Here is a 57,671-nt window from a genome sequence, read left to right on the forward strand (position 1 = left end):
TGCTTGCCGAAGTCTAAGAGCGTCGCAAATTTTTTTTCGCTTCGTAAAGAGGCCCATTTTGGGTGATACTTATATTGCTTTCGGCCTTTTGTATCCAAACCGGTAGCCTGTAAATGACCATTAGGAGATGCGCATATCCATACATTAGTCCATGCAGGAGGGAGGACTAGTGAACGGATACGTGCCAAAATGCGTTCGTTTGTAATAGATCGGCCGTTTTGATCTATATATACGACGTCTTTTCCTTGAGTTATTCGGCTATATCCTTTGTCGTTGCACGACACATAGCGCAATCCCGCCTCCCGCAATGCGGAACGTTCTGCTTGCTCGGGATCTATATCATACCTAGTGGTTTCTAATGGCATCGATGAGTTCTGATTTTTTCATTTTATGCCTACCCGACATGCCGATTTTTTTTGCCTCATCCAACAATTGATTTTTGGATCGATCGTCTAAATCGGATGCCTTGCCCCCTTTTTTGCTCGCGTTGGGCGTGTTGGCAATTCGTGCTGCTTTTTCTTTACTCATGCCCTCGTCGCGCAGTGCTTCGTACTTTGCGTCGTTCTTAATTTGTTTTCCATGATCTTTTGCCATAACCTTAAAACTTTGGTGTACGTCACGACCTTTTACTTCGAATGGAACTATCGGGTCGTAAACGTATACATATAACCATCTTGACGGTTAGCTGTTTGCGTATAGAATACGGAATTCCAACTAAAAAATACGTGTTTGGCAGCGCCGTAGTTTTTTGACAGGTGGAAATACGGTGTAGACTGAGGAATAAATACCCTTTATAGGATATTCCCGAACATGTACGATGCGCACATTGTTTTATAATAAACCGGCTCATCTAGGAAAGATCGGCATGTGGTTCACAGGAAAACAAAATGAATAAGTAAATAATTATGGAAAATCCAAGAGACATTTATGATCCAGAAGAAGATCAGCGGGACGATACACCTCGTAAGGAGGTACCAAAGCCGGCTATGGAAGAAGTTAACGATAAACCTGCAGGAAAGACCATACATTGGACAATTTGGATAGCCGTCATCATTTTGGTGATTGTTTATTTTGTATTTTTCTTTTAGGTAGGTGTTTGGTTAGTCCTGTTGCAAAAGGGAGAATGAAATTTAAGTGCGAAAGGTAAATCGCGTGTTTTTTAAAAATTTCTTGTAGATTTATTCAAGTTCAATTATATTTAGCTTTCCCTTTTCATCAATTACCAAACACATATTTTAAACCTTACCGTCGAGCAAAGTCCGTTAAAGTCCGTTAAAGTCCGATGAAGTGCGTTCAAAGTCCGGTTTAACTCACCCTAACAAAGCGTTAAGCACAGCTATTTCTTGCCGTCGGGAGTTTGGCGTTTGCTGCTATTGGTGCTGGTTTTGTTGTGTGTTTAGCAAGCAATAAACCTACAACGCCAGCCGGTTACCATTTCTTATCGGGTACCGGCTGGCGTGCTTTCCAAGTAAATCTAGGTTTAGCGTTCGTAAAGACTTTCAAAGAATACCGGACTGTCGAGTTTCATTGCAATTCGATAGGCTGCATTGACCAGTCCTACATGACTATAAGCTTGAGGGAAGTTGCCCCATTGGCTTCCGTCTTGATCGTTAACATCCTCGCTAAAAAGCATGAGGTGATTTCCGAAAGAGAGCAACTGTTTAAAAACTTCCTGTGCTTCATCTAGTCTACCTACACAAGCTAAGGCTTCTACATACCAGAATGCACAAACCAAAAATGTTGCTTTGGGCTTGCCGAAGTCGTCCCGATGTAAATAACGGTAAAATAAGCCGTGTTCACCTTTCAGCTCTTTCTCGAGTTGTACCAAATGTTTCTTTGCTTTTTCGCTATTGGGATCCAAGTAATTCATCATAATTAGTTGGAGCGTTGAAGCATCCAGGTTCTCGCTTCCGGTCGCATTAGTATAGACACCGCGCTCGGGATCGTAACAGCTCTCGATGTGTGCTGTTGCTTTCGTACGAAGCAGGGCCGCTTGCTCTGCCATATCGGAAAATCCGTACTGCTTTGCGATTTTAAGCGCGGCGGTAGCGCCAGCCCATTGAAAAAGATTCGAATAACAATGTCGGTTTTCAAAATTTCTAAATTCCCAGATGCCCGCATCAGGCTCGTCGATCGTACTGTTTATCTTTTTCAGGATGAATGTGGTCCAATCCTTCGTAAAAGCAATATTTTGGTGGCGGAACCGATGGTCTGTGAACAGTGGGAGCAGCGCAATTAATGCTTGACCGTATACATCATTTTGGATATGTTCATAGGCTTGATTCCCGACCCGTATCGGACGATTACCCAAATAACCTTCCAAGTAGTCTAGGGTTTGTTCTTCCAATTTATGTTGGCCCATGATACCGTAAAGTGGCTGTAAACGGCCGCTATCGGTTTGTGTGATATTAGCAATGTACGACGCGTACTTCTCCATTTCTTCGAAATGACCGATATGGCTCAGTGCTGTTAATACATAATAACTGTCGCGTAACCAGCAATATCGGTAATCCCAATTCCTGCCCGATCCTGGAAATTCAGGTAAGCTTGTTGTACTTGCCGCGATTATGGCCCCAGTATCTTCATACTGGTGAAGTTTCAAAACTAGGGCTGACCGGATGACTTCCTTTTGGTAGAATGTGGGGATAGAAGCGTTTTTTACCCATTTTTGCCAATAGCTTTTTGTACGGGAAAGAAAATCCTCTGCGGTTCTTTCGATGGGGGCTTCGAAGGGGCTACCGTAGGTCAGGATGAGATAAATCGGCTTGCTCAATACATACGGGATGTCGTCAAAAAAATGGCTGATAGGCATATTCGTCGCCAAGCGCATTTTTATATCGGCGCGCTCGAACTGAATATGGTTGCTTCCGCGAGATTTGTCGAACGCCTGTTGTCCGTAATTGAATACGGGATCACACGTGACGCGTACTTTAGGATGTCCAGATACCGGTTCCAGTTTTCGTATCAGCATGAGCGGTTTATAGTAGCGTTCGTATTGCTCGAACCGGGGCGCAAAATCGGTCACTCGATAGCTACCCTCTTCGCACTCCACCAACGTGCATAGTATATTGGTATTATCTAAGTAATATTGGGTGCTGTGTTGAATACCGGCTGTCGGTAGTATAGAAAACCCTCCACCTAATCCCTTGTCCAGAAGGCTGCCAAAGATAAAGGAATCCTGAAAGGATGGCCAACAAAGCCAATTGATGTTGGTGTTTTTTTCCACATGAGCGATAAAGGCACAGTTGCCGATAATGCCGGTATTATATACGTGTTTTTCTGCTGTCTGCATAACGTTTATGATTATGAGTGTACTACCCCTCCCTTATTTATGGACGAGCGTAAATCACTGTTCGCGAAGTAGTCAATCAAGCTTACAGCTTCTGTCTGGTCTTCTACATAATATTGCGCGGCAGACTTTTTATTTCCCACCTTTACCGTGATCGCTTCTGCCGGCAGTTCCAAAAACATATCTTCATCTGTGGCGTCGTCGCCAATCGCAAATATGAAGTCCGGTTGGAAACTATTGACAATTTCCAATGCTGCTTTACCTTTATTTAGCTCGCTATTTTTTACTTCGATTACCTTGTCGCCCATCAGGAGCTGAAGCCCGTGATGCGGTATAAGATAGCGTAGACTATCTACTAGTTCTTGCGAGCGTAGTTGTCCGAGGCCTGTTTGCGCTTTTCGGTAATGCCAGGCCAGGGAATATGTTTTCTCTTCCACAATAGCACCAGCAGTTCGGTTTGCAAACTTATTCATCAAATGTTGAACCGGGATTTTCCATCGCGTGGAGAGATGATTTTTACTGCGCCATTGGAAGTCGGGGTAGTTGCTCCACGCCCCGTGTTCGGCGACGAGGAAATAATCTTTTCGACCAAACCAGCGATCTAACGTTTCGTGCGGACGTCCACTAATGATAACAATCTGATTTGCCGGATTGCTTTGCAACATTTCTAAGGTATGGTAGAGCGCGTCTGTTGGCGATGCTGCATCCGCATCCTTATGAAATCCGATCAGTGTGCCGTCGTAATCTAGAAAGAATAATCTTTTTGTCGACGACTGATACTGCTCCAATATGGTGTCTTTAATTTCCGAACGAACCCGTCTTGCCATTTCTTGCTTTTGAAATGTTTTAATTTCGCGCAGGCGGTTGAAAAAAATCTTAACCCAATGGCGCACGTTGAATTTTCGGACAATGTCAATACTGTCTTTCATTCGTCTGCGTTGTTCCGAGGGCGGCATGTCGAGCGCCGCTTTTAGTCCTTCCCGTATTTGGTCGATCGAATTTGGATTCACCTGTATCGCTTCCAATAGCTCTTTTGATGCGCCGGCAAGTTCACTAAGTACGAGCACACCATCCGTTTCTTCTTTGCTGGCCACATATTCCTTGCAGACGAGGTTCATCCCGTCGCGGATGGAGGTTACCAGGCAAACATCGGCCGCTACGTACAGCGCCGAGAGTTCTTCGATAGGAAAAGAATTGTAAAAGTAGGCAATTGGAATCCATTCGTTTGTGCCATATACGGCATTTATATGTCCAACCATTCGGTCAATCTCATCCCGTAGCATTTTATATTGCGGTACGGTATCACGGGAGGGGACCACCAACATATATAAAATAACCTTTTCCCGCATTTCGGGATATTCCTTCAGAAGGCTTTCGTAAGCTTCTAGTCGCTCGATGATGCCTTTGCTATAATCTAGTCTGTCAATACAAAGGATAAATTTTCTATCCATGTAAAACTCGCGAATTTGCTGCGCACGGGTGCGGATTGCTTGGCTATGTGCGAGCTGGCTGAATTTTTCGAAGTCAATGCCCATGGGGTAGACCTCTGCGAAAACACTTCGTCCACCCACGTGGAGACAATTATTATGAATGGGAAGACCCAAGATATGGGTGCAGGCATTTAGAAAATGCTGGCTGTCATTGTAGGTATGGAACGCGATCAAGTCGGCGCCCAGCAGACCATTAATCAATTCATCACGCCATGGGATACTCCGAAAAACCTCATCCGGAGGGAAGGGGATATGTTGAAAGTAACCTATCGAAATCCGGTCATATCGTTGTCTGATTAGGTTAGGTAAAAGCATAAGCTGGTAGTCATGCACCCAAATTTCGTCTTTTTCATTCAGGTCCTGTTCTTGGACACGATCTGCGAATTTCTGGTTGACCTGTTTATATATATGCCAGTTGTCCGTATTGTATACCGCATAGGAGAGGCGATAATGAAAAATAGGCCAAAGTACCTCGTTGGAAAAACCCTCGTAATAGCCCATCAATTCTTCTTCGGTGAGGAATACAGGTACTAAATTTAGCTCGGCCAAACGTTCCCGGATTATTAGCTTTTCTTCTTCGCTTTCGGGTACGAAACCAGGCCATCCCACCCAAATATTATCGTCTTGTTGATAAACCGAACCAAGGCCGGTCGCTAATCCACCCTCGCTTGGAATGAAATGTAATTCTTGGTCACGCCGTTCGATTCGGACAGGTAACCGGTTAGAGATAATTATCGTTCTTTTGTTACGCATACGTTTTGAAAAATACAACCATAAGCAGCGGTTTAGGCAACGCTGCTGTTCTTCAGTAGGTATAAAAAGAACAAGCCAAATCAATAAATGTTTCTAAATTTATCAATTTAGCTGTTCTGATTTACCGGTAGGACGGGGCGAAGCGTATCAAAAGCGGTTCAGCGCTCCGATTCCCTCCGGAAAGGCCCCCTCTGCATGTGCCAACGTATGGATTTTGCCGCCGTTTTTGTAAGTGAGTAGGGCAATCTTATTAATGATATCGCCAGAACTCCCGGTGTCAGGTTTAATTTTCCTATCCGACAAAGAGACCGTGCCGGGGAATCGTTTTCCTGCAGCCACGAACAAGCGCTCGATTCGGCCGTCCATTGCATTCACCGCAATGTCGGCAATCGCGTCTGTAGCCAAGTGTTCGCTCTTGCCGACCGCATATCTGTTGATTTGTTTTTGGAGTGCAAGCTGCCGTTGTGTCTCTAGTATATGCAAAGCCCGTCGATGTAAATCCGATTTGTCCATGCCGTCCGCATTCAAAGAGATAGCATCCGGCACTAAACATTCATTTTTGCTGAGGGATTGAAACAGGCTGATGTTCTCGGGCAGAGCGGCTAACAAAAGAGGGATCTTTCGGTGTTTACAATATGTTTCATCAATTTCCCGATCGACGATCCGGAAGAAACGGGTGTTGTCCGTAACCTTCTCATCGGTTATTTCCATGTATCCATGGATTCCAGCGGAGCCTCCAGCTGCGCCATGAAGATGATTATCGGTCAAGTCGTCCCCCAAGGCTTCCTTCATGGTTGTTGGAATATGATCTTCTAACGTAATTTCTTCCAATCCGTAACAGTCTCCTTCAAAAAGCCGGACGTGGTTCTTGCCTAATGCCAATAGATAAAAAGAACTATTTATGCTGGTAAAAGCCAAAAGGGGAACGACATAGAAGCAATCGTCGTAGTAGAACGCACTGGGATAAACTTCTGGTAAAAAAATCGTTTCGAAAACATCGGCAGATGAAAAGATGGCCAATGTGCCTTGCTTTCCTCGAGAGAAGCTTTTTTCATTCAATAGCTTTTCAATAGGCTCAATTAGCTTCTCAATGACATGCTGTTGATCATTGCTCATTTGTGCACGAATATCACGTAGTAGATTTTTCAGTGTTAGATGGTCCTGTGCACTTTCTGGCAGATTGCGATGTACAGGTAGGTAAATGCTCAAGGCAGGAGTGGAATTTACCGTCGTAAGTGTTTCCAGTAATTCTATATCCAGTGTTTTCATAAGGGTTCGTATTTAAATCCAACGTCTTTTGTACAGAACATTTTGCTTAACAGATGGTTTCTAAAACACGTATTTGATCGGGTGGAATGTCAAAAATACGGGGCTTCGGGTGCGCGGAAATAAAGCGGTACGGGGGTCGTGTACACAAGCACTTACTTAAGCCACGTTCGATTACGGTAAATACCCAAAAGTTCGAATGCACGAACGAAACCGAATTCCAGTCGTTTATTAGAAAATCAACAGTAAACCAAGTAATTCACAGATTCTTTGGTTACCAAAAAACAGAAAATATGAAAAAGATTAGTTTTTTTGCAATTATGCTTGGAATAGTCGGAACATTAGCTGCCTGTGGCAACAGGGAGACGAATTCCGATTCGATGGGAGAAACCCCCGACACCATTAATCAACATATGGATGGCGAAACTGGTGTGGCACCTATGGACACCATACGCAGAGATAGCACGGATACGTTGGGCCAACCGACGCCAACTCCGCCAATGAATTAGTACACTTTATTCTCTCTCAGGAAGGGTGATTGCGGTAACACGGTCACCCTTTTTTACTTGTCGCTTTCTTCAAGCAATCCATGCACAAGTTTTTTCCACTGTGGATAAGAAAATCCCAATTTCGCCCCTAAGCCAATGATGGCATTGCGAAAATTATCCACAAAATCATCGTTTTCTAGATTGATCTCTTCGTTTCGTCCGAAATAACTAATATGCAGTTCGTTTTCGTACACGCTGATCTGAAATGTAGAGCTCGCGTATTGGTGAAAGAAATGTGCCACATCGCTACTGTCTGTTGTCGGAGGTGGTGATGGTCGTAAGGTAAATTGCGTAAATCCTTGCATGGGTTTATCTTCCATGTGGGTTACCGCCACCCAATCGTAACCATCTCCTTTCGGGCTTCCTGGGCCGGGTATGTCGATTCGGACGTAGTTCCCTAACTGTGGATGACCCGCGGCCGGTTGTCCGTCTAGGCCTATCAAACAGAACTGCGCGGAAGGTGCTCCGGCGATTTCGTGCCAATGATTTACGTCGAGCAAACGTAGACGTGTCCGGGTAAACGCATTGAAAGCTTCCGTGTGGGTGGGAAACCGCCGTTTTTCGGTGATGTCCAATTTTTTGCCCGTCACCTGTGACGGAATGTGTTCGTTTTCCATAATGTATCTTTTTAATATAGAATGGGAAAGTTTGTAAATGGTTTGAGATGGATAGAAAACGTATCGAAGATGTATAAATCCGAGGTGTTTTACCTTGTCGGCCGATACGAAATGGCAAAAAAATGAGGTTTTGCCAACGAAAAAGAGACACGGCCGTTTATAAGATAGACGAAACAAAATAAATAAAATTATGGCAACAGATAAACAAGGAAACCCAAAAGATCGCTATCCCGTACCTCCGTTTCCGAAACAAGATCAAGAACCGCCCGGCGTGACGTCTAGCATGCAGCCCGTGCCGGATCATGGCGAGTCGTCCTATCGCGGCATGGGGCGCTTAACGGATAAAGTGGCTATTATAACAGGAGGAGATTCCGGAATCGGTAAAGCAACAGCAATTGCAATGGCCCGTGAAGGTGCGGATATTGTTATTTCATATAAAGACAAGGTTGAGGATGAAGACGCTGCTGATACCCAAAAATGGGTCGAAGAAGCGGGGCGTCGTGCCTGGCTGGTGCGTGGAGATATCCGTGACGAAGCACACTGCAGGCACATTGTGGAGACCACGGTTGCAAAGTTTGGAAAAATAGATATACTGGTAAATAATGCAGCCTATCAGATGTCTTATTCAGATATTACGGATATTTCGGCTGAAGAATGGAATAAGACGTTTGAAGTCAACATGAGCGCCATGTTCTATTTTGTGAAACATGCGAAGGCCCATATGCCGGCTGGAGCGTCCATTATTAACACCACCTCCGTAAACGCATACAGTCCAAATCCCTCACTTTTGCCTTATGCCGCGACGAAGGGCGCGATTCAGAATTTCACGGCAAGTCTTGCACAGTCCTTTTTAGCTGATGGGTCAGGGATACGGGTAAACGCCGTTGCTCCCGGTCCTGTATGGACGCCGCTAATCCCGAGCACCATTCCCGATCATGAGAAATTTGGAGAGGATACACCGATGGGCCGTCCGGGGCAACCGGTAGAGATCGCTCCGGTTTACGTATTTTTAGCGACAGACGAAGCATCCTATGTTTCCGGGGCTACTATAGCAGCGACCGGAGGGCGTCCAACGATCTGACAACGGTGGGCAATCGCCGATAGGGGATCAGTAAATAAGAAAAGACTCGGATATCGAGTCTTTTTTTTAACGTGTATAGACTAGGATGCGTCCCGAAGTGTTTTAATATGGTTGTGTGCCATGTATTGCTGTTCCGCTTGTTGTCGAATGATGTTTGCCAATGGCAAGGGAACAGTATCCAGCTGTTTGATAGCTTCCTCGTATGTCTTTTTAAACGCATCCTCGCCACGCTCGCAACTTTCTAGGATACTTCGTCGATCGTGTCCAGTTATAGCACCTTTTAAATCCATCCATAGCCGGAACAATTTTCCACTTACACGAGTTGCGTCTGTTGGGAGTTCACCTTCATCGGCTAAAAAGGGTGTAAGTTGGCTGACAAATTGCTGGGTCTGAGATCGATATTGAACAAAAATCTGTCGCAAATCATCGTCATGTCCGTCGTGCAATAGCTCTATCGCTTTCGTGTAGCCCTCCGCCCGATCGTTGTTGATTTCGACCAGGTCCTGTAAAAGTTCTCTATGCTCTTCCATAATACTAATCCTTTTCTTAATAAACGACGATAGCGGAAATTGGTTGCCCATTTTTTATGTTTTCAGCTTTTAGCGCACTTCATCCAGCGATACAACAGCGGGCCTAGAAAATCTAGGCCCGCCGTACACGTACTTTTATCGTTATTTTAGTTTCGGTATACTTTTAAGCTTTTTTTCAGAAGCTTGCGCGCAATGTGTATCCGCGTTTTGACGGTGCCCTCTGCGATTTGTAACTGTTCTGCAATTTCTTGATACTTAAAACCTTCCATAAACATGGTAAAAGCGATGTAGTTGTCTGCCGGCAATTTATGTATGGCTTTTTGAATATCGTCCATCATAAATTTGGATTCGCTTTTGTTCGTCGTTAGTTGTTCAAAATGGGACGTGTGCGTGAGTTCCGTTTCGATGGTTCTGTATTTACTCAGTTTGCGGTAGTTATTAATGTATACGTTGCGCATGATCACAAACAACCAAGCAACAAGTTTCGGGTGATTGATGAACTTTTCCAGCGACGAAAGCGAGCGTATGAAGGTTTCCTGTACAAGTTCTTCTATTTCGTAAGGATCCTGTGTAAATTTGGTCGCTATTCGCTTCAGCAGCGGCTGGTTCTGTTGGATTGTCAAATTCAATAGTTCAGTTTTCATATTTTCTTTTGTTGGTTGTAAAACAATAAACAAATACAAAAACCGTGTTGCAAAGATGATGCAAAGATGATGGTGGAAAGCGCACTTTGTTAATCGCTTTTTTGAACATGCGAAAAACACGTACGCCGTTAAAAAATGACGTATGATTTTTGTAATATTTTGTTTTCCAGTGATTTGTATTTTTATTGTTATCTTTTTTTGCAATAAGATGCGCCTTTTGGAAGCGTATTGATTACGTGTTTTTATTTAAAAAAAGGGGCGTTTAACGCAACATCCTTTGAAAAATACGTGTCCTTACTTTACCGTCGGTCATTTCACTTGTGCGCATTTTTAGGATGGTCGATGATGCAGAAATTCGTTCGTCATTTCTGCACGTATATATACGTAGTGATAATGCGTGTATTTTTACCGCCTACATGCTATTTTGGGTATTTATTAGTAACTTATGGGATTGATTTTTGATAAAAAAGTATGGTCGTGAAAGGAAGCCTTTGGGGCCTCTTCTTTCATCTAACCGGAATTACGCTTAACTAACAGTGAGCAAATAAATGAACATAGAAAATAAGAATACAGCGCTTATGTCCTTTTCGTCTTTATTTCCTGAGGAATCCGCAGGTGACCACGCAAGAGGCTTACAGACTTTTTACGAAGCTTTTCACGAAGGTCCTTTTGGTTACTTATTTATGGATGAGGAGGCCAGGATATCGAAACATAACGATAAAGTATCTGAAATACTTTGCGCAGATCCTGCGTCGTTAGAAAATATGGTACTTTTCGACTTTCTATTCGCAGAAGAGCGTGCACGGGTTCAGGAACTGATGAACCGCGGGTTAGACACGTTTGGCGATCCGTTGCGTTTGGTGAAGGTGAAGTGTAAGAAGAAAGTATATCGGCTCGTGAGCATTTATCTCAAACGCATCCGGCTCGAGACTATTAATAAGGAGGTGTATGTACTTGTTTTTCTGAAGAATGAGTTCAGTCCTGCCAGCGCCTCTAAAGAGGAGCATGAAGCCTATTACAAAACGATCATTGAAACCCAGGAAGCGGAGCGAGAATTTATTGGTCTGACATTGCATGACAGCATCGCACAGGAACTCTATGCCATACGCATCAGCTTGCAGCGATTTCTGCTCGAGCACGGGCATGAAGAACAGATTATGCCGATCAAGAAGATGTTGAATGATACCATTTACAATGTTCGGAATATATCGAATGAGTTAGCTCCCACCGTATTGCGGGATATGGGTTTTTTCCAAGCTATGGATGATGTTATTTTTAGACTTCGAAAAGGGGGGGTCGATTTCAAAACCCGTATTGATCGGCGTATTACCGAGCTCTGTAAGGAATTACAATTGTGTGCCTATCGGATCATTCAGGAACTGTTCAACAATTGCATCAAACATGCGAATGCGACGCAAATTTCGCTTTCCATTCGTATTGCTGGAAAAGAAGTCGTCATTATCGTAGAAGACGACGGCCAAGGGTTTGGTCTTGATATGGAAGACTCCTTGCGTTTGGGGGCGGGGCTGCGGAATATCCGCAACCGAATAGCGCTATATGCCGGTACGATGGATTTATCCAGTTCGCCAAAGGGAAGCAAAGTTCAAATTAAACTATACACTAAATAAACGGATATAACTATATGATAAAGATTATTCTTGCCGAAGATCATCTTGTCGTTCGTAACGGGATAAAGCTGTTGATAGACTCGCAGGACAACCTACGCGTCATAGGCGAAGCGGATAATGGGTACGAAGTGTTGCAGCTATTGGAAGCAGGGGACCATCCCGATATCGTGCTGACGGACATCAGTATGGCGGGCATGGACGGAATACAGCTAGTCGAGCGATTGCAACAAGAGTATCCATCGATCAAGATTATTATGTTGTCCATGCTTAACAGCAGTCAACACGTTTTCCAAGCGTTTGAAAAAGGCGCCAAGGGCTATTTGGTAAAAAATGTGGGCTATGACGAACTTCTATTCGCTATACAGCATGTTTACAAAGGCGGGCGATATCTGTGTGAGGAGCTTGCCATGATGTTGCTGGATAAGCTTCATGATATCCCTTCATCCAGCACCAATGTGGAGCAGTTGATGTCAGATATGGATATCTCAGATCGCGAGCTGGAGGTTTTACAATTGATTAGCGAAGGCTTCACGAACATCGAAATAGCGGACCAGTTGTTCCTCAGCAAACGTACGGTGGAGGGTCATCGTCAAAATCTGATTGATAAGACCGGTGTTAAGAATTCAGCCGCATTGATTAAATTAGCCGTTAAAAACGGTTTGATCAAATAATTACATCTCCTCTACCTATGAAAGGCGTCCATGTATGGACGTCTTTTTTTTATAAGGACCGATGCTTTTCTGTAGGGCAGCGTACATCTATTGCTCGCTGTCGTTAGTAAATGGCCAATCCGATTAGGGCCGTTCCTGCGAGAATCAGTACAGGATGTAATTTAAATTTGATCACAGCTACCAAGGCTGCGAGGAACAACAACGTGCTGATTGGGTCTACGAAGTTTTCTACGTTGGCGAGCGATAGGGCAGCAAGCGCAATCAGCGAAACACCTAATGGTCGGATACCACGCATAGCGCTAGTAAAATAAACGTTTGAGCGGAACTTTAAAAAAAAGTATGATATAACCAAAATCATAACGAAGGAAGGAATGCACAGCGCTATGGTCGCGACTGCCGCTCCGAGCATAGACATGCTAGAAGCGTACCCGGCATGTTGTATTGCCGTGTAGCCCGCATAGGTGGCGGTGTTGATTCCTATCGGTCCAGGAGTCATTTGCGATATGGCCACCAAATCGGTAAATTCTTGCTTGCTCATCCAAGCATGTCGTTCGACCACCTCTTCTTGAATTAACGAAAGCATAGCGTATCCGCCTCCGAAACCGAACGTACCTATTTTGAGGAAGACCCATATTAGCTGTAAGAAAATCATCATTATCGTTTTTTAAGTTCGCCTTGGCTTTTTTTTCTTATTTTTTCGTAGACAATTCCGCCTATGCAGCCTGCAATGATGATCCAAACGGGTGAAATGTTGGCATAAAACATTAAAACCAGTGCTACGACCGGAAAGATCCATGTGCTTGCCGTCCAGTTATTTGCTTTGATCGCGCCGTAGCAGGGCGCTGCGATTAGTGCCACAACGACCGGTCGTAGCGCTTTGAAAGCTTTGATGACGTATATGTTTTCCTGAAACTTTCGAAAAAATGCAGCGATAAGCATAATAATCAAAAAAGGGGCTAGGATAGTACCTAACGCGGCTACAATGGCGCCCTTGGTTCCATATAATTTATAACCAACTAAGGCCGCAATATTGGTAGCGAATACGCCGGGGAGGGACTCCGTGATTGCCAGCAGTTCGTAAAACTCAATCTGACTCAGCCACTGCCGGTTGACGATCTCTTTTTCGATTAATGGTATGACGGCATATCCGCCGCCTATGGTAAACAGGCCTATCTTCGTAAAGAGATAAAATAATTTAAACAACATGAAATGAAGAGTGTAGTGGTTTTGCTGTGTCCTAAAGATACAGAAAATAAGTGGGCGACGCAAGCTTTTATTGGCCCCTATATCGATGGTGAGGTCCAAGATAGCATGTGTTAAACGTCCCATTCCACCGATCGGGAATCGTGCAAAAATAGTTGAGTAACGAATAAACCGCAGAAACAGTTTCTAGCCCTCAGCGGAATTCGCGTAGAGGGAGACGACAGCTAGGGGTAAAGCATGTATTTTTTTCGCATTTCGTTATAGGCTTTTAATCCCGGCTCCCAGCTTTTACGGATCTCGTCTTCCGTTAGGCCAGCTAAGATCTGCCGTTCTAGGGTCAGCCCGCCTGCCAGTTTTTTAAAGTCAACAATTTCTTTGCTTTGCTTGTTGTCAAAGAATATTCTTCTATTCGGATATTTATGGTACGTTTCTATGAGCCAGGATAAGTTGATTTTCTTAGTCGCTCGCAGTTTTTTTAGGTCGACTTGCCGTAAATCCAAACCGTAACATGTCTCATTTCTATAAATCGGGGTGGCGCTCATCCCTTTTATGCTTATTGGTGTAAAGGAGAAGTCGTATATGCCTTTTAAAGCCGGGCTCCCGATAACCGTGAACGGGAAATGCGTCCCGCGACCCTCGCTTAGTATAGTGCCCTCAAACAGACAGGTCGAAGGGTATAGAAGTACAGCTTGATACGTGTTGATATTTGGCGACATATGAACGGGTGGGATATATTCCATATCGTGGCTATAATTCGCAACCGGAATTACTTTAATTTTACATTGCATTCCATTGGCGAGCCATCCTTCTCCATTGATCATTTGGGCATATTCGCCAACCGTCATCCCATGAGTAATCGGAACGGGATGCATGCCGATTCCGGAGGAATGCTTCATATCCAAAATGGGGCCATCCACAAAATAGCCGTTTGGATTTGGTCGGTCCAAGATCAATAGTTCCTTTCCATTTTCTGCGCAAGCTTCCATAACTCGATGCATGGTTCCAATATATGTGAAATACCGGACGCCGATATCCTGAATGTCGAAAATCACCAAATCGATATCCTGCAACATTTCTTTCGTAGGTTTGTTTGTCCTTCCATATAAAGACACGACTTGAACTCCTGTCAAAGAGTCTATAGAATCATTAACGTGAACTCCGGCTCCAACATTGCCCCGAAAGCCATGCTCCGGGCCAAACACCTTCACGATATTAACGCCCAAGGAAAGCAAGCTGTCTACGCTCGACTGATTTCCAATGCGAGATGTTGGATTAACCACCATGGCGATCTTCTTGTTTTTCAGGTAGTCAATGTATACCGGGACTTGGTCTGCCCCCGTACGGATTTGACAGATTCCGACATGGGAAATCAAGAAAATTAAGCAAAGGATACTCGTGATCTTTCTCATCATGTTGTCATATAATAGGTATAGCGCGTGTCTACTGTCGATGATACGTCTCTCATTACATAGGGATCCGTATCTGTACCACACTTTCTTGCTGTAATTTTACGTATAAAAAACAAAATATGCAAAAAAATGCAAATTAACGGAAGTCCATTTAACCTTCTTTATTTTGTGGATTGTCGTTAGTGTTTGGTATGTAATCCGTTATTTTTATTTACCGTTTGCCTTTGCTGTTGTCGTTGATACCTATTTGAATGTTTGTTGCATGATTGTGCGCCATTTTCTGAACTGTCTCTTATTTGACTTTATTGTCATGTTGTTGTAGGTTGAATACTGTACCTGCTGGATCGGTTATCCAATGCATGTCTTTTGGAAGTTCTTCGATTTCATCACACGTTTCGATACCATGTTGTCGGAGATAGTCGGTTGCCTCCTCGACATGCGGGACCGTTAGTTGTAACCATGTTTCGGCGTGTGTATAGTTATCGACACAGTCTAACCAAATAATATTATGTCCAAATATAACTTCGTGCGTGCGGGACACTGTTGGATTCACAATAGGTTTCTCCGTTACGCTCAATTTCAGAATATCCCGATAAAACGCAACTGTTTTTTCATACTTGTTTTTAGGGATTTTGATGGCAATATTAATACCTGCTTGAAATGTTGTTGTCATCTGTTTTGTTTTTGTGATGGATACTATGTCGCAGACCGCTTGTGTTATGCTGCTTGGCAAATTAATTTTTTTCTACGGATATTTACTTCTCTTATGGCAAGAAATAGGATTCATTAACTTAATAAAAGCCATTGTGTATAAGTCGCTATGCTATGCTTGTCTGTTGGTCGGAAGGGGCCTATCATTTTTTGGAATAAATCTGTAACATTTTGAAACTTTCTGTATTTAGCTAAAGAAATGGATTTTGAACAGCTATATAGCGCGTATTCGCCTCGGATTTTTAGGGTATGCCTCGGTTATTTCAACGATGCAGAGAAAGCTAAGGATGTGATGCAGGATACTTTTGTTACGGTTTTTGAAAATTTAGGACGGATGAAACATCAGGAAAACATTTCAGGTTGGATCTATCGCATCGCAAGTAACAAATGTTTAAGGCAGCTTGCGCACGAAAGGAAGAACGATCTTGCAAACAATTATCACGTGCTAAACGCAGCTGCTACGGAGTCTTCACTCGTGGAGGATGACTTTGTCAAGCTGCATCGCTGCATCGCGTCTCTACCGCCGCTAGATCGGTTAATCATTGGATTCTTTCTGGAGGATGTAAAGCAAGAAAAGATTGCGGATATTGTGGGCCTTAGCCATACCAATGTTCGAGTTCGCATCCATCGCATAAAAGATGTTTTAGCAAAAAAAATGAAAAACGATGAATCCCAATTTTGAGGAGCTTAAAGAGCTTTGGCGTACGGTTGATTCTGTACCAAAAGACAGTTTGAAAAAAACCGAAGAACGTATTTTGCACATGAGGAAACGAAGGCGCACAGGTATCCTATATTGGTCGGTAACTATTCTTTTATTCTCGGGTGCCGTCATTGGATATATTCTTTACACCGACGAGTTGCAGGGAATAAACAAAAGTGTGGCTGAATGTATGCTGCTTTTTAATGCGGTGTATTTATTTGTTTTCTCCTGGAAAAAGATTAACGACCAACGAAAAGAGCTGTTGTTGAATAGTGTAGAATTTCTCACCTACTTATCCCGTGTTCTTGTTAGGCGCAGACGACGGGACATCCGTGTAGGCTGTATCACCATCAGTATTTTCTTGATTACGCCAATTCTTTATTACGTGGACGAGTTTGCTCTTTCTCCCATCACACTCGTGATCACTGGGGTTATACTTATTGTTGAACTATTCGTTTTGTGGTTTTTGCTCAAACCGCTTTATGAAGAAAGAAAGCTTGCTCAGAGCCAAGAGTTATCTATCCAAATTACCGAACTGATACATGAAATCCATGATGAGAAAAATTAGTGTTTTCCTATTGTTGGTTATTATGTCGCTGGTGACGGTTGCACAAACAGCCTACTTCACGCACCAGGGCTTAAAGAGAAAATACATCGTATATACGCCAAAAGGATATCATCAAACGAAACGTTATCCTGTTGTTTTTAATTTCCACGACAAAGGTATGACCCCTGCTGAACAGATGTTGTACACCAAGCTGAACCAGACTGCCGACAAGTACGGATTTATCGTCGTCTATCCCAAAGGGGTAAATGAAGATTGGAACGTCGGTTTTGGTATGTCTTATCGGCATGGAATAGACGATATCGGTTTTATCGACGCATTGCTGTCTCACCTGCAAAAAGATTACCTAATTAACCCTAGCAAGGTATTTGCGACGGGGTTATCTAGAGGGGGATTCTTTTGTCATCGACTTGCGGCGGAACTTTCCCATCGATTTGCTGCGGTTGCGCCAGTAGGGGCGAATCTTCCAGACTCGGTCGCGATGTACCACCAAGGGATAAACAACATGGCTATGCTGATGATCAATGGGATGGTAGACGAAATAGTAGACTACGCTGGTAAGGAGGGGAGTTATTATTCCGCGATGGGAAGTTACACCTACTGGAAAGATCGTTCGTTTACGAACGAGATGGGCAGACCCGCCGATACGGTGTTTCGAAAAGGTGAAGCGGTCCTCGTCCGCGAGGCGTCCAATTCAAGGATATCAATTTCCTTACTAACTATTGAAGATAGTGGCCATACGTGGGCAGGAGCTGACGATTTCAATATCGGATTGCCTCTTGGAAAAACGTCACGTGAAATCGATCTTAATGAATACATCTGGGCTTTTTTTGAGCGACACGCGTCGAAAACGCTAACGACATCCATCGAAGATTAAATTATGCGTACATATACGTTGTTTGCGGACCGAGTAGGAAGCCTGGTCCGCATCATGAGGGTTTGGTCTTTGCTCATCGCTATCCTTACTTTAGGTAAAGTCGTCGCTCAAGATATCGAACCCAAAATCACACAATTGCTCCAGGAACAAGGGTTGTCGGGGGCGGTGTATACGTTGGTTGATTCAGATAGTATATCCTATTTTGGTTCGGGGCTGAAGAATGTAAAAACAGGAGAAAAGCTGCATAGAGATGATAAAGTTCACGTCGGTTCGATTACAAAAACCGTTCTGGCCATAGGTGTGTTGCGGCTGGCTACGGAAGGACGACTGCACATAGACGACCCGATTGAAAAATATATGCCCCACCTTCCCATCCGTAACCCATGGGCAGATTCGCACGCAGTCACCATCAGGCACCTTCTGGACCACACTTCTGGGCTGGGAGACATCCGGTTATGGCATTTTTTTAGTACCAGTTGTAATCCGGACACGCCGCTGCAGGAATTTTATGCCCGCACGCCCGAGGTGCTGCGGATACAGACTAAACCGGGGACTATATTCTCGTATTCCAATATGGGGTACACGATATTGGGCATTCTTATTGAGGCGATCGTTCATGAGCCGTATGAAGATTATCTCGACCGAAGTGTGCTAAAACCCATAGGACTTAAGCATAGTACGTTCCATTTTGTATCCCAAAGTAAAGATAGGACGCTAAGTATGGGGCATTTTGAAGACGGAAGCATAGCGCCGGCGATGCCAATCTATGTCCGGCCAGCCGGTCAGTTCACCACTACCGCCCATGATATGGGTATCCTGTTGCGGTTTATGCTACACCGAGGGCGTTTGGGGAGTGACGCATTTATTCGTCAAGAATTCATGGATATGTTCGGCGTGCCCACGCAAACGATAGCTGCAAAGTATGGCTTAAAACATGGTTATGCGTTTGGCGCCGTATCGCGCGACCGCCACGGCGTCGTAGGGATAGCCCATTCCGGAAATACCATTGGTTTCCGCGCGATGTACTACCTGTTCCCCGAACATAATAAAGCGTTCTTTATCGCACACAATATGGATAGCGAGCAAGCTGATTATGAGGTTTTCAATAAGGTATTGATTAATAAATTACTTCCTATGCGTACCGTCGGACGGCGATATCCGAACAAACCGTTTTCGCGTGTCGAGACCACGAAATGGGACGGTTACTATGTTCCGGTAGTTACCCGAATTGAACCCATGGGACTTTTAGACATGCTCACGAAGTATGTTCAGGTGACATACACGCCGGAAGGACTGGTCCTGACGCCCTTTCAAAAGCAAGGGCTCGTGTTGACCACAGCGGACAATCGACTGTTTCGGACGATTGATAAAGTTGATGCTTCGCATTTATTTTACGTAGATGCGTATGGACAACATTACCTATCCACTGGTATACAGACTTGGCAAAAAGTCAAGGGGTGGCAGATAGGAGGGGTTATTATCCGTTGTTTCTTGGGTAGCGTGGCTTGTCTTATCGTTTTATTTTTAGGGAGTTACCGCGTGCTAAAGCCGCAATCCCGAGGTCGTCGCACGCCCATCTTATATTGTTTTTTGGGTTTGCTTTTGGTGCTGGTTTCCGGTATATTGTTGTCTATGAATGAACTAACGCAGATCGGCGATAGAAATGTATCAACCTGTATGGTTTATTTTTCCACATTGACGCTTCCGGTAGCAACGTGTATGTCCTTGTTTGCTTACGCAAAGAAGCTAGGGACAGGTATTAAAAGTTTAGGATTTTGGGCTGTTTTGCTGGTCGCACAATTTGTGTTGCTACTTTGGGAATATGGGTTGATCCCGTTGGCGACATGGAGATAAAAAGAATGTGGACATGCAGCACAGAAATTGCGAAGTAGATGTTCATCAGTTGGACGTCGATTTTTCGTCTGCCGGGCCAACGATGTTGCGCGTCCAATCTGTATACCTACTACTACCGCGTGGCTTCGTAAAACTTTCGAAGGCGAAGGTATGCCGGAGATTTTTCCAATTCTTTCTTCCACTGTTCGACCATGATAAATTGCGTTTTCAGAAATTGTTGATAATCAGTCACCACCTGATCCGGTCCTATCTCTACACGGTCTGGAAATTCCTTGCCAAGCAATGCTGCCTTTAGTTCGTCTATTTTCATGACGCGAATTTAATCAAAACGCATCATATCTCTCTGCATATAGTTATTTTCTATACCATTGTATAGGCGGGTCGATACATTTAGGTAGATTTTTAAGCGAAAAGATTCCGTGCTGGTGCTCATGGGCGATGCCATCCCATGTTTCCTATTTAAGTTCGTATATAGCAAAACCATCCACCTACTTTTGCCGTTTCCTATGTATAGAGCAACCTAGTTGATAGGGTATGATACGGGAAGATTTAATACGCGCAGGGAATATATTAAAGGTAGGGGAGACCGCTGTTGGCCATCACAAAAAATGTTATTATCCGGTTTCCTATCAGGGACGTGTCGTGGGCGTTGGCCTTTTTCATGACAATAATCAACTTTGTACACTCGCGTTAGTGGTAGACGAAAACGGTTCGACGCTCATTTTAGGACATTTTTCGGAAGAGCATCTGGTGGAGAAGTTTGATATAGCCCGATTAACCATTTTGTTTGATAAATTATATATCTCTAACTTATGATGTTATGCATGTTTTTTTATTCGTACACTCGATTTCCAATCAATCTCTTGGTGTGAGCGGATAAAAAAACAATTTACCCGCAAAAGATCGCCACATTTTTCATAAGTTTGATTATTAAATCTAAACGCAACTAGTCCATACTACATGAGAAGGGAGGATCTTTTCCGTGTCGGTGATCCGATTGAAAGCGGCTATACGTTGGACGGGAAGTTCAAACGTAGTGTATATACGGTCGCGTATCAAGGAACGGTGGTCGGTGTGGGTATTTTTCATGCCGAAAACGATTTCTGTACGATCGCTTTTGCTGTTGATCAAGACGGAATGAAGACTTTTTTCGGTCACGTATCCGATGAGTATCCCATCGAACGATTTGATATGCAACAGCTCGCTTCTTTGTACACGATCCTGTTTAAAGAGTGATGACGAGGACGACGGCTTCTGCGTACGCAAGTGAGCCGTAAAGGCAACTTTTTACTGATTAATTGCCCAATGAATACGTCTCATCTGCGGTTAACATCTGCCAACGTTCTGTCATCTTTAATTGATGTGTCTATTAATATACTCGGAAGGACTCAATCCATATGTTTTTTTCAATATGGTCGAAAAATACGTTTGATTTGTAATCTCAGGGCATAGGCCACTTGCGATATGTTCATCTTTCTGTCTAACAACAGCCGTTCAGCTTGTTTCAGGCGCAGATTTCGTATGACCGATTTCTGTAAGTCTGTTCGGAACGACGGTCGCAAAGAAGAGTAGAAGATGACATACTTGTAGCTGTCGAAGTGTATTCGCCCTTGGTATTTATGCGGGAGTTATTTGTTTTTATACGGTATCGGCGTATTGTTGCTTAAACCTTATGAAAGGTTATCCGTTCAAACATGTAAAAGTATGTGACATGGACAGTTATAGCATCGATAGCCTAGCCGCTGTGCAAACGGAAATCCACTCATGGATTTCCATCGAGCTGAATAATCTAGAACCAGCCTTGCGAAGCATTCCAAAGGAAGAATATGCGGGTCATAAACGGTTGATATTGGATTATTTCGAAGATTTCTATACATTGGAATTGGTGCAGCTGAACCAAAAACCGCACGTGTACTTGACCGCGGTACAGGTTCCCGCCGTGGACTTAGAGGCTGGTCAGCCTAACACGGCAGTACCGGGCGTCTGTCTCTCGTATCCTATTCTTTTTCGATGTAAGTCACCTGCCGTCGTAGGCCTCGTTAAAAATTATTTGCGGCAGGAGATGCGCCTCTCCTTCTCTAAGCTGGACATTCAACTACCCTTGTTTTCCACAGCCGTTTGGAGAGGAGCAGTGACGCATTACGATCGTGCTGTAAATCACTTGTGCGACCGCGTCCGTTCTCTCGAGCAACGGATTAAGATGCTCGTGCTGGACCGTAGGCCGTTGTTGGAAGAAGGAATAGCAAATTGTATGGAACAAAGGCAATTGGCGTCGTAGTAATGGACAGCCGATGAACTGTTAGGAGCGGTATGCACCGCGCTCCGTAGGGTCGTCCCGCCTTCCTATTCCTTGATTCACCTAAGGTTGGCCGCAGTCTTTAGGAAAGACTAAGGTCACCTGCGTACCTTCGCCGGGTACACTGCGAAACCGGACTTCTCCTCCCATCCGTCGCATAATTCGGGATACTAGTGCCAATCCTATACCCGTACCGATAAACCCCTTTGTATTTGATGCGCGAAAAAAAGCGTCCTGCACCCTAGGGATCTCAGCTTCGGGAATACCGATACCGTTGTCACTAATCGTGTACCATACCGTATCTTCGACGATTTTACTCGAAATAGTTACCGTGGGTTCAACCGCCTGAGTACTATACTTCACCGCATTGCCTATCACATTCGCGAATACTTGTCGAACGGCACCTTTTTCCCCGCAAATTGGATGCAATATACCGACTGAAAGCGTGCAGGCAGAATTTTGAAATTGCAATTTCGCCTCTTCCATTATACGAGGTATCAAGGTCTGTACTGCGATCCGTTCTTTCGTATAGGCCGTGCCATGCACGCGTGTGAGTTCCACCGTGTTGTTAATGAGCTGCTCCATATAGCGAACGCTATCTCCCAGCGTAGCACACCATTTTTGTAGCAATTCAGTCGAAAGAAAATGGTCCCGTTCGAGAAGTTGCAAGCCCAGCTTGATGGTGGATAACGGATTCTTTAGGTCGTGGGAAAGTGTAAACGTAATCATCTCCAGTTCATTATGCGCCGACTGTAAGTTTTCGGTAGAACGCTCTTGTTCGCGTGCACGGATTACAACCGCCTTTTGAATCATTTTATCTAAGCTTTGCATAAAACTGATGTCGTCTTCATCCCAATATGCTGCAGTATCGACCACGGCGTCTTCGGCGAAAACAACGGGTAGGGGTTCATCGGTTGCGCCCTGATGACAGGCGGAGATCGTGCGGTGCATATTAATTTCTGTACGTATCTTTTCGTGCCGAAACCAGATCAGGTAATGATCCTCATCTTTCCCCACTTGCAATGCAGCCAGACCAGCAAAGGGCAGGGGTGCTTCGAACTGAGACGCATGTCGCAGACGAAAATTATGATCTTTAAATAAAGGTTTACGTCCGACCGGCTCCTTTAAGAACGCCACTACCTGTTCTATTTGTTCCTGTGGTGGCTGCAGGCCGACGCCGGTTGCTATACCTCGGTAATAGCACGTGACACCATCGGCCTTTGCCAGTTTTTGTATCGTAGGAAGATGATGGATCAAGCATGCGTTGAGGGAGTATCCTCCCGCTAATTTTTCTCTAATGTCCTTTTCAGACTGTTTGATAACTTCGTAGAAATCGGCCGCTTTTTGACGCCCTAAATTTTTCTGCCTGCGTGCGGCGGATTGCACCAACAAGTGACACAAGACGCGTTTCTGAAAATCAATTTTCTTTTTTGAGGTGTTCCAGACGAGCACGATTCCCCAAAGCACTTCGTCGATTATTACGGGCACGGCTAAGATCGATGCAGCCCCTACGTAGTGCGAGAATATTGGCTTATTGGGTAAGGGCAAGACTTGCGGAGGAAGTTGAACAGATCGATCTACGGTAAAAAAGGCTTGGGCAGGATGTTCAACATCCGGCAGGTAACTGTGTTCCTTATCCACCAAATACGAAAGCAATTTACTGGGAATAAAGTCGCTCGAAAACTGTCTGCCGCCCAACGTGGTGGCGGCATTGGGGGATGCATATATGACGGAGCTACTTCGGTCGTCGTAAACCTGTACGACGGCGCAATGGTCAAATCCAGCGATTTGTTGTACGACTTCCGAAAGACACGGCCACAGCCGCCCGGAGAGCTTGTCTATTTGGCTGTTGAATTCGCTAATGGCGGTAGTGAAAATCACCTCATCCAGTTTTTTCTCCCATTTTAGATACCACTGGTTTTCGCAGGTGTAGATATGCAGGTAAAAAACACGATGGTTCTTCTTGACTAAAAATATTCGCCCCGGTACGACATCTTGATCTAGCACTTGAAGCGATTGCGATAATTCTTCCGGAACCTGAAATTGCGAAGCGAGATATACTTCTAAAGATGTTCCCAATACCGTAGCCGGATCAGGAATTTCTTTCAGTAGCGTTTCACTGATGCCCGTGATCCGTCGCTCCTGATTGAAAGATATGATGTGTGCAGACGACTGTACATGGAGTGTGTATGCCTCTGCATTTGTGTTTTTCGTAGGCATACCGATAAGATATTTTTATATGATCAACATACGCTAGCCAAAATGCTATGTTTTAACATAACGAATTTTTTACAATATTGTTTTTGACGACAGGAATTATAGTTGATTTCGAGGGTGATGCATGTTTTGGGGTAGGCGTTTGGCAAAGAAAGCCAAACAACCCCCAAATATGTTTTTTCCCAAATAGATTGGATAACGGTAAGTTACTATTCCATTTCATGATACGTTGGGCGCGCGTGTGATACGTTTGCCTGCGAATGAACAAGGGCTGATAACTGTAAAATCGAACGAATCCACTGACAATTGCTTACCCTTCCGACCTTCGTTTCTCTATCTGTAAAATATTGTTTTGGATATCGCTCATGATCCATTTTGCCCACCAGCCTGCATAAAAGTTAAATGTTGTGTTCATCTTGAAGCGACTGTATAAGTGAAGACGATGCAGCCCATTGGATCGTTTCTCAAGTCTATAAGTCCCATGCAGTACGTCAAAATAATTTCCCCCTATACTAATATGTTCGTCCAATGTGGTCGAAGGAATTTCATGGGGAAAAGCCTTTATGGTAAAAACCATTTTTTCGTTGTCTTTATATTCCGTTACTGTTTCATGAAAGACAAGTCCTCTCGTGAAGATCGCTTTACGGTATGCGCCCACGCCTTCGAAGTTCAATTCAGCTTTTATTGGCCTGGGAAGACCAAGCGCACGTGTTAAATAGCCTGTATCTTCTTCCGAAGATATTTCTTTTACGCGCGTCACATGGTTCCATATTTTTTCGGCTGGCGCATCAATGTCGATGAATGTATATGCTTCGTATGTTCCGGGGATGGTCTCTATGGCGTTTTCCATTGGGCTGATGAAGAGGGGTAAAAGCGTTAAAATGGTCATATGGAGTTTTCCATCCATCTTTCGTTTCTTTAAGTACCCGCCGATCATTCCTCCGAAGGAAGCCGCCACCAAAAAGATAGGCAATATCATTATCCAGCAAGCCCAGCCTTCTATCTCGAAAATGATCGTCACGATTAGAAAGAGAAAAACAGGAATCCAAGGCGCAACAATCTTGTAAGCAGTATTACTTGCTTGTTCAGGGGGCGATAGAAAAACGGTTAATATACCTACGATCGTGGGTAGTAGAAACAAAAACGTCACCGACATGACTGAAAACAGTTCATTCCAAGAATTAATGCCGAATATCATCCGAAGGATTATCGCATAGGCTACAGGAATGCTGACAGCAAAAAATATAGTTTTTTTCATTACTTATGGATTATGATCATTACGAGATGATTCTTAACTACATAAACGGATCTCATTCCTACGCCACTATTTCAACTTTCTTTGTCGGGGCGAATCTGGATTCTGTTGAGATAGAAGTCCGCTCATTTTCTTCAAGAAGTTTGTAAATTCGTCAATAGTCGGAAGTTCTCTTCATCGAAGCAAACAATGATAATTTGTTTTATAGTGGAGTCTGATGCTAAAAATCGCTCCATTGCTTGAATCGAAAGCTGAGCGGCCAATGGTTTGGGAAATTTGTAGATACCTGTACTGATATTCGGAAACGCGACGGTTTTACAATTATTCGCTACAGCTAATGAAAGGGAGTTATGATAGCAGTTGGTTAACAACTGTTCTTCCTTATTTTTGCCACCATTCCAGACCGGGCCGACGGTGTGAATTACATGTTTAGCCGGTAGATTACCGGCTGGTGTGATGACCGCTTCGCCGACTTTGCAACCTCCTTGTCGCGACACTATTCTTCGACATTCTTCCAAAATTTTTGGGCCGCCGGCTCGGTGAATAGCTCCGTCGACACCGCCACCACCTAATAAGGACGTGTTTGCTGCGTTTACGACCGCGTCTACCTCCATTTTAGTAATATCTCCTTTACCGACTTTAATTCGTTTATCCATGTTGGTCTTCTATATCCTAACTATCAGATTTTTAGGTTAGCACCCTATCTGTTCGCCTTATTCTGTCAATTGCATAAAACTTGCTCCAATAACCTTTAACGAGCCATCGACATATCGCCACACCCTAAAATACCTGTATTTTCCATCTGTCGGCGCGCCCATTACTTTTCCTTTTGCGGTCATGGGGCTATGGAAAGGGTAGCGTCTCCGAATAGGCTAATCTGGTCAATTTCTCTAAAGGCATCCTCAATAACGATGGTTTTTGATTTATGCGAGTTCAAGTCCATCTCCTTTGTCAGTAGTTCCCCGGTCGGCGCTACCGCCGTAAGGTTGTCATCCAGTAGCTGATCAAGCAAGTCCACATGGTTAGCTAGTCGAGCCAAGAAGAGCTTGTTCTCCGCTTCGACAACGTCGTCTTTTGTGATGTTGTTCATATCCTGATTTTATAAACGTAAAACATGATGTGATACCATCCATCATGTCGTACCTAAAAATAATAAATTAGGATCGTATTCCGGTTGTATCGCTTCTTTTTTATCGAAGAACTTATCCGGCAAGGCTCATTTCAGACGTAGTTCTTGGAAAGTTGTGTGACTTGCTGTGTGACTTAGGGTTACGTACGGGAATGGTAAAAAGGGCGTAGTTTAGCCACGGTGTGATTCTGTGCATCTTTCAGAACCAATAGGCCTGATGATACTTCATATTTTTCAGTCTGTGCTAACGCGCCTAGAAATTGTTGTTCCATTTTTCGGTTAGAGCACGCGTTTTGCGTCGCTCGAATCGGGAAAAATTTGATTTCATTCGATCGGTCTGACAGTATAAATGTTGTTCCGAAGGCATTGCACCCAAGTTCGCCTACCGCTGTATTGCCCCGCTCTTCCAGTATGATAAAAGCTTCTTTTCGGGATTGAGAATCCAGTACAACTGGCCTGTTATTGACTTCCTGAAAGTGCCATTCCTTATTGAATAACGAGCGGAGCGCGGTATCTCGTTCGGTGGAGGCGGGTACCTGCGCCGTATCCACCCCGGCGTTTGTCATTTGCTGGTTTTGACAAGCCACAATGAAGCCTGTCAGTAAAAGGAACAACAAATATTTTTTTTGCATAAATTAATTCTTTGGGGTATGTATCTAGCGACAAATATAGGGTGTCATGTAGCTCCGAGAGTTATGGAATTCACCACAAAAGTTGGAGAATTCATAGCAATGTCAGACGTTTTCGACATGCGTAAACATGTTTCTCCAAGTAACTTCTTTTTAGAATTGGATCCCGTGAAGTAAACGGGATTTGTCGTTTTGTGCTCGGCTAGTTATATTTTTGATAACTTTTGTAAGTAATTGGACAATATTTTAATAGATGTTTTTGCCGAATTTTATACGTTGACAGGAGTGCATTGTGCAATGTGGTAGAGTGGTTTGATAAAGAAGCAGCGTGCGGTGCAATGTATTCCGGTCAGATGAGGGAATCAGTAGTTAGGCAATCGTTGATTAATTAAATTGGAGCGACATGAAAAACAGTTGTGCAACGTATTTAAGTGTGTTCTTTATCGTATGGATAAGCATAACGGGATGTAAAAGAGACGGCCTCGAAAAGCAACAGGGCAAAGCCGATGTTCGCATCCGTGTGATTGGATCTAGTTTTGACGGCAGCGGCACGCTTGCGACGCGCTCTTCAGGTTCCGATCAAGCTATCCACCCGTCGATCAGGATCCAAGAGCAACGGCTTCAGATTGGCCAAGATCTTTTTTTAGAATTGAAATTGTTCCCCGTGGATGATGCGGAACCCCAAAAAATGAGTGCGTCGGATCGAAAGAAAGCCGCAACCGAACAGGGAAACTTATCTGACGATGTTCGATACAAAGTCGTGGTATATACAGCCAACGAAAATTATGTGACCGAACGAGACTATATAAGAGGTAGGGAAAGTGACACGGAACCCCTGATGCTAGACGGGGGGCAGCCGTATATTTTTATTGTCTATTCGATTAATAGCCGTTCGGAACTCCCCCCGGTTACGTTCTCCGACCTATCCAACAAGACCCTCTCCACTTCGAGCTTATCCGATATAGACGGCCATGCCGACATGATGTACTTCCGGCGAGACATGCAGGTGGAGGGAGGGCAGGAAAATCACCTGGAAGTTGTCCTGCGGCATTCCTTCAGCCAGATCACGGCAAAGGTAGATGCGACCGCTACGGGATATGCTATCCAGGCCATTGATGCGGGTGTCGATTCCCACTATCCTTCGGCCACGATCAACCTTGCCGATGCGTTTATTACACGCTCGGGATCAACAGAAACTGCGTCAATAGATTTTTCAGGACTAAATTCTGCTGTCGTTAACGGCGTGCCTTTGATACTGAACGGTCACACCAATGCGGCCTCGTTCATCATTTCATCCCTAAAAGTTGGTCCTGTCACGGCCAATGACCTCACGCTCCATGACCTCACGATCGAGCCCGGCGTAAAATATAATCTGAATCTGACCCTTACCCCGAGCGATATCTATTTAGAACATGCAGGTCAGTCCGCAGCACGCATTGATGGCATCATCTGGATGCGACATAATCTTGGGGCAAATACAGATCTTGATCCCGATCAAAATCCATCTGTTCAAGCCTTGCACGGCAATTACTATCAATGGGGAGAAATCCGGGTCGTCGCGAATGCCTCCACACCAGCCGGTCCTATTTCCAATTGGGATCATGCCAATCCGCCGAATAATGCCTGGAATTCGGGGAGCGAATCCGCGCCGATAAAGACGTCGAATGATCCCTGTCCCTCTGGATATCGTATACCGACATTAAACGAGTTTAAAAAACTGATCGCAGCAACCACACAGAGCGACCTCGGAACGTGGGGTAACTCATCGACCAATTACAGGGCCGCTAAAGTGTTGAAGAGCAATAGAAATGCAAATGTACAATTGACTTTTCCAATTGCCGGTAGCCGAAACTGGGATAATGGTACTTTAGAAAACCGGGGCAATGTTGGATTTTATTGGTCAAGCTTAATCGTAAATAACCGGGTAAGACATACGAATTTCCGATTTAGTATAAACGATAATGCCGATGATAGCAGCGCAGATAGAGACTGGGGTTTTCCACTCCGGTGCGTCAGCACGCAGCAGTAAAATGCGACAGAAAGGGGATGAGAATCCCTAACAATTTTGTAGATCGTGTCACACAAATCTTGATTCTCTTGTCAATTTGCTTTTGTCTATGCCCAAATCGTTACTGAAACAGTCAATCAATACTTTTTCGATCTCATTTTTATTGAAAGTTGTCGGGTTTCGTCTGGATTTCAGATAATTTTCTCTTGTCATTTTTCTTACAAGCTGTCCCACCGTTTGTATGTCAAGCTCATTAGCGATCTTATTGGCGAACCAGAACCCAGCAATAGCGAATACCAATCCGGCGAGTCCAACCTGCCAACTATTGGAAAACCCAACAAAGGATGCAAGCAGTATAATAACAAGTGTCGTACTCAACCAATAAGGTGGCCGTAGGATATTCAACTCAAAGCCTAAGCGCTGTTCCCATTTTTTTATCTGTACACGCCTGCGTTCTTTTGGTAAAAGGTCCATAAGGGACGAGTTTGTCGAGATGCTTTTAGGATCTATTTGACCTGTCGAGACGATTGCGTCACGCAACTTATAAAATGCCTGTTGGCTTGTACAGTCGTTTGAGCTGTCATATGTGATTTTGCCAACAATATGGTCGCACAATTCGCCAAAGGTTGAAATGTAGAAAAGTTCGGAATCACCAAACTCAATGCCAAACGATTTTTCAATCTGTATGAGTAAATCGTTGATATCGTCAGGATCTATATTTTTCAGTTCGTCGTCCATTATGCTTTCTTAGGATAACAGTTGTTTGATTCTACTAATATATAAAAATAAAAAGAGTTGGGAGCTGGTGATCTTGATGATATGTGAGATTGCTACATTAGCAGATCTTTATTCGCCAATCTTAAAGCAAAGCATCTATTTCAGGTATATTTCCGGTAGTTTGTTGTTTAACAACGCTGGTTCCTGCTGGGCGAGCTTTTGCTGGCGCGAGCTTTTAGCCCGTGCCCGGTTCGTGTTGTACTGTTTAGAGTAGCACGAGCCGCAGGCTCGCGCTAGCGTATGCTTAGGCTTTCTGTCTGCAACGCCGGCTCCTACTGGCCCATGCTGGCGCGAGCTTTTAGCCCGTGCCTGATTCGTATTGCATTGTTTTAAAGGAGCACGAGCCGCAGGCTCGCGCTAGCGTATGCTTAGGCTTTCTGTCCGTAACGCCGGGTTCCTGCTGGCCCATGCTGGCGCGAGCTTTTAGCTCGTGCCCGGTTCGTATTGCATTGTTTTAAAGGAGCACGAATCACAGGCTCATTTTCTAAGAAAGGAGGTGGACGCTATGTCGTTCCGTGGCGGGGAGACATTTTTGTTTTAGGTTTTTAACTCCAATGACTATATTAGGAGTTCGGTAAGATCTCCGTCATCCATTGTCGTCCTACGTCAATACACTATTATCATGGAAAGCCTGATAGCATATTTTACGTACCAGTATACACTGGTCCAAGAATCAAGAAAAACTCTTTTTGACTATTGTAAAACAATTTCAAGGGAAGATTTTATCGAACAAAACAGCTCTTTTGGGCGTGGTGGAAGTATTCGAAATCTATTGGTTCATATCGGCAATACATATGAACACTGGATTATCAAACACATGCTAGGGAAAGATATAAACTTCACAGCGTATTCGACAATACATCAACTGGACGGCGTGTTGGAACTCTTCGCCTCCATTGATCATGAAATGGCTCAGTTCTTAAGCCGGTACCAGTCGTCGATGTATGAAGCACACCTGTTGGATATAAACGGAATTACGAAACGTGTATCTCCGTTTGAAGCATTTACACATGTGATAACACACGAATTCCATCACAAAGGACAAATACTGTCTTTGAGTAGGCATTTAGGATATTTGCCGGTCGATACAGATATTATTCGATAAAGAAGAAACGGGACGATTTACGCGTTCAAAGGCAAATAAATAGCTTGTCTGTTTGGCACCAGCCCTGCCTCAAGGCTTAGAAAGCGTGTTTGTGGATAAGTCCAGCGTCGATGGGCTGAAAAACTAGCGCTCATTTATTATTTGCTAAGCATCTTCAGGCGTAACGGCCGTTTTCAGCTGTCGGAAGGTCAAGTTGATCCGTGGCAACAACTGCTTTGCCGATTTGGGTATCTGATGTTCCCAATAGGTGTTGGTCGTGCCTGAAATTAGGAGCAAGGTGCCGTGGTGCAGGGGGATTTCCAGCTGCGGGATGTCCTTTTTTGTCCTGTGGCGTAACCTGAACGGCCGCGTCTGCCCGAACGTAACGGAGGCTATGTTCGGATTTCTGCCTGTGCGGTGTTCCTTATCCGTATGCCAAGCGACGCTGTCACTACCGTTTCGATATAGGTTTAAGAGTACTGCGTTAAATGCAATACCCGTTTCCTGCTCGATTTTTTTTCGCAAGGCAATCAATTCCGGCGTCCATGAAAGGGCATCTTCTCCCGCATATTCTTTTTCCCCATACCAGGCGATCATACGTGGCGCAGTAACAACCTTGTCGTACATCGGCATTTGGTATTGTCGCCAGGGCGTAGCATGCAGCAAGGTCGTGTAGTAGTAATCAGCCTCTTCTTTCGGGATAAACCCCTCATACAGCATCAGCTCCATATCCGGCATCTCAATTGTTTTCCTTGCAGAAACACCGGTAGTAAACAACTCTGTGTCTTTAAATAGTCCCATTGTCCGTAACTGATCCTTTCTTATATTGACAAGGTAGTCGGATACAACCCAACTGCTATAGAACGTAGTCAGGGCTGTTCTTGTTTTGCTCTTTCTTCGGTTGTTTTCAGCTATTGCTTTTCATTAAAAAAAGGCAACCATGTATCGGATGATCGCATGCTTATCGAAGGGGAGCGCCAAACTCGGTAAACGTTTTACGTTCTGCTTTCGCAAACCAAAATAAAAGATTATTTTAGTTTAGATTTTCGATTCAATGGCGGTTACTGATTGCTCCCAATATGTGCTGGCGAAAATGAACATTAGTTGAACAGAATAAAAAAAACAGTTTTTCGTATTACTCTTGTTATACGCGCTCAGGATGAGCGATATTCGGAATAGTTGGTACAGATGTATACTGCAATAAACGTACATTTAAGATGTCTCGGTCAACTAGAGGTATTAGTTTAAGGTGGCTATGTTAAATATAATAAAACCAAATAGCATATGAAATGCCTTCTCTTCTGTACCGGGAGAAATTTATCTATTGCCTTTTTGTTATGTCTTATCCTTTTATTTTCTTTTAGGCTGCATGGGCAAACGATTCACACCATATCCCCTGATCGGATGGAATCATTATTGTTAGATTCGTCGATGAATCGTTTTTTTAAATCCTATCCCAAAATTAAGGAGTACTTTATCATATATGATGACGATGCCCCTTCTCATCTGTTTATTAATCATAATCAGAAAAACAGTCATCCGCAAAAGAAAGAATTTTATGATTTAACGTTCGAAGGAGATATCCTAGTCTTGAGATCAAGATATCCTACCTTTCCAATAGTAAAATCATCCACATTCTATCGTATTACTGAGAATGAGCTAAATAGTCATGATGTACATTTTATCAGGGTCGTTAGGGACTCCGTCAAAGTTAGGCTTTATGGTCCAGGCGATGTTCGCGGAAATGAGACCCGAGCCGGTTTTCCGGCGCGTTACAAGGGCAATCTAGATTCGCTCGCTCAAAAGATTGCTAAAGAGCTGAGGACCGACGGTTATGGGTATGCGATTGATTCTGTTTTGGTATATCAAGCAAGGGTGGAAAGAAACGGTTCTTTTGTTAAGATGTCAAGGATCGTGGGAAAAGTGTCTCCGTTTTCGAAAATTTTAGAAAAAGCATTCCCTCTTCAACAATGGTTTCGGCCTGGTCCTGTAGATACAGCTATCTGGAAGGCGGCAATAATCTATACTTCAGGAGCTCCAATATCCACGAATGTTCGTATGTACGCTAAGCTGAACAAAGATGGAACAGTGACGCTCAAAACTTCGCCACGGTTGATTGCATATCGAGATAATTACGAATAGTAGAATTTACAATAAGTTATCGGTCGAAGTGGTTAATTCTATTACAATAATATCACTGTTTTCAATATAAGAAAGTACTATTTGATGGATAGGATCTCCCATGAAAAAAATTACCGAGTTGTTAAAATGGAGGGGCTGTCAAAACTCATCTCTCTATGCAATAGATCGAGAAATATATATGAGATAATTAAATAACATCATGACGTTAAGACTTAAAGGGCAGGGGAGGATATGCGGAATCAGGATTTATCATTGACCACTGGATCGATTCCGCAAGAACCGGATTTTTATTTCTACTAACTTCTCTTAATTTTAATATAGGATATATATAGAAAGAAAATCAAACAAGAAATTAACAATAAAATATGCATGTCAGAAGCTATCCCGCCATTTTGTATTTCGGTACACCCGTCGTTATTGTCAGCACGAAAAATCCAAATGGTACAGACAACCTAGCTCCGATATCATCTATTTTTTGGCTGGGATGGAGATGCATTATTGGAATTGGAGCATCCTCTCAAACAGCCAAAAATTTATTAAGGGAAAAAGAGGCTGTTTTAAATCTGCCTTCGGCAAGTGAGGTCAAAGCCGTGAACTTTTTGGCTAAAACCACCGGAACCAATCCAGTGCCCCAAAGCAAAGTGTTAAAGGGATATCGTTTCGAAGAAGATAAATTTGAAATTGCTGGATTGACAAGGCTTCCATCAGAAACAGTAAAAGCGTTAAGGGTTAAAGAGTGCCCTGTGCACATGGAAGTTGTGGTCAAAGCAGTTCATAATTTGGCCGGTGATGATCGTGTACAGCAAGGAAAGATCAAAACATTTGAGCTAAAAATCAACAGGGTGTTTTTGGACAAGTCCATCCTTATGGATCATGATCCAAACCGCATTGACCCCGATAAGTGGAAACCATTAATTATGAGTTTTCAAGAATTTTACACGGTTGGCAAAAAGATTCACCAATCGACACTTGCAGAAATATCGGAAAGCCTATATCATTCAAATGATAGAAAACCCGATCAAGAGGAATATCAGTAACAACAAATATTAGAAAGAAATGCTAACAATAAGTGAAATTTTAATTTTGGAGAATAAGCTCTGCGAAGCCATGAAAAATAATAATACGGATGTTCTAGACAATCTATTACACGCCGATTTACTTTTTGTAGTTCCCGGCGGTCAGACCATAACAAAGGAAATGGATTTGCAAACTTACCGTGAGGGGCGTTTAAAATTAGACAAAATCATGTCGAAAATAGAAGATGTGCATATCATAGACGATCTAGCTGTCATCACTTTGCAGACGGAGTTAAAAGGAGATTACAATAAAGAACCATTTGAGGCCACCTATAAGTATATCCGTTTCTGGAAAAAATTTCCCAAAGGTATAAAAGTAGTTGGTGGGAGCGGAATTGCCATTTAATCCAGAGAATTTGAATTGAGCAATGTAACGTGTTGTACCATTACTAGCAACAGTAACAGAGCCGGATGAATGAAGGCGTATCCTTATGCGGTACGTTGACGGCAATAAACCCTTACAAGTTCTAAAACCCATGCAGGAAAACTACGATAAACTATTGACCTATGCCTACAACATCGTCGGTTCTTACGAGGATGCCAAAGATGTAGTGCAGGATGTGCTGGAAAAATACATTATGTTGGATAAATCGAATATCCGTCACGAATCAAACTTTTTGATTAAAAGTACGGTCAACCATGCCATCAATTTTAAGGCCCGTCAACGCAAAAAAGAAGTTTTCGGTGAGTGGTTACCCGAACCTGTTTCGTTCGATCATGCCGACACGAAACTTATTAGAGACGAAACAGCAAGCTATACTATGCTCGTATTGTTTGAGCGTCTGAATCCAAAGGAAAGAGCTGCTTTCATACTGAAGGAGGGGTTTAATTATTCGCATTCGGAAATCGCTGAATTGCTTGAGATAAGTACAGAAAACTCCCGACAGCTATTTAGCAGGGCAAACAAACAATTAAAGGGGGGTAAATCCTTAACGCATAAACCATATCCTGGGTCTCATACCGAACTATTAGAGAAATATCAAATAGCATTGGCCCATGGTAATGTTCAAGAACTAGAGCACTTACTGGTTAGCGATATAAAATTGCATGCAGATGGCGGAACTAAAGTTCAGGTGGTTACGGGAATAGAAGTGGGGAAAACCGCTACTGCAACATTATTGGTTTACGTACAGCAACAATTTTTAGTGGACAAAGAATTTACCTTTCAAATCTTTAATCATCAGCCTGCAATCTGCTTTTGGGAAAACGACAAACTACATAATTGTCATATTCTTTATTTGAATGATAATGGTCTGATCCAAGAAATTTATTCTATTGTTGATCCGGAAAAACTAAAAAATCTGAGTAAGCTGTCACATATTTAACGGCGAAAGTGTCTTCCATAAAAAGATCAAACCAAATGGAGACACTATTGAAAATTGACAGCAGTTTACGTTTAGAAAACTCTTATAGTCGAAGAGCCGGAGATAGTTTTGTGCACGAATGGAAAATACTGAATCCAAATAGTACAGTCAAAAACCGGGAAGTCGGTACTCGCTTTATTCCGCATCTCGATCAAGCCTTATTTGAGGAATTTTATACGGCTCAACGTTCGTCAGAGAATTTGAGGCTGTCTGATGAATTAATTGCAGAACTATTCGAATGTGATGAAATCCTTATAACAGTTCCTATGTACAATTTTGGTATGCCCTCATCCCTGAAAGCTTATTTCGACCTTGTGGTGCGCACAGGTAAAACCTTTCGTTACGAGGGTAAGTCCATTGGCCTATTGAAAAACAAAAAGACATATATTCTATCATCAATGGGTGATGTCAAGACGGACGCACTAAGTCTTGTGGAAATGCACTTGCAAAAGATTTTAAACGATATGGGTATCTGGGATATCTTTTATTACTCCTTAGACAGCACTGCTGACGAAAGCCATGCTAGACGACAACTTAATAATCAAATCACATCATTTACTAACACGTTAAATACATAATATGGAACAGGTAAAAACAGCTATAGAAGCATTTGTAAAAGCCGGTGATGACCGTGACACAGCGGTTTTGGAGAATATTCTCCACGCTGATTTTCAGAACATCCAAGATGGATTTTTTGATGAGGGCGGAATTTTTGTATTCACGAAGGCCGATTATATTGAACTCATCCGTACAAAGAAGTTCGGAGGAAGCCCGAGAAGGATTGACTATCAGCACATTGAACAGAACGGTAATATCGCTGCTGTACAGGTGAAATTAGAAAGCCAATACTTAACCTTTCATTCGTTAATAGTATGTGTGCAAGATAATGGACATTGGAAAGTAATAAATAACATACCGACCATAGAAGTAAATAAAGGGTAACTGTTGTAAAGGCTTAACAAAAATATAATCTTCAGGTATACGTAGCATTCATACAGCATATCTACATTTGCCGTTGTGTAGCGCCCCCCGGGGCAATAATTTTGAGTTCATAAGTTAGAGCAGGCGCGTGGTTTCCCTGCTCTTTCTTTTAAAATCGCGAAGAACCTCCGGTGCTCTCACGTTACCCATTTCGATATGCCCAACAATCCGATCAACGTGCCGATCTTCCCATTATGGCGGAATGACATGAAGGGACGAAACGCCCTAGTGAGGGAAGGACATGCCATACGTCTATATATGTAGTGGCTGGTTATAAAGAAGGCACCTGCATCCGCAAGGAATGACAATGGAACAACCTACTTTTTGCCCCGCCAACAAAACCCCTCATGCTACGTCCGGTCCAAAGCAGAGGACCAACGCGCCGGTGATAGATACGACGAGACCGTCAGCTGGGTCGCCACATGCAAGCTTATATGTGTAGCCTATCTTCCAAAAACCTACGTTTGGAGATTAGCCGTAGCTCACAAAAACCGAATCCCTGTTCAAACCTTTCCATTTCCGTATGAAACGGAAATCAAAAAAAATTTGCTTTCTCCTATTTTTCTTTCTACTTTTATGTAGGACATAACAACTATTATACATATAAAGAATAACCATTATAAAGATATTATGACCGACCCTAAACCTTAAAATAACGGAATATCGTGCTGCTTTGGAATAATTTAGGATAGGTCATCGTTTGGGAGCGTCTACGGGAAGCGCTCATTTTCAGAAGTTTTTTACACTAAAAACTATAAATTATGATTTGGACAAGCAAAAAAGCGAGCTTATTTGTGGCGACCCAAATTGTCCTCGCATCGTCCTTATATGCGCAGCAGCGTATCGAAGGTACGGTCCGGGATCAACAGGGGAAACCTTTACAATCCGTCACCGTAATGGGCAGGCAAGCAGGCAGGCAGGTACAGACCGACGCCAATGGCAAGTTCCGGCTTGAACTGCAACAGCTGCCGGATACCTTGCAGTTTCGTTCCGTAGGCTTTCAGCCCCTGGACCGGCCGATAGCAACAGCCGCGGCCATAACGGTGGAACTCAGTGCCACAAACCGGAGCCTCGATGAGGTCGTGGTGGTGGGCTACGGCACCCAGTCACGCCGCACGCTGACCACAGCCATCAGTAAAGTGGATGGCAAAGCCCTCGAAAATGTTCCTGTCAGTACCGTAGGCGAGGGGCTCAAGGGAAAAGTAGCCGGTGCCCGCGTGTATCAATCAAACAACAGTCCGGGGGCTGATCCGGTCTTCCGCATCCGTGGTGGCTCGTCCATCAATAAAACCAATGATCCCCTGGTTTTGGTAGATGGGGTCGAACGTGCTTTCTCCGGTGTCAATCCCAACGATGTGGAATCCATTGAGGTGCTCAAAGATGCGGCATCAACGGCGATCTACGGTTCCCGCGCATCCAATGGGGTGGTGCTGATTACCACAAAAAAAGGAAAAACAGCTGAACAGGCGACCATCACCTTCGATGCCACCTATGCCTTCCAGCAGCCGGAATCCAAGATGAATATGATGAGTGCCCGCGATTATATCCAGATCGTGCGTCCGGCCGTGGCCTTGAGCCCCAATCCCAATTACAATACGAGTTCGGGCTATTCGGCCAGTTCGGGCAACGATGCCAAGTCCATCTATTCCACCCGTTACCTGCAGGCCGGGGAGGCAATCCCGGCGGGCTATCAGAGCATGCCGGACCCGCTGGACCCGAGCAAAACGCTGATCTTTCAGGACAACAATTACCAGGACCTGCTCTTTCGGAATGTGGGCTGGCAAAATTATTACATGGGTGTCAATGGGGGCAGCCAGCTCGTCCGTTATGCCGCGAGTGCCGGTTACACGGATGATGGCGGTGTAGCGCTGGGTACGGGATACAACCGCTTCTCCGCACGGGGAAAGGGGGATGTGACGCTTTCCAGGAAGCTGTCGATCAATACGGCCTTTGATTATTCCCTGACCAATTCCCAGGAGTTTGAAAATCAGACCAACGTCATCGCCCGGGGCCTGGCGACTCCGGCAACGCAGAAGATGTATTTTGACAACGGCCGGCCCACACCGGGCTACAATGCCACCTCCCCAAGTCCGCTCTGGTGGGACTATACGCGCGATTATGGCACCAAAGACCGGCGTTTATCCCTGATCGGTGGCCTTGACTATGAAATTATCGATGGGCTTAAAGCGCAGGTACAGGTATCCAACTATTCCCATCTCTCCAACTACCATTATTTTGAAAAGGCACATGAATTTTCGGGATTGCGTACCACCAAGGCAAGTCAGTCCCAGCTGGATCGCAGCAAGGTGGATGCCCTTTTAAAATACGATGCCAACTGGAGTCAGGACCATACGCTATCGCTGCTGGGCGGTTATTCCTATCAGCAGACGGATTTTAATTCCTTTAGTGCCAGCGTCAACGGGGCCAGTTCCGACAAGGTGCCCACGCTTTCGGCCGGACCGAACAAAACGGGGGCCGATGAGGATATCTGGCAGCAGGTGCTGATCGGTTATTTCGGCCGCGCCAATTATGCCTACAAACAAAAGTACCTGCTGATGGGTACCTTCCGTTACGATGGTTCATCCCTCTTTGCTAAGGAAAACCGCTGGGGATTTTTCCCGGGTGTTTCGGCGGGCTGGGTGGTCAGCCAGGAGCCTTTTATGCGCGACCAGCAGACGGTGAACTACCTGAAATTCCGGACCAGTTATGGACAGACGGGAAACAACTCCATCGGACTATACGATGCGCTGGGTAAATTTACCACCGATATCCGTTACGATGGTGCCGCTGGGATCTATGCGTCCACCATGCCCAACCGCGACCTGACCTGGGAGACCTCCACACAGTTTGACCTTGGTTTTGACCTGGCCCTGTTTGACAACCGGATCAATATCCAGGCGGATTATTTTAACAAGATCACCAAAAACCTGCTTTTCAGTGTGCAGCTGCCCAATACCTCGGGCTTTTCGACCGTACAGACCAATGTGGGCAAAGTGCGGTTCCGGGGATTTGACTTTGAAATTGCCAGCGACAATATACGCTCGGGCAAATTCCGCTGGGACAGCAAGCTGACCCTGAGTTTTGTGAAAAACAAAGTGCTGGAACTGCCTGACAACGGCCGCGACAAAAACCGGATCGGGGGGATCCAGCTGGCGGATGGTACGGCTTTTGGTGGCACCGCAGAGGGCGAATCGCTGTACCGTTACTTCGGCTACAAGGTGGACCATATCCTGCAGACTGCCGAGGAGGCTGCCGCCGCCCGCTATGATGAGTCGGCACGTGGCTGGAGTCCGACGGACAAAAAGAACGTCAAAGGGCGCAAACTCGCCGGCGACTATGAATGGCAGGACCGCGACGGCGATGGCGTCATCAGCAGCAAGGATCAGTTTGAACTCGGTGTCAGCGTGCCCCACACCACGGGCGGACTGGCCAACAACTTTACCTATGGCTCCTTCGGCCTCAATATCTTTGTCGACTGGGCGCTGGGGCATTCGATCAACCATACCGCCTACATGCGCTATTTCATGAATACCTTTGCCAACAACTATACCCTCGTGGAGGAGGTCAACCAGACCTGGAAAAATGCCGGTGACCAGTCCAAGTATGCCCGTTTTACGGCCAATGATCCCGACACGGGCAACAGCAATTTCTCGCGGACTTCTGACGTGTTCAATTACAAGGGCGACTACCTCTGCCTGCGCGAAGTATCTTTCTTGTACCAGCTGCCGGAGACCTGGAGCAAACGCATCGGCACCCGTTCCATGCAGCTGTCGGTTTCGGGACAGAACCTCTTTTATTTTTCGGCGCTGCGGGGAACGGGTATATCGCCCGAAGTGGGCGCATCCACGACCTATGGCAACGATTATTATAACTATCCGGCCATCCGCAAGATCGCGATCGGCGCTAAGTTAACCTTATAAACGAAATGGAAATGAAGACAAAAAGATTATTATACGGAGCAATGGTGTCCCTCGGCCTGCTGACGGCAGTGGCCTGCTCGGACAGACTGGATGCGGACCTGGAAGCCGCCATCAATGCCAATTCGATGTGGCAGGACGAAAGCGATGCCCAGGCGGCCGTGACCGGAGCCTATGTGCGCATGCGCAATGCCTTCGCGACAGCGTATATTGTCTGGGGCGAATACCGCACCGCATATTGGGGTCCCGGGCTTGAAACCAACGCGAGCTACAGCACAGCTTTCCTAAATCAGCTCAACAGCACGCATGCCCATGCCAACTGGAACAATTTATATACCACGATCAACGACTGCAACCTGATCCTCAAGCATGTGCCGGAGATCAGCTTTGCTACGCCCGAGAAGAAGAATGAATACCTGGCACAGGCTTATTTTATCCGCGCATTCTGCTATTATTGGATCGGCCGGATCTGGGGCGATGCACCGCTGCTGACTGCCGGTTTTGAGTCGCCCAATCAGGAGGACCTGTATCCCGCACGCCAGCCTGTTCAGGCGGTCTTCCAGCTGGTCAAACAGGACCTGGACCGGGCGGAGGAACTGATGCCGGCGGCAGCAACCAAAGCGCAGTATGGCAACCTGGATGCCATCCGGCTGCTCAAAACAGATTATTACCTCTGGATGGCCAAACAGCAGAATGGGGGTGTGGCTGCCCTGAACCTGGCCAAACAGTCGGTCGATAAAGTATTGAGCGGCCAGCATGCCCTGATGCAGAAATTTGCGGATATCTTTGCCACCGAATTAAATCCGGAGGTGATCTTTTGCTGGCGCATGACGCAGGATGAATATACAGGCGGCTATCCATCGGATTTTTTGGTCCCGATCCAATATATCTCAGCAGGCCTGGTTGAAAACCCCATTAAAGTCGGCTCGCATCAGCAATGGATTTTTCTGACGAATAAATACAAAACATTTCTGACGGAAAATGCGGCTGATACCCGGGCGAAAGTCAGTTTTGATACGGCCTTCGACAAAGATAAAAACCTGAGCTTCCAATGGATCAATAAATATGCGGGCAAATGGGTCAATGGCACACGGATCTTTGAGTCGGACCTGATTGTCTACCGCTATGCGGATGCCCTCTTGTTCAGCGCCGAAATCGAAAACGCGCTGGGGAATGGGCAGCTCGCCGTACAGCAGCTCAACAAGATTGCAAAACGGGCCTATGGAACGGACAATTTTTATGCAGCCGGACTGTCGGCCAATGCGGTCAACGCAGCCATACTCAGCGAACGGAAAAAGGAATTTGTGGCCGAAGGCAAGCTCTGGTGGGACCTGATCCGCCTGGGGGTCGTATTCAGCGAAGTGGAGAGCCTCAAAAATCAGCAGTCCAAAAAGAATATCCTTTTGTGGCCTGTACACGACAGTTCGATCAACACCAATCCCAATATCAAACAGACCGAGGGCTATAATTAATGCGCTTGGATTGCTATTCTTTTTTTGTTAATTTGTAGAACATAATAAATGATTTATTTGCTGAATATATGATAAATGATCTGACCCCAATAGCGACGAGCACCCGCGCTGATATAGTTGAAATACGCATAAGAGAATATCTTTCCAGTAAGAAATTAAAAACGGGCGACACGCTGCCGACCGAGCTGGAACTTGCTGAAGCACTTGATGTCAGCCGCAACGTGCTACGCGAAGCCCTGAGCCGCCTGCGCATGTTGGGCCTGATCGAAACCAAAAAGAAGCGGGGTATGGTGCTGTCCGCGCCGGATATCCTGGGTTCCTTTGAACGCGTGCTAAACCCGCAGCTGATGGACGACAATACCATGAAGGATATCTTCGAACTGCGCCTGGTGCTCGAACTGGGCATGGCTGACCTGCTTTACCTGCGCAAGACGGACCAGGATATCGCCGAACTGGAGAAAATCGTCAAGAAGGATAAAAATGCCGACGCCGAGGAGTTCAGGATCAGCCAGGAAATTGCCTTTCATGGCAAGCTGTATGAAATTACGGGCAATACCACCCTCAAACGTTTCCAGACCATGTTGATGCCGATCTTCGGCTTTGTTCTGAGCAATAGCCATCATAGCATCAAGTCCGAGGTGACGCACAGCGACCTGGTACAGATCCTGAAAAACGGTGACCGCGATGCTTTTTCGGATGCCATGCGCGAACATCTGCGCCCGCACCTTGAATTTTTGAAGGAGCGGTAACCGCTTCTTCCTTTTTTTTAAACCTATATGTAGTACATAAGTACCTAAACTATGCAAATTACCACAAAAATAAAAGCCAGTATGCTCAGCCTGCTTCTGCTGCTGGCCGCGATGGCGGCAGTTGCACAGGTCCGGATTGCCGAGCGCCATTATACCTTACCGGTATTGGCGGATCAGCCGATCAATATCCTCAAGCGACTGGAATTTACAGCAGACGAGCGGCAGCAGGTGGAAGCGGAAATTCTCCTAAAGGCCGATGCCCTGGCGGTGGCGCAGCTGGATAGCATCAGCTGCTGGTTTGTCGGCACCGACAGTACCTTACTGAAGTCTGTGCCGCACGCTGCACAGTTGCCTGTAGCTGCACAGAAATGGAAGGGGAGAACCGGAAAAATAAAGCTGCCACTGACACTGGAAAAAGGCGTCAACTACCTGTGGGTAACGGCCAAAGTACATCCTTTCAAAAAGCTGGACCAGGCTTTTGAACTGGCTATAGCCGAGGTTTCCCTTACCGGGGCAGCCGCTAAATCCCTGCTTTCGGGCAAGTTTAACCGCTACAGGCCGGCCGTTGCCGTACACCGGCAGGGTGCTGAGGGCGTGCATACCAGCCGCATTCCGGGCATCATTACGGTCAAAGACGGCAGTCTGGTCGCGGTATACGATGCCCGCAGGGAGCTGGCCCGTGATCTGCAGGGCGACATCGATATCGGCGTATCGCGCAGCCTGGACGGTGGCCGCAGCTGGCTGCCCATGGAGATTGCGATCGACATGGGCACATTCGGCGGACTGCCGCAAAAATTCAATGGCGTCTCCGATCCGAATATCTTGCTTGATGAACGAACCGGGACGATCTATGTCGCGGGGCTATGGATGCACGGTGTGCTGGACGAAACGGGTACCTGGTATCCAGGAATAAAAGAGGACCGTGAAATCCACAACCATCAATGGAAAAATAAAGGCTCACAGCCGGGGTTTGGGATCAAACAGACCGCCCAGTTTCTGCTGGTAAAAAGCGAGGACAATGGCCTGACCTGGTCCAAACCGCTCAATCTGACGCATCTCAAACGGGCGGAATGGTGGCTCTGGGCGCCTGCACCTGGACATGGCATCAGCCTGCAGGATGGCACCCTGCTGATACCCAGCCAGGGCCGTGATGCGACGGGCAAAGCCTTTTCAAATATCACCTACAGCAAAGACGGCGGCCAAACCTGGAAAACTTCCAATCCGGCGCTGGCAGAATCCACCACGGAATGCATGGCGGTGCAGCTGGATAATGGGGATATCATGCTCAATATGCGGTCCAACTACAACGCCACCCACAAGGGGGACGACAACGGCCGTGCCATCGCCCTGACCCGGGATCTGGGTGAAACCTGGACCGAGCATCCGACTTCGCATAAGGCGCTGATCGAACCGACCTGTATGGCCAGCATCCACAAACATCTTTATCAAACCGGCGGCAACAGCAGCTCCTTATTGGTCTTCTGTAATCCGGATTCCAAATTTGTCCGCGCCAATATCACCCTAAAAGTCAGCAAGGACAACGGTGACTCCTGGCAGCCCAAAGTCCTGCTCGACGAAGGCAGGGGGCGGGGCTACTCCTGCATTACTTCGGTGGACCAGCATACCATTGGCGTGCTGTATGAAGGTAGCCAGGCGGATCTGATCTTTCAGCAGGTCCCGCTAAAAGAATTGTTATAACCTAAACTATTACTAGAAATAATGGAAAAAAAACAAAAAATAAAAGGCTTGATCGCCGCGGCATTTGCCAACTATGATCCTGCCGGAAATATCGACCTGGACGGTATTCCGGCCATGACGGAGCACCTGATCGCACAGGGACTGCGGGGGATCTTTATCTGCGGTACCAACGGGGAGGGACCGAGCCTCTCCACGGCGGAACGCATGGCGGTTGCCGAACGTTATATCAGGGCCATTGACGGCCGGATCCTTTCTTTTGTCCATGTGGGACATAGCTCCATTACCGAAGCCCAACGACTCGCAGCGCATGCCGAAAGCATCGGCGCGGATTATATTTCTGCGGTCTCGGCCTTCTATTTCAAGCCTTCATCCGTGGAGAACCTCGTGGACGCCATGGCCGCCATTGCGGCAGCGGCCCCCCATACGCCTTTCTACTATTACCATATCCCGGCGGTCACGGGACTGCAGATCGATATGCTGCGCTTTCTTGCCCTGGCGGAGCAGAAAATCCCAACCTTCCAGGGGATCAAATATACGGCGGCGACTTTACACGAATACCAGGCCTGCCTGCAGTATAAAGCGGGCAAGTACGATATCCTGTTTGGCTACGATGAACTGCTCCTGCCGGCACTGGCAGTGGGAGCAAGCGGCGCCATCGGCAGTACCTACAATTACGCGGCACCCCTGTACCTGGAGGTAATCCGCCGCTTTGAGGCCGGTGCACATGAAGCGGCACGCAACCTGCATTTTGAAGCGGTGCAGATGGTGCAGCTGCTGGTAAAATATGGGCCCATTCCGGTGCAGCGGGCCATTATGAAAAAAATCGGATTAGATCTGGGTCGGCCGCGGCTACCGTTGACGCTGTTGGATGAAGTCAATGAGCAGCTGCTGCTGACCGAATTGGAACAGTCGAAATTCTTGGAGCATGTGGCCTTATATCAGTAAACTTCTTTTATTCTCTTTATTATTTATGGGATATCGTGATGGAATCGCACAGAAGCTGCGCAATCGGATGGTTTGGGATACTGCTGCACGGGTCGCTGATCCGATGGGTTATGCCGGGGCTTACGTCGGCCAGGCACAGGGACGCGCATACGCCTTGGGCGGCGCCAATTTTCCTTCGGGGATTCCACCCTGGGAAGGGGGCAAGAAGGTCTGGACAGACCGGATCTTTATCCTCAGTAGCGACGGTTCTTCGCAGGAAGCCTCCTTTCAGCTTCCCCGTCCCATGGGCTACGGGGCCTATGCTTCGTATCGCGACGGTATCTACCTGGCGGGCGGCAGCGATCAGTCGGGGCATCTCCAGGCCACCTATCGCCTGGAGCTATCGGCGGATAGCGGCAGGTTCACCCGGCTGCCGGATCTTCCGGCTCCGATTGCCAACTGTGCCTCGGTCCGGATCCAGAACCATTGGTATATCCTCGGTGGCATCAATAGCCCCGATGCCCTGACGGCAAACAATAACTGCTGGCGGCTGGACCTCGACCATCCCGAAAAAGGCTGGACGGTATTGGCCGCCATCCCGGGTCCGGGGCGCATGCTTGCCGTGGCCGGAAATGCCGCGGGGGAGCTGCTTGTCCTTTCGGGTGTAACACTGATCAATGGGAAGCGCAAGTATCTGAAAGACGCCTATCTGCTGACTGCTGCCGGCGCCTGGCAGTCGCTGCCGACCCTTAGCCATGCTGTCGCCGCAGCACCCAGTCCGGCCGCCCTTGACGCCAGGTCGGGACAGCTCCTGATTTTCGGCGGTGATGACGGCGCATTGGCAGCGGCAAGCCCCCTGGGGCATCCGGGCTTCCCGGACCGGATTCTGGCTTTCGATATCCGGCGGCGTACATGGGCCGATGCCGGTCAGCTTCCGTTCCGCAACGACAGGGGGCAAGCGGACAAGCCGGCTGCAGCAGTATTGCCGCCGGTGACGACGGGCCTGCTGCAGCAGGATGATCAGATCATTATCCCCATGGGCGAGGTGCGGCAGGGTGTGCGTACCAACCGGATATTAAGGGTCCGTTTTAAACCTTAATGGATCAGCGTATCCCGTTTAATAATGGATGAATGTATCGCGCTCAATAATGTAAGAGCCTATCGCGTTTAATAAAACTTGAATAAACCTAAAATAATGATAAACACGACATCAAAACGTTATGCCTGGCTGATCGTCATCTTCCTGTGGGTGGTCGCCTTTTTAAACTATTTTGACCGCCTGCTGATGACTTCGATGCGGGATCCCATTCTCAGCGAATTTAAGCTAAACGATGCACAGTTCGGGCTGCTGACAGCCGTCTTTTTATGGTGTTACGGTATCGTGAGTCCCTTTGGTGGCTATATGGCTGACCGGTACTCCCGCCGTAAAGTGATCCTGTTTTCGGTATTCGTCTGGTCTGCGGTGACGCTATGGACAGGCTATGCGCGTTCCTTTCCCGAATTGTTGCTGACCCGCGTGTTGATGGGGGTCAGTGAGGCTTGCTATATCCCTGCGGCCCTGGCATTGATCAGCGACTACCATAGCGGACGTACACGTTCCCTGGCCACGGGGCTGCATATGTGCGGACTGTATACAGGTATGGCCATGGGCGGCCTGGGCGGATATATCGCCGAATATTGGGGCTGGCGTCAGGGCTTTCATGTCTTCGGTCTTTTTGGTGTTGTGTACGCATTGGTACTGGCCTATACCTTGCGCGACCGGGCGGTTCCCGCCGCTCCGAACCAACCGCTGGCGGAGCAGGTGGAAAGGGTGCAGCTCAAAGCCATCCTGCATAGCTTATTTCGCCTGCCTTCCTTTTACGTCATCATGGTGTATTTCGCAGTACTGGGCATGGCAAACTGGTTGATCAATGGCTGGCTTCCCACATTCCTGAAGGAACAGTTCAGCCTCGACCTGGGCCAGGCGGGCATTTCGGCCACGGGCTATATGCAGATTGGGTCTTTTGCGGGTGTCATCATAGGGGGACTTTTGGCGGACCGCTGGCAGCGCCGGAACAAGCGTGCGCGGCTGTATGTGATCGTCCTGGGCTTTGCGCTGGGAGCGCCCTTTTTGTTTTTTATGGCCTGGACGGATGTTTTTACCTGGGCGATCCTCGCCATGCTTGTCTTCGGACTGGCACGGGGATTCAATGATGCCAACCTGATGCCGCTCCTGCGGCAGGTGGCCGACAGCCGCTACAGCGCCACGGCCTATGGCTTCCTGAATTTTTTAAGCACCATTGTCGGTGGATTGATGGTCTATGTCGGGGGTGCCCTCAAAGATGCCCATGTAAGCCTCGCGATCACCTATCAGGTCGTGGCCATCGGGCTGCTGCTGGCTGCGTTGTCGCTACTGTTGGTGAAAGTCAAAAACGATACGATACAATAAGGCTTCTTTTAAAATTGGAAATTCATTGGTTTCCATACCCGACTTTCGGCGAAAGTTTGGTATGTACTGTTAATCACCCTTAAGACACGCTGTTTATGGATTCCGAATACGTTAAAACGGACTTTTAGGAGATGTTCACCTAGCTCAAATCCACTAGAACCCTGGCACGAGTGGCACGCTCGCGCCAGCCCGGAAAGCCACCAATTACCATTTATCAAATCTCTTTGTAGTAAAGGTTTGAATTACTGGCTTCTCGTTGGTGTATTTCGGAATATCTTTCCCCACTGAATCGGCGTGCGCCGATACACTATCGGTAAACAGCTTCATGTCGCCCACGTAAAAACTACAGGCTGCTACATAAACAGGACGGTTAGTTGTTTCGATGTCTCCATTGTCGATTTCATAATAGTGAAGATTGTCTCCTAATATCCTAGCCATCATTGGCATATGATTTTTTTCATAATACTCCATATCAAACCGAGTGCTGTCAGTTTTAGGGTAGGAGACTACCACCTTATAAAGTCGATTCGTATCCACTTTGGTATCACCTACCTTGGTTTTTTCAGCGTTACTAGCTTGGTCAGCACAGCTTGAGACAACAAAAACCACTAGTGAAAGAAAAAAAAGAAAGGTTGCTTTGTTCATATATTTATAATTTTTAGTGAATATCACAAATATATGAAAAGCAAATCGCTAAATAGAGTAGTTAAAACGCTGCAAATTAATACATTATACAGATGTAGACTTAAAATAGAAAAAATACGTTGTACAGGAAATTAGGTTTTATTTCTTCGCGGGGGGATCTTATTCACTCCTTGGATCGGCCTTCAGCGGCATTTTGCCGCAGCGGATCACCTCGAGCGAAGGACAACCGTACTCCATGATGACCTTACCTTCGATCAGGTAAATACCAACGCCTTGCAGCGGATATTTCGCCAACGTCTGTGGAAAATGTACCGTGTCGAAAAACCGGCCTTCGACATCGAAAAAGGTGCCGAATTTCATCAAATCGCCCCGTCTGGTTTTTACAAATTTCTCACACACAAAGTCTCCGACCATCCGTACGACCTTGCCTTCGTGTTTACCGAGTTCATTGGACACGACATCACCCCGATAATCACTTCGAGCTAAGTCAAAAAAGGTTCCCGTCACGCAGAACCCAATCAGTTCTATTTCGTCATAATAATCCTCCAGGATATTCTCTTCCAGGGGAGGTAACATGGGTTTGCGGGATTCGGTCTCAAACAGAGCCGGTCCTACCTCGCTGGGTTTATGTCTGCTCAATAATAGATGTGCCTCCCAAAGCAACTGTTTCTTGCCGGCACCGGTAAACCGGAACGCGCCGATCCGTATTAAGACCACCAGCTGTTCCAAACCTGCGGAAGTACGCTTGATAAAATCCTCTAATCCACGGTAGGAGCCGTGGCGATCCCGCTCTTCCAGTATTCTTAGCGCCAGGTTGCTTTCCAGGTTTAATAAGCAATCAAATCCCAAATACACATTTTTTCCTTTGATGGAGGTATTCGTAGTCGAAAGATTAACACAGGGCAGGCATATCGTAGCCCCAGAGATACGTGCTTCATTGACGTATACCTTGCGATTATAGAACCCGCCATAGTTGTTCAATACGGCGACCATGAATTCCAATGGATAGTAGGTTTTCAGAAAAAGACTTTGATAGCTCTCCACTGCAAAGCTTGCGGAATGCGCTTTATTGAAAGAATAGCCTGCAAAACTTTCCATCTGCCGCCAGATTTCGGTGGTTATTTTCTCATCGTATCCTTTTGCCCGACAGTTCGCGAAAAACTTATCTTCAATTTCGGTAAGGTGATCTTTGCTGCGGTATTTCCCCGACATCATCCTACGGAGCACATCCGCGTCCGTCATATCAAGTCCACCATAGGCATTGGCGATCTTCATCACATCTTCTTGGTAGACCATTACCCCATACGTTTCCTCCAATTGCTCTTTAAATACAGGGTGGGGGTACACCACGCTTGTCGGGTCATGGTGGCGCTTAATATATTCAGTCATCATACCCGAGCTGGACACCCCCGGCCGGATGATGGAGGATGCCGCCACTAATGTCAGATAATCAGCACAGCGCAGCTTGGTCAAGAGCTGGCGCATGCCTGGGCTCTCGATATAAAAACACCCGATGGTATTGGCTGATTTCAGTTGTGCGGCAATGTTCGGGTCTTTAAAAAACCGCTTTGGATTCCCCGTATCAATAACAACACCTAAATTTTCTCGAACGATCGTCTTGCAGTCTTTGATGTGGCCGATCCCCCGTTGGGAAAGTATATCGAACTTTTCGAAACCCACATTTTCGGCCGTATACATATCGAATTGTAGCGTAGGCAAACTTTTCGGCGGATAATCCATCGCACCATACTGGGTCAACGGTAACTCTGAAATAACCACGCCACTGGAATGGATTGTCCGCTGATTTGGAAAATCTGCCATTCTATTATAAACACTCAATATGGTGTTGGTCACTTCGTTCTTGTTCAGCATGTGATCAGGTTCGTGAACCAACCGATCAATTTCTGATTTCGGCAAACCATACACCTTGCCGAGTTCCCTTAAAATACTTCTGGATTTAAAGGTGCTTATAGCACCCATTAAGGCAGTATGTCCGATCGGATAACGATTAAAGATATACGCATACATCGCATCCCGTTCATTCCAACTGAAATCCACATCAAAATCGGGTGGGCTTTTCCGCTTAGGGTTTAAGAACCGTTCAAACGGCAAATTTAGTGCAATCGGATCAACATCTGTAATCCCCAAACAATAGGCCACGGCCGAGTTGGCGCCTGATCCGCGGCCAACGTAGTGGAAATTCCGCCCTCGTGCATACCGACAGATATCATCTGTGATCAAGAAGTAACTGGAAAAACGCAGGTTCTCAATTATGTCAAGTTCACGCCGAACGCGTTCGGCTGCCACGCGGTCATTTTTACCATACCGGCCGGAAAAGCCGTCTATGGTATATTTATAAAGCAGCTGCTTGTCTGTATATCTATTGCCGGTAAATGTTTCTTTGTTTTTGACGGTCGAAAAGTCCATGCTAAATGTACATTGACCTATTAATCGATACGTATTGGCTAACAGCTGTGGAAGATCCGCATACAAATCCATGAGCTTCGCTTTGGGAACAAATACCTCGTCATTCGGTGCCACCTGTCCGGCCTCGAGCTGGGAGATCAATAGGTTGTTGTCAATGGCCCTTAATTGCCTATGTAGCGTATAATCGCTTTCCTTGAAACTAACCGGAGCCAAAATAACACACCGTTCTACCATCTTTTTATCCATCAACTGAACCTTGGTCCGCTCGCTAGGTCGAACGCCTATAAATTCGTAATCTTTCAGGCCATGTCTATCATTTGGATGAAATGGGTAAATGACGAATACATGCTCGAACTCCGGCGCTCGTGTGGTAACGGGCCTGTTCTCCAGATTCAGTTTTGTCCTATATTCATTAATTTCCTTAAACCCTTCTTCATTTCGGGCTATTGCAACGAAACAAAGCCTGTCTCCCTCACGAAATTCCATTCCGGTAAGTATGTTCAACCCCGCATCCCGTCCCTGTCGGACGAAGTCCAGAGAACCTGAACTGTTGTTGATATCGGTTAGAACGGCGGTATCGTAACCGCCCGCCAGCATGCCTTCAATGAGATCACTGATGCTCAATGTTCCGTACCGAAGGCTATAATAACTATGAAGATTTATGAGCATGGTTTCCTCCCTTCTGTTCCGGTATCGGAGCACAGATTCCCTTCATTACATAGTCCGATCCATATCGTTTTCGTATCCAATCCATTGCCTGCATGAGGTTGACTTCTTCCGCACTATCGTTGAAGAGATCCGTTTGATAGGCCCCATAAACTAAACCCGAAAACTTGATTCCGATCAAACGAATGAGCATTCGACGACTATACAGCTTTTTGAATATGGACAAGACGATCTCTGTTAGTTTTTTATCGGAGTTCGTGAAGCCTATCTGTACCTGTTGGGTATGTGTATCGAAGTTGCTGTATCGAATCTTAACGGTGACACAGCTCGTTAACTTTTGGTCTTTACGTAAATCAAAAGCGAGGGTGTCAACCATACCGATTAATGTGCGGCGTAACGTATCCACATCAATCGTGTCGTTTTGAAATGTCGTTTCCTTCGACATGGATTTTTGTTCACGGTACGGAAGTACGGGGCTTTCGTCCAATCCATTTGCTTTCTTCCATATGCCGACGCCATTCTCGCCCATTACCCGTTGCATCGTGAAGACTTCCATCTCTTGAAGATTTTTGATTTTGGAGATCCCCATATTGCGGAGCAACGTGTACGATTTTTCCCCGACCATTGGTATCTTCCGAATGGATAACGGCGCAAGAAAACCCTTTTCAGTGCCTTCATCAACCAGTCGTTCACCGGAAGGTTTCGCAGTACCCGTAGCGATTTTACTGACGGTCTTATTGACGGAAAGACCAAAACTGATCGGTAATCCTGTTTCTTTCATGATACGTTGTCGGAGTTCTTGTGTCCATTTCCAGCAACCAAAGAACCGGTCCATACCCGTGATATCAAGGTAGTGTTCGTCAATACTCGCTTTCTCAACAATGGGTGTCTGCTCATCAATGATCGCAGTAACGATGTTGGAATACTTGCTGTATAAGTCATGATCGCCGCGCACTACAATAGCCTCAGGACATAACCTCAACGCTAGCCGCATGGGCATAGCAGAATGTACACCATATTTTCTCGCTTCATAGGAGCAGGAAGCAACCACGCCACGATCACTACTCCCGCCAATAAGAACAGGCTTATCAACGAGCGAACTATTTTGGAGCCGTTCGACCGATACAAAAAATGTATCCAGATCGCAATGCACAATTTTACGTTCCATCTTACGCTAGGCATTATTTACTATTTTTGGTTTTCCCTCCATCATCCGGGAAAACCGATTGGTTAAAATTACTAATATTTTTAGTAAAACAATATGTTTGGTGAGAATGTTTAATTGTATTTTGTTGATTACTAACATAATAAAATTGTTAGGGAGGGAAGTTGCTCCATGTGATGTTAGGCCCACCGGAAGCACATCGTATTTAGGATACGAGAAGGATTGAGCCGCAAGCAATGATGGTCTTACTGAATTTACGACGGGTTACCGAAATAATCTTACACCGTATTGTATGTTTTCCATACGTTATTTTCCGCGAAAATTTGGCATTGAATGGTAATCCCCCCTTAAAACATCCCGGATAGGGATTCCGAAAACGTTAAAACGTACCTGAGGAGAGGTTAACCTAGCTCAAATCCACCAGAGCCCCCGGCACGAACGGCAAGCGCGACAGCAGAGCCACGAACATCTGTTGAAATACACAAATCCGGTAGCGCACTGCACATTCACCGATGCAGTGCGCATTTTTTATTTTCCTGATGGATACAAAGGGAAGATATCACTTTCTTTATGGGCTGCTTCCATCTGTGCCATCAACGCTTTGACGATAGGAGGGTGCTGTTCTATAAGGTTATGAGTTTCTTGCGGATCCTTTTTAATGTTGTAAAGTTCGAAGACCGGTTGCCTGCTTTTTGCTTTTAGCTTGATGAGTTTCCAATGATCTGCCAGTAGTGCCTGCCTTCCACCATCCTCATGAAACTCCCAGTATAAATAATCGTGTTTTTTTTGTTTTCCATGACCGTTTAACGTAGGCCAGAACGAAATCCCATCAGTATATGCGTTCATCGTGCTCCCGCTCAATTCTAGCACTGTTGGCATAATATCCCAAAATGCGGCCCTGTGGCTTATCGTCTTGTTTGGTTTTATTTTAGAAGGCCATGATACGATAAAAGGCGTTCGTATTCCGCCTTCATACAGATCTCTTTTATAGCCACGCAAACCTGCGGTACTGTTGAAAAAAAGTGGATCTGCTCCCCCTTCACGATGTGCACCATTATCACTCGTAAACATAATGATGGTATTATCTAGTAAATCGAGTTCACGCAGTTTGTCTACAATTTGCCCGACATAATGATCCATTCTGCTTACCATTGCAGCATAGGTGGCGCGAGGTTTTTCAACGGACGCATAGCCTGCTATAGTCGCTTTAGGCCCGTAATCATTACCCTTGTGTGGCGTTTCAGGAAATGCATTCCTGTATTTTTCATAAAAGATATCGTCTGGACCAGCAAGTTCGGCATGCGGTAATACGGTTGGGACAAACAAGAAAAACGGCCTGTTTTTATGCGCTTCCAGAAAAGCCAATGTCTTTTCTTGTATCAGTTCCGGCGCATACTGTTTCTTGCCCGTAAGATCATTGCCTTTCAGGTCAATACGCTGATTATTGTGCCACAGATGGGTGGGATAATATCTGTGCGACTGTCGTTGGCAATTATACCCATAGAATTCATTAAACCCTTTTTTATTTGGATCGCCACTGGTTCCGACCATGCCGAGTCCCCATTTGCCAAACGCCCCCGTCACGTAGCCTGCTTGCTGTAATGACATCGCCATCGTTATGACCGAATCTGCAAGCGGTTGTTGCCCCTCGGGCTCCATTTCTTTATTCCCTCTGATGAACGTGTGCCCAGTATGTTGACCGGTCATTAAGGCGGATCTAGACGGGGCACATACCGAAGTTCCGGCATAAAAATTTGTAAACCGGACACCTTTTTTTGCCAGTTCATCAATCTGAGGCGTACTTATTTTAGTTTGTCCATAGCAACCTAAATCTCCGATACCGAGATCATCTGCCATGATTAATACGATGTTAGGTTGTTTTTGCTGCGCGTATATGTCCGTTAGGAAGAAGAAAGCAACAAATATTAGCCATGTTTTCATAGTTCGTTCTTATAGTTCGGATTTTGTTTATTTGGGATCTTAGCATTCGTATCTACGATTTTCCTGTTCAATTCTAATTTCATCTTTTCCAAGATATTCGGATATTCCGAAGCTCTGTTTATTCGTTCACCAATATCTGTCGATAGATCGTATAACAGGTAGGCATCATCTTCATAATAATGGTGAAGTTTCCAGTTTTTATAGCGTATGGTACTCCCCGGACGCGTTCTGAATTTTGGATCCCGACCATCATCCTTGGATTCGTTGTAAGCTTCCAGATAGATCGGGAAATGCCAAAATAATACGCGGTCTTGGAGATGCTCGCCTTCCAGTATATTGTTCCACAAGGATTCGCCATCTAACAGCATTTGTGCGTCATCTTTTACCATCTGTTTTAGGGTTGGTAGCAGATCCAGGTGGCTGACCAACGTAGTGCTGTCTCGACGAGGGGAGATATGCTTGGGCCAATGCACGAAGAAAGGGATTCGGACTCCGCCTTCGAAATACGATCCTTTACCCGCACGGAGCGGTTGTTGTGGAGAAATGGTATTTATACCGCCATTGTCTGAGCAAAACCATAGTATCGTGTTGTCAGATAGACCCTGATGTTTGAGTTCAGCCACCAGCTTACCTATATTATCATCCAGTGATTCAATCATGGCTGCATACACCGGATAGTCCCGTTCTCCAGTTCCATAGACCCCTTTATACTGACTTTTCAGCGAATCCGGGGCCTGTAATGGGGTGTGCACCGCATAGTAGGACAGGTACAAAAAGAAAGGTGCTTTTTCCTTTTGCCGACGAATATAGTCGATGGCTTCATCTGTTATTCGATCGGTTAAATATTCGCCTTCTTTTCCATCGGGTATTGCTGCATTTTTGTAAGGAGAAAAGTGCTTATTATGCCCCGTGTGATTGCCCCCAAAACTGTATGAAAAACCATGGTGGGTTGGAGAATCACTCAGGTGCCATTTACCGATGGAAGCGGTTTGATATCCCTTGTTGCCCAAAAGCGTGGCGATCGTAGGAAGCGCGCTGTTCAGTGTAAGGTTATTCTTGATAGGAATTAATTTTCTATCTTCCGCTTTGCCTCTTTCAGAAGAGCCAACGGTATATATACCGTGTCTATTGGGTAGTACCCCTGTTAATAGGCTAGCACGACTGGGCGCGCAATTTGATGCTGCCGCATAGGCCTGTTGATATACGACCGACTCTTCTGACAAGCTATCCAAATGAGGAGTGCGATAGAAGTTTCCTCCCATAAAACCCACATCCTTGTATCCCAGATCATCTACCAGTATTATAATGATATTGGGCGATGTCGATTGTGCATACGTGATTCGTGTGATGCAGCAGATGATTAGACAGAGAATATATACGCTTTTCATAAAAATGTTCCTATAGAGGCTGTCTCTATAACATAAATGAATAAGACAGCCTCCCGTTTGTTATTTCCACTCCGGGTTCTGCGTTATTTTCGGATTCATTGCGATTTCGGCAGAAGGTATCGGATAAAGGTAGTAATAGTCAGGAAATGCCGGAGGTTGTCCTTCATAAGCGATATATCCCGCAGTAGCGCCATTGAGAAGAGGTATAGGTGCGGTCTGTGGCACATCCACCCCTTTTGTTAAATATCTTCCGAGTTTTTGTTTGGCCGCATAGTCCATTTTCTTCCATCTTCTCAGGTCATCAAATCGGAAACCTTCCCCCATTAGTTCGACAGCACGTTCTCTACGTATTTCCCATAACAAAGGAGCGACTTCCGGATCCCTACTAGGATCTACTGGTATAGCATCTATGTGAAGTGCCGCTACCTTTCCACGATTTCTAAGTTTGTTAACCGTTTGGTTAATGATATCTTGATCTATTTTCTGCAGTTCATAAGCCGCCTCCGCGTAGTTGACAAACACTTCACCCATTCTAAAAATCGGCGCATCGTTTATATCTTCGTTTTGCAGCATTTTAATTTTATTACTGAATTTATAAAAGCGATACCCAGTGAATGTTACATTAAAGGGTTGTCCGTTTGTATAGTCCGCGTAGTGAGGTTCCTGTCTTACTACCAATCCCTGCCAGTTTAGTGTAGGAAGTGTTTTTCTAGTGGCTACGGACAAGGTGTTCATGAGATCGATATATTCTCTATCGGCAGCTACTCCGGTATGTGCCCAGACATAACTTGGATGTGCCACCGTCACTTTAAAGGGTGGAGGTACGGTATAATATAACCTGATATCACGATTTCTAAATTCGCTATTTGGCGTTTTGTCTCCATCGAAGTTAGGACTTGTCCATCGGGATTGTCCATCCTTTAGCAAATATAAATCTACTGCAGCTTTCGTTAAATCCCAACGACCAGCCGAGTTTCTGGCCAAAGAGGACAACGTATGGGTGACCTGGTTGACCTCATATTGTTTGTAAAGCAGTACTTCTTGGTTATTCGCTAGCGACTCACTGTTAAATAGTTCGTCGTAATCTGCATGAAGATTAGGGAAATCCGTAATCAACCCTTTCGCGGCGTCCATGGACAATTGAAGGTACTTGTTGGCATCGCTTAAGCCATGATACTTACGCCAGGTGCCCTCCCGTAATCCAAATCGTGAGATAAGTGCCCTGACCACGTGTTTGGTTATGGTGTTTTTGCCATCACCATTTATTTTTATATTTTGCTCGGCATAGCTGAGCATATCCGCGATTTTTTGAGCGATTTCATCACGCGTCGAGGGTGTTCCGTATAAGACGTCGGTATCGCCGTCATCTATAGCATTTTCTACCCAGATGACACCACCATATTTGTTTAGCAGGTTCATGTAATTGTAGGCCTTGAAAAAATAACCTATACTTCGGA

General features: G+C 45.6%; 55 protein-coding genes (2 of these 55 running past the window's edge). 27 read left to right on the top strand and 28 right to left on the bottom strand.

The window, feature by feature from the left end; genetic code table 11:
* Together ACFSR5_RS18945 and ACFSR5_RS18950 are read right to left on the bottom strand one after the other, a co-directional pair.
* A protein-coding gene (locus ACFSR5_RS18945) for a DNA topoisomerase IB (RefSeq protein ID WP_380906044.1) crosses the window boundary here: on the bottom strand, positions 1-365 show its 5' portion. The gene continues 700 nt to the left of window position 1, outside the view; only the first 365 of its 1,065 coding nucleotides appear in the window; the start codon lies at positions 363-365; its stop codon lies beyond the left edge, outside the window.
* Positions 346-594, bottom strand: a complete 249-nt coding sequence (locus ACFSR5_RS18950) for a DUF7218 family protein (protein ID WP_380906045.1) — start codon at positions 592-594, stop codon at positions 346-348. The genes ACFSR5_RS18945 and ACFSR5_RS18950 overlap by 20 nt, the downstream gene beginning before the upstream one ends.
* Positions 595-905: 311 nt before the next feature.
* On the opposite strand from ACFSR5_RS18950, the gene ACFSR5_RS18955 reads away from it, so the two are divergent.
* Positions 906-1,088 carry a hypothetical protein gene (locus ACFSR5_RS18955; RefSeq protein ID WP_380906046.1) on the top strand — a complete coding sequence of 61 codons (183 nt, stop codon included), beginning with the start codon at positions 906-908 and terminating at the stop codon, positions 1,086-1,088.
* A gap of 392 nt (positions 1,089-1,480) precedes the next feature.
* Here the strand turns inward: ACFSR5_RS18955 and ACFSR5_RS18960 are convergent, their stop codons facing one another.
* The 3 genes from ACFSR5_RS18960 to ACFSR5_RS18970 form a co-directional block, all read right to left on the bottom strand.
* A complete protein-coding gene (locus ACFSR5_RS18960; RefSeq protein WP_380906047.1) occupies positions 1,481-3,292 on the bottom strand; it encodes a glycoside hydrolase family 15 protein in 1,812 nt (603 codons plus the stop codon).
* A gap of 11 nt (positions 3,293-3,303) precedes the next feature.
* The gene (locus tag ACFSR5_RS18965) at positions 3,304-5,532 is read right to left on the bottom strand and encodes a bifunctional alpha,alpha-trehalose-phosphate synthase (UDP-forming)/trehalose-phosphatase (RefSeq protein ID WP_380906048.1); all 2,229 of its coding nucleotides are present in this window, start codon (positions 5,530-5,532) and stop codon (positions 3,304-3,306) included.
* A gap of 147 nt (positions 5,533-5,679) precedes the next feature.
* Positions 5,680-6,801: a baeRF3 domain-containing protein gene (locus tag ACFSR5_RS18970; RefSeq protein WP_380906049.1), complete on the bottom strand. Its 1,122-nt coding sequence runs from the start codon at positions 6,799-6,801 to the stop codon at positions 5,680-5,682.
* Between the two features lie 290 nt (positions 6,802-7,091).
* Between ACFSR5_RS18970 and ACFSR5_RS18975 the strand changes: the two genes are divergently transcribed.
* A complete protein-coding gene (locus ACFSR5_RS18975) occupies positions 7,092-7,307 on the top strand; it encodes a hypothetical protein (RefSeq protein WP_380906050.1) in 216 nt (71 codons plus the stop codon).
* Between the two features lie 53 nt (positions 7,308-7,360).
* Here ACFSR5_RS18975 and ACFSR5_RS18980 read toward each other — a convergent pair whose 3' ends face one another.
* Positions 7,361-7,963: a hypothetical protein gene (locus tag ACFSR5_RS18980; RefSeq protein ID WP_380906051.1), complete on the bottom strand. Its 603-nt coding sequence runs from the start codon at positions 7,961-7,963 to the stop codon at positions 7,361-7,363.
* Between the two features lie 190 nt (positions 7,964-8,153).
* Here ACFSR5_RS18980 and ACFSR5_RS18985 point away from each other — a divergent pair, with 190 nt between their 5' ends.
* On the top strand, positions 8,154-9,044 hold the full coding sequence (locus ACFSR5_RS18985; protein WP_380906052.1) for an SDR family oxidoreductase: 891 nt from the start codon (positions 8,154-8,156) through the stop codon (positions 9,042-9,044).
* Between the two features lie 80 nt (positions 9,045-9,124).
* On the opposite strand, the gene ACFSR5_RS18990 is transcribed toward ACFSR5_RS18985, so the two are convergent.
* Together ACFSR5_RS18990 and ACFSR5_RS18995 are read right to left on the bottom strand one after the other, a co-directional pair.
* Positions 9,125-9,574, bottom strand: a complete 450-nt coding sequence (locus tag ACFSR5_RS18990; RefSeq protein ID WP_380906053.1) for a ferritin-like domain-containing protein — start codon at positions 9,572-9,574, stop codon at positions 9,125-9,127.
* Between the two features lie 146 nt (positions 9,575-9,720).
* A complete protein-coding gene (locus tag ACFSR5_RS18995; protein ID WP_380906054.1) occupies positions 9,721-10,218 on the bottom strand; it encodes an RNA polymerase sigma factor in 498 nt (165 codons plus the stop codon).
* Between the two features lie 548 nt (positions 10,219-10,766).
* Between ACFSR5_RS18995 and ACFSR5_RS19000 the strand changes: the two genes are divergently transcribed.
* Together ACFSR5_RS19000 and ACFSR5_RS19005 are read left to right on the top strand one after the other, a co-directional pair.
* Entirely contained in the window at positions 10,767-11,846 is a 1,080-nt protein-coding gene (locus tag ACFSR5_RS19000) for a sensor histidine kinase (RefSeq protein ID WP_380906055.1), read from the top strand.
* Positions 11,847-11,860: 14 nt separating this feature from the next.
* Positions 11,861-12,517 (top strand): response regulator, encoded by a 657-nt coding sequence (locus tag ACFSR5_RS19005; RefSeq protein ID WP_380906056.1) that lies wholly within the window; start codon positions 11,861-11,863, stop codon positions 12,515-12,517.
* Between the two features lie 103 nt (positions 12,518-12,620).
* Here ACFSR5_RS19005 and ACFSR5_RS19010 read toward each other — a convergent pair whose 3' ends face one another.
* The 4 genes from ACFSR5_RS19010 to ACFSR5_RS19025 all read right to left on the bottom strand — a co-directional run bounded on the left by ACFSR5_RS19010 (position 12,621) and on the right by ACFSR5_RS19025 (position 15,802).
* Complete coding sequence (locus ACFSR5_RS19010; RefSeq protein WP_380906057.1) at positions 12,621-13,172, bottom strand: chromate transporter; 552 nt, start codon at positions 13,170-13,172, stop codon at positions 12,621-12,623.
* Complete coding sequence (locus ACFSR5_RS19015; RefSeq protein ID WP_380906058.1) at positions 13,172-13,846, bottom strand: chromate transporter; 675 nt, start codon at positions 13,844-13,846, stop codon at positions 13,172-13,174. Before ACFSR5_RS19015 ends, ACFSR5_RS19010 begins: the two co-directional genes overlap by 1 nt.
* 98 nt (positions 13,847-13,944) lie before the next feature.
* Entirely contained in the window at positions 13,945-15,129 is a 1,185-nt protein-coding gene (locus ACFSR5_RS19020; protein WP_380906162.1) for an exo-beta-N-acetylmuramidase NamZ family protein, read from the bottom strand.
* 292 nt (positions 15,130-15,421) lie between these two features.
* Complete coding sequence (locus tag ACFSR5_RS19025; RefSeq protein WP_380906059.1) at positions 15,422-15,802, bottom strand: VOC family protein; 381 nt, start codon at positions 15,800-15,802, stop codon at positions 15,422-15,424.
* A 237-nt stretch (positions 15,803-16,039) separates the two neighbouring features.
* Between ACFSR5_RS19025 and ACFSR5_RS19030 the strand changes: the two genes are divergently transcribed.
* The 4 genes from ACFSR5_RS19030 to ACFSR5_RS19045 are packed head-to-tail and all read left to right on the top strand — an operon-like array spanning position 16,040 to position 19,836.
* Positions 16,040-16,522: an RNA polymerase sigma factor gene (locus ACFSR5_RS19030; RefSeq protein ID WP_380906060.1), complete on the top strand. Its 483-nt coding sequence runs from the start codon at positions 16,040-16,042 to the stop codon at positions 16,520-16,522.
* Complete coding sequence (locus ACFSR5_RS19035) at positions 16,506-17,108, top strand: hypothetical protein (protein ID WP_380906061.1); 603 nt, start codon at positions 16,506-16,508, stop codon at positions 17,106-17,108. The genes ACFSR5_RS19030 and ACFSR5_RS19035 overlap by 17 nt, the downstream gene beginning before the upstream one ends.
* Positions 17,092-17,982: an alpha/beta hydrolase family esterase gene (locus ACFSR5_RS19040; protein ID WP_380906062.1), complete on the top strand. Its 891-nt coding sequence runs from the start codon at positions 17,092-17,094 to the stop codon at positions 17,980-17,982. The genes ACFSR5_RS19035 and ACFSR5_RS19040 overlap by 17 nt, the downstream gene beginning before the upstream one ends.
* Positions 17,983-17,985: 3 nt before the next feature.
* The gene (locus ACFSR5_RS19045) at positions 17,986-19,836 is read left to right on the top strand and encodes a serine hydrolase domain-containing protein (RefSeq protein ID WP_380906063.1); all 1,851 of its coding nucleotides are present in this window, start codon (positions 17,986-17,988) and stop codon (positions 19,834-19,836) included.
* Between the two features lie 112 nt (positions 19,837-19,948).
* Here ACFSR5_RS19045 and ACFSR5_RS19050 read toward each other — a convergent pair whose 3' ends face one another.
* Complete coding sequence (locus tag ACFSR5_RS19050; RefSeq protein WP_380906064.1) at positions 19,949-20,146, bottom strand: DUF6965 family protein; 198 nt, start codon at positions 20,144-20,146, stop codon at positions 19,949-19,951.
* A gap of 224 nt (positions 20,147-20,370) precedes the next feature.
* On the opposite strand from ACFSR5_RS19050, the gene ACFSR5_RS19055 reads away from it, so the two are divergent.
* Both ACFSR5_RS19055 and ACFSR5_RS19060 read left to right on the top strand, forming a co-directional pair.
* Positions 20,371-20,652 (top strand): hypothetical protein, encoded by a 282-nt coding sequence (locus ACFSR5_RS19055; protein ID WP_380906065.1) that lies wholly within the window; start codon positions 20,371-20,373, stop codon positions 20,650-20,652.
* 144 nt (positions 20,653-20,796) lie between these two features.
* Positions 20,797-21,072 (top strand): hypothetical protein, encoded by a 276-nt coding sequence (locus tag ACFSR5_RS19060; protein ID WP_380906066.1) that lies wholly within the window; start codon positions 20,797-20,799, stop codon positions 21,070-21,072.
* A gap of 117 nt (positions 21,073-21,189) precedes the next feature.
* Here ACFSR5_RS19060 and ACFSR5_RS19065 read toward each other — a convergent pair whose 3' ends face one another.
* A complete protein-coding gene (locus ACFSR5_RS19065; RefSeq protein WP_380906163.1) occupies positions 21,190-21,300 on the bottom strand; it encodes an AraC family transcriptional regulator in 111 nt (36 codons plus the stop codon).
* Positions 21,301-21,508: 208 nt separating this feature from the next.
* On the opposite strand from ACFSR5_RS19065, the gene ACFSR5_RS19070 reads away from it, so the two are divergent.
* Positions 21,509-22,114, top strand: coding sequence for a hypothetical protein (locus ACFSR5_RS19070; protein ID WP_380906067.1), 606 nt, complete (start codon positions 21,509-21,511; stop codon positions 22,112-22,114).
* A gap of 81 nt (positions 22,115-22,195) precedes the next feature.
* On the opposite strand, the gene ACFSR5_RS19075 is transcribed toward ACFSR5_RS19070, so the two are convergent.
* From ACFSR5_RS19075 to ACFSR5_RS19100, 6 genes are all read right to left on the bottom strand, one after another.
* Positions 22,196-24,352, bottom strand: coding sequence for a GAF domain-containing sensor histidine kinase (locus tag ACFSR5_RS19075; protein WP_380906068.1), 2,157 nt, complete (start codon positions 24,350-24,352; stop codon positions 22,196-22,198).
* A gap of 307 nt (positions 24,353-24,659) precedes the next feature.
* On the bottom strand, positions 24,660-25,607 hold the full coding sequence (locus ACFSR5_RS19080) for a hypothetical protein (protein ID WP_380906069.1): 948 nt from the start codon (positions 25,605-25,607) through the stop codon (positions 24,660-24,662).
* A 131-nt stretch (positions 25,608-25,738) separates the two neighbouring features.
* On the bottom strand, positions 25,739-26,260 hold the full coding sequence (locus tag ACFSR5_RS19085) for an O-acetyl-ADP-ribose deacetylase (RefSeq protein WP_380906070.1): 522 nt from the start codon (positions 26,258-26,260) through the stop codon (positions 25,739-25,741).
* Positions 26,261-26,317: 57 nt separating this feature from the next.
* Positions 26,318-26,443 (bottom strand): hypothetical protein, encoded by a 126-nt coding sequence (locus ACFSR5_RS19090; protein WP_380906071.1) that lies wholly within the window; start codon positions 26,441-26,443, stop codon positions 26,318-26,320.
* Positions 26,440-26,694 carry a DUF4440 domain-containing protein gene (locus tag ACFSR5_RS19095; protein WP_380906072.1) on the bottom strand — a complete coding sequence of 85 codons (255 nt, stop codon included), beginning with the start codon at positions 26,692-26,694 and terminating at the stop codon, positions 26,440-26,442. The genes ACFSR5_RS19090 and ACFSR5_RS19095 overlap by 4 nt, the downstream gene beginning before the upstream one ends.
* Positions 26,695-26,873: 179 nt before the next feature.
* Positions 26,874-27,365, bottom strand: coding sequence for an META domain-containing protein (locus ACFSR5_RS19100; protein WP_380906073.1), 492 nt, complete (start codon positions 27,363-27,365; stop codon positions 26,874-26,876).
* Positions 27,366-27,765: 400 nt separating this feature from the next.
* Between ACFSR5_RS19100 and ACFSR5_RS19105 the strand changes: the two genes are divergently transcribed.
* Positions 27,766-29,391, top strand: coding sequence for an FISUMP domain-containing protein (locus tag ACFSR5_RS19105; protein WP_380906074.1), 1,626 nt, complete (start codon positions 27,766-27,768; stop codon positions 29,389-29,391).
* A gap of 48 nt (positions 29,392-29,439) precedes the next feature.
* Here ACFSR5_RS19105 and ACFSR5_RS19110 read toward each other — a convergent pair whose 3' ends face one another.
* A complete protein-coding gene (locus ACFSR5_RS19110) occupies positions 29,440-30,108 on the bottom strand; it encodes an acyl carrier protein (protein WP_380906075.1) in 669 nt (222 codons plus the stop codon).
* A gap of 661 nt (positions 30,109-30,769) precedes the next feature.
* Between ACFSR5_RS19110 and ACFSR5_RS19115 the strand changes: the two genes are divergently transcribed.
* The gene (locus ACFSR5_RS19115) at positions 30,770-31,252 is read left to right on the top strand and encodes a DinB family protein (protein WP_380906076.1); all 483 of its coding nucleotides are present in this window, start codon (positions 30,770-30,772) and stop codon (positions 31,250-31,252) included.
* Positions 31,253-31,396: 144 nt separating this feature from the next.
* Here the strand turns inward: ACFSR5_RS19115 and ACFSR5_RS19120 are convergent, their stop codons facing one another.
* On the bottom strand, positions 31,397-32,032 hold the full coding sequence (locus ACFSR5_RS19120) for an alpha-ketoglutarate-dependent dioxygenase AlkB family protein (RefSeq protein WP_380906077.1): 636 nt from the start codon (positions 32,030-32,032) through the stop codon (positions 31,397-31,399).
* A 603-nt stretch (positions 32,033-32,635) separates the two neighbouring features.
* On the opposite strand from ACFSR5_RS19120, the gene ACFSR5_RS19125 reads away from it, so the two are divergent.
* From ACFSR5_RS19125 to ACFSR5_RS19185, 13 genes are all read left to right on the top strand, one after another.
* Positions 32,636-33,373 carry a hypothetical protein gene (locus ACFSR5_RS19125; protein ID WP_380906078.1) on the top strand — a complete coding sequence of 246 codons (738 nt, stop codon included), beginning with the start codon at positions 32,636-32,638 and terminating at the stop codon, positions 33,371-33,373.
* 365 nt (positions 33,374-33,738) lie between these two features.
* Entirely contained in the window at positions 33,739-34,410 is a 672-nt protein-coding gene (locus tag ACFSR5_RS19130) for a flavin reductase family protein (RefSeq protein WP_380906079.1), read from the top strand.
* 19 nt (positions 34,411-34,429) lie between these two features.
* Complete coding sequence (locus tag ACFSR5_RS19135) at positions 34,430-34,795, top strand: nuclear transport factor 2 family protein (protein WP_380906080.1); 366 nt, start codon at positions 34,430-34,432, stop codon at positions 34,793-34,795.
* 130 nt (positions 34,796-34,925) lie between these two features.
* On the top strand, positions 34,926-35,774 hold the full coding sequence (locus ACFSR5_RS19140; protein ID WP_380906081.1) for a sigma-70 family RNA polymerase sigma factor: 849 nt from the start codon (positions 34,926-34,928) through the stop codon (positions 35,772-35,774).
* Between the two features lie 35 nt (positions 35,775-35,809).
* Positions 35,810-36,391 (top strand): FMN-dependent NADH-azoreductase, encoded by a 582-nt coding sequence (locus tag ACFSR5_RS19145; protein ID WP_380906082.1) that lies wholly within the window; start codon positions 35,810-35,812, stop codon positions 36,389-36,391.
* 1 nt (position 36,392) lies between these two features.
* Positions 36,393-36,755 carry a nuclear transport factor 2 family protein gene (locus ACFSR5_RS19150; protein WP_380906083.1) on the top strand — a complete coding sequence of 121 codons (363 nt, stop codon included), beginning with the start codon at positions 36,393-36,395 and terminating at the stop codon, positions 36,753-36,755.
* A gap of 800 nt (positions 36,756-37,555) precedes the next feature.
* The gene (locus tag ACFSR5_RS19155) at positions 37,556-40,714 is read left to right on the top strand and encodes a SusC/RagA family TonB-linked outer membrane protein (RefSeq protein ID WP_380906084.1); all 3,159 of its coding nucleotides are present in this window, start codon (positions 37,556-37,558) and stop codon (positions 40,712-40,714) included.
* A 5-nt stretch (positions 40,715-40,719) separates the two neighbouring features.
* Positions 40,720-42,183 (top strand): RagB/SusD family nutrient uptake outer membrane protein, encoded by a 1,464-nt coding sequence (locus tag ACFSR5_RS19160; protein ID WP_380906085.1) that lies wholly within the window; start codon positions 40,720-40,722, stop codon positions 42,181-42,183.
* Between the two features lie 68 nt (positions 42,184-42,251).
* Positions 42,252-42,932, top strand: coding sequence for a FadR/GntR family transcriptional regulator (locus ACFSR5_RS19165; protein ID WP_380906086.1), 681 nt, complete (start codon positions 42,252-42,254; stop codon positions 42,930-42,932).
* Positions 42,933-42,983: 51 nt separating this feature from the next.
* Positions 42,984-44,630 carry an exo-alpha-sialidase gene (locus ACFSR5_RS19170; RefSeq protein WP_380906087.1) on the top strand — a complete coding sequence of 549 codons (1,647 nt, stop codon included), beginning with the start codon at positions 42,984-42,986 and terminating at the stop codon, positions 44,628-44,630.
* Positions 44,631-44,651: 21 nt separating this feature from the next.
* Complete coding sequence (locus ACFSR5_RS19175; RefSeq protein WP_380906088.1) at positions 44,652-45,575, top strand: dihydrodipicolinate synthase family protein; 924 nt, start codon at positions 44,652-44,654, stop codon at positions 45,573-45,575.
* Entirely contained in the window at positions 45,556-46,653 is a 1,098-nt protein-coding gene (locus ACFSR5_RS19180) for a galactose oxidase (RefSeq protein ID WP_380906089.1), read from the top strand. The genes ACFSR5_RS19175 and ACFSR5_RS19180 overlap by 20 nt, the downstream gene beginning before the upstream one ends.
* Positions 46,654-46,749: 96 nt before the next feature.
* Positions 46,750-47,982: an MFS transporter gene (locus ACFSR5_RS19185; RefSeq protein ID WP_380906090.1), complete on the top strand. Its 1,233-nt coding sequence runs from the start codon at positions 46,750-46,752 to the stop codon at positions 47,980-47,982.
* A 204-nt stretch (positions 47,983-48,186) separates the two neighbouring features.
* On the opposite strand, the gene ACFSR5_RS19190 is transcribed toward ACFSR5_RS19185, so the two are convergent.
* The 6 genes from ACFSR5_RS19190 to ACFSR5_RS19215 form a co-directional block, all read right to left on the bottom strand.
* Entirely contained in the window at positions 48,187-48,627 is a 441-nt protein-coding gene (locus ACFSR5_RS19190; RefSeq protein WP_380906091.1) for an EthD family reductase, read from the bottom strand.
* 159 nt (positions 48,628-48,786) lie between these two features.
* Positions 48,787-51,723, bottom strand: coding sequence for a DNA polymerase III subunit alpha (gene dnaE / locus ACFSR5_RS19195; protein WP_380906092.1), 2,937 nt, complete (start codon positions 51,721-51,723; stop codon positions 48,787-48,789).
* Complete coding sequence (gene dinB / locus ACFSR5_RS19200; protein ID WP_380906093.1) at positions 51,704-52,888, bottom strand: DNA polymerase IV; 1,185 nt, start codon at positions 52,886-52,888, stop codon at positions 51,704-51,706. The genes dnaE and dinB overlap by 20 nt, the downstream gene beginning before the upstream one ends.
* 525 nt (positions 52,889-53,413) lie before the next feature.
* On the bottom strand, positions 53,414-54,826 hold the full coding sequence (locus tag ACFSR5_RS19205) for an arylsulfatase (protein WP_380906094.1): 1,413 nt from the start codon (positions 54,824-54,826) through the stop codon (positions 53,414-53,416).
* Positions 54,823-56,214 (bottom strand): sulfatase, encoded by a 1,392-nt coding sequence (locus tag ACFSR5_RS19210; RefSeq protein ID WP_380906095.1) that lies wholly within the window; start codon positions 56,212-56,214, stop codon positions 54,823-54,825. Before ACFSR5_RS19210 ends, ACFSR5_RS19205 begins: the two co-directional genes overlap by 4 nt.
* 60 nt (positions 56,215-56,274) lie before the next feature.
* Positions 56,275-57,671 carry the 3' portion of a RagB/SusD family nutrient uptake outer membrane protein gene (locus ACFSR5_RS19215; protein ID WP_380906096.1) on the bottom strand. Its footprint extends 391 nt past the window's final position, so the window shows 1,397 of its 1,788 coding nt (coding positions 392-1,788); its start codon lies off the right edge, out of view; the stop codon is at positions 56,275-56,277.

It is taken from the genome of Sphingobacterium suaedae (genome assembly GCF_042684625.1).
In the GTDB taxonomy this organism is placed as follows: Bacteria; Bacteroidota; Bacteroidia; order Sphingobacteriales; family Sphingobacteriaceae; genus Sphingobacterium; species Sphingobacterium suaedae.

What these genes read in the sequence shown, in the direction of transcription:
- ACFSR5_RS18975 (WP_380906050.1), top strand. Translation starts at nt 7,092, where the DNA reads ATGAAAAAGATTAGTTTTTTTGCAATTATGCTTGGAATAGTCGGAACA.
- ACFSR5_RS19125 (WP_380906078.1), top strand. Translation starts at nt 32,636, where the DNA reads ATGGAATCATTATTGTTAGATTCGTCGATGAATCGTTTTTTTAAATCC.
- ACFSR5_RS18960 (WP_380906047.1), bottom strand. Translation starts at nt 3,292, where the DNA reads ATGCAGACAGCAGAAAAACACGTATATAATACCGGCATTATCGGCAAC.
- ACFSR5_RS18985 (WP_380906052.1), top strand. Translation starts at nt 8,154, where the DNA reads ATGGCAACAGATAAACAAGGAAACCCAAAAGATCGCTATCCCGTACCT.
- ACFSR5_RS19110 (WP_380906075.1), bottom strand. Translation starts at nt 30,108, where the DNA reads ATGGACGACGAACTGAAAAATATAGATCCTGACGATATCAACGATTTA.
- ACFSR5_RS19000 (WP_380906055.1), top strand. Translation starts at nt 10,767, where the DNA reads ATGAACATAGAAAATAAGAATACAGCGCTTATGTCCTTTTCGTCTTTA.
- ACFSR5_RS19185 (WP_380906090.1), top strand. Translation starts at nt 46,750, where the DNA reads ATGATAAACACGACATCAAAACGTTATGCCTGGCTGATCGTCATCTTC.
- ACFSR5_RS19155 (WP_380906084.1), top strand. Translation starts at nt 37,556, where the DNA reads ATGATTTGGACAAGCAAAAAAGCGAGCTTATTTGTGGCGACCCAAATT.
- ACFSR5_RS19090 (WP_380906071.1), bottom strand. Translation starts at nt 26,443, where the DNA reads ATGACCGCAAAAGGAAAAGTAATGGGCGCGCCGACAGATGGAAAATAC.
- ACFSR5_RS19025 (WP_380906059.1), bottom strand. Translation starts at nt 15,802, where the DNA reads ATGACAACAACATTTCAAGCAGGTATTAATATTGCCATCAAAATCCCT.
- ACFSR5_RS19130 (WP_380906079.1), top strand. Translation starts at nt 33,739, where the DNA reads ATGCATGTCAGAAGCTATCCCGCCATTTTGTATTTCGGTACACCCGTC.
- ACFSR5_RS19040 (WP_380906062.1), top strand. Translation starts at nt 17,092, where the DNA reads ATGATGAGAAAAATTAGTGTTTTCCTATTGTTGGTTATTATGTCGCTG.
- ACFSR5_RS19015 (WP_380906058.1), bottom strand. Translation starts at nt 13,846, where the DNA reads ATGGGACGTTTAACACATGCTATCTTGGACCTCACCATCGATATAGGG.
- ACFSR5_RS19150 (WP_380906083.1), top strand. Translation starts at nt 36,393, where the DNA reads ATGGAACAGGTAAAAACAGCTATAGAAGCATTTGTAAAAGCCGGTGAT.
- dnaE (WP_380906092.1), bottom strand. Translation starts at nt 51,723, where the DNA reads ATGCTCATAAATCTTCATAGTTATTATAGCCTTCGGTACGGAACATTG.
- ACFSR5_RS19075 (WP_380906068.1), bottom strand. Translation starts at nt 24,352, where the DNA reads ATGCCTACGAAAAACACAAATGCAGAGGCATACACACTCCATGTACAG.
- ACFSR5_RS18995 (WP_380906054.1), bottom strand. Translation starts at nt 10,218, where the DNA reads ATGAAAACTGAACTATTGAATTTGACAATCCAACAGAACCAGCCGCTG.
- ACFSR5_RS19175 (WP_380906088.1), top strand. Translation starts at nt 44,652, where the DNA reads ATGGAAAAAAAACAAAAAATAAAAGGCTTGATCGCCGCGGCATTTGCC.
- ACFSR5_RS18990 (WP_380906053.1), bottom strand. Translation starts at nt 9,574, where the DNA reads ATGGAAGAGCATAGAGAACTTTTACAGGACCTGGTCGAAATCAACAAC.
- ACFSR5_RS19205 (WP_380906094.1), bottom strand. Translation starts at nt 54,826, where the DNA reads ATGAAAACATGGCTAATATTTGTTGCTTTCTTCTTCCTAACGGACATA.
- ACFSR5_RS19100 (WP_380906073.1), bottom strand. Translation starts at nt 27,365, where the DNA reads ATGCAAAAAAAATATTTGTTGTTCCTTTTACTGACAGGCTTCATTGTG.
- ACFSR5_RS19140 (WP_380906081.1), top strand. Translation starts at nt 34,926, where the DNA reads ATGCAGGAAAACTACGATAAACTATTGACCTATGCCTACAACATCGTC.
- ACFSR5_RS19210 (WP_380906095.1), bottom strand. Translation starts at nt 56,214, where the DNA reads ATGAAAAGCGTATATATTCTCTGTCTAATCATCTGCTGCATCACACGA.
- ACFSR5_RS19045 (WP_380906063.1), top strand. Translation starts at nt 17,986, where the DNA reads ATGCGTACATATACGTTGTTTGCGGACCGAGTAGGAAGCCTGGTCCGC.
- ACFSR5_RS18980 (WP_380906051.1), bottom strand. Translation starts at nt 7,963, where the DNA reads ATGGAAAACGAACACATTCCGTCACAGGTGACGGGCAAAAAATTGGAC.
- ACFSR5_RS19095 (WP_380906072.1), bottom strand. Translation starts at nt 26,694, where the DNA reads ATGAACAACATCACAAAAGACGACGTTGTCGAAGCGGAGAACAAGCTC.
- ACFSR5_RS19080 (WP_380906069.1), bottom strand. Translation starts at nt 25,607, where the DNA reads ATGAAAAAAACTATATTTTTTGCTGTCAGCATTCCTGTAGCCTATGCG.
- ACFSR5_RS19010 (WP_380906057.1), bottom strand. Translation starts at nt 13,172, where the DNA reads ATGATGATTTTCTTACAGCTAATATGGGTCTTCCTCAAAATAGGTACG.
- dinB (WP_380906093.1), bottom strand. Translation starts at nt 52,888, where the DNA reads ATGGAACGTAAAATTGTGCATTGCGATCTGGATACATTTTTTGTATCG.
- ACFSR5_RS19105 (WP_380906074.1), top strand. Translation starts at nt 27,766, where the DNA reads ATGAAAAACAGTTGTGCAACGTATTTAAGTGTGTTCTTTATCGTATGG.
- ACFSR5_RS19180 (WP_380906089.1), top strand. Translation starts at nt 45,556, where the DNA reads ATGTGGCCTTATATCAGTAAACTTCTTTTATTCTCTTTATTATTTATG.
- ACFSR5_RS19070 (WP_380906067.1), top strand. Translation starts at nt 21,509, where the DNA reads ATGAAAGGTTATCCGTTCAAACATGTAAAAGTATGTGACATGGACAGT.
- ACFSR5_RS18950 (WP_380906045.1), bottom strand. Translation starts at nt 594, where the DNA reads ATGGCAAAAGATCATGGAAAACAAATTAAGAACGACGCAAAGTACGAA.
- ACFSR5_RS18965 (WP_380906048.1), bottom strand. Translation starts at nt 5,532, where the DNA reads ATGCGTAACAAAAGAACGATAATTATCTCTAACCGGTTACCTGTCCGA.
- ACFSR5_RS19035 (WP_380906061.1), top strand. Translation starts at nt 16,506, where the DNA reads ATGAATCCCAATTTTGAGGAGCTTAAAGAGCTTTGGCGTACGGTTGAT.
- ACFSR5_RS19120 (WP_380906077.1), bottom strand. Translation starts at nt 32,032, where the DNA reads ATGGGACTATTTAAAGACACAGAGTTGTTTACTACCGGTGTTTCTGCA.
- ACFSR5_RS19005 (WP_380906056.1), top strand. Translation starts at nt 11,861, where the DNA reads ATGATAAAGATTATTCTTGCCGAAGATCATCTTGTCGTTCGTAACGGG.
- ACFSR5_RS19060 (WP_380906066.1), top strand. Translation starts at nt 20,797, where the DNA reads ATGAGAAGGGAGGATCTTTTCCGTGTCGGTGATCCGATTGAAAGCGGC.
- ACFSR5_RS19055 (WP_380906065.1), top strand. Translation starts at nt 20,371, where the DNA reads ATGATACGGGAAGATTTAATACGCGCAGGGAATATATTAAAGGTAGGG.
- ACFSR5_RS19145 (WP_380906082.1), top strand. Translation starts at nt 35,810, where the DNA reads ATGGAGACACTATTGAAAATTGACAGCAGTTTACGTTTAGAAAACTCT.
- ACFSR5_RS19165 (WP_380906086.1), top strand. Translation starts at nt 42,252, where the DNA reads ATGATAAATGATCTGACCCCAATAGCGACGAGCACCCGCGCTGATATA.
- ACFSR5_RS18970 (WP_380906049.1), bottom strand. Translation starts at nt 6,801, where the DNA reads ATGAAAACACTGGATATAGAATTACTGGAAACACTTACGACGGTAAAT.
- ACFSR5_RS19050 (WP_380906064.1), bottom strand. Translation starts at nt 20,146, where the DNA reads ATGAAAATAGACGAACTAAAGGCAGCATTGCTTGGCAAGGAATTTCCA.
- ACFSR5_RS19115 (WP_380906076.1), top strand. Translation starts at nt 30,770, where the DNA reads ATGGAAAGCCTGATAGCATATTTTACGTACCAGTATACACTGGTCCAA.
- ACFSR5_RS19190 (WP_380906091.1), bottom strand. Translation starts at nt 48,627, where the DNA reads ATGAACAAAGCAACCTTTCTTTTTTTTCTTTCACTAGTGGTTTTTGTT.
- ACFSR5_RS19160 (WP_380906085.1), top strand. Translation starts at nt 40,720, where the DNA reads ATGGAAATGAAGACAAAAAGATTATTATACGGAGCAATGGTGTCCCTC.
- ACFSR5_RS19085 (WP_380906070.1), bottom strand. Translation starts at nt 26,260, where the DNA reads ATGGATAAACGAATTAAAGTCGGTAAAGGAGATATTACTAAAATGGAG.
- ACFSR5_RS19030 (WP_380906060.1), top strand. Translation starts at nt 16,040, where the DNA reads ATGGATTTTGAACAGCTATATAGCGCGTATTCGCCTCGGATTTTTAGG.
- ACFSR5_RS19170 (WP_380906087.1), top strand. Translation starts at nt 42,984, where the DNA reads ATGCAAATTACCACAAAAATAAAAGCCAGTATGCTCAGCCTGCTTCTG.
- ACFSR5_RS19135 (WP_380906080.1), top strand. Translation starts at nt 34,430, where the DNA reads ATGCTAACAATAAGTGAAATTTTAATTTTGGAGAATAAGCTCTGCGAA.
- ACFSR5_RS18955 (WP_380906046.1), top strand. Translation starts at nt 906, where the DNA reads ATGGAAAATCCAAGAGACATTTATGATCCAGAAGAAGATCAGCGGGAC.
- ACFSR5_RS19020 (WP_380906162.1), bottom strand. Translation starts at nt 15,129, where the DNA reads ATGAGAAAGATCACGAGTATCCTTTGCTTAATTTTCTTGATTTCCCAT.